Annotated in this window: 43 protein-coding genes and 1 pseudogene (1 of these 44 running past the window's edge); 21 read left to right on the top strand and 23 right to left on the bottom strand. The window is 70.4% G+C overall.

Translation table 11 applies throughout. From position 1 onward, the window contains the following. On the bottom strand, positions 1-678 hold the 5' portion of the coding sequence (locus STSP_RS04840) for a LacI family DNA-binding transcriptional regulator (RefSeq protein ID WP_067272488.1). The gene continues 357 nt to the left of window position 1, outside the view; the window shows 678 of its 1035 coding nt (coding positions 1-678); the start codon lies at positions 676-678; its stop codon lies off the left edge, out of view. A gap of 535 nt (positions 679-1213) precedes the next feature. On the opposite strand from STSP_RS04840, the gene STSP_RS04835 reads away from it, so the two are divergent. The 7 genes from STSP_RS04835 to STSP_RS04805 all read left to right on the top strand — a co-directional run bounded on the left by STSP_RS04835 (position 1214) and on the right by STSP_RS04805 (position 14040). Then, on the top strand, positions 1214-2485 hold the full coding sequence (locus STSP_RS04835) for an extracellular solute-binding protein (RefSeq protein WP_067272485.1): 1272 nt from the start codon (positions 1214-1216) through the stop codon (positions 2483-2485). Between the two features lie 167 nt (positions 2486-2652). Then, positions 2653-3654: a carbohydrate ABC transporter permease gene (locus STSP_RS04830; RefSeq protein ID WP_067272482.1), complete on the top strand. Its 1002-nt coding sequence runs from the start codon at positions 2653-2655 to the stop codon at positions 3652-3654. Between the two features lie 13 nt (positions 3655-3667). After that, entirely contained in the window at positions 3668-4576 is a 909-nt protein-coding gene (locus STSP_RS04825; RefSeq protein WP_067272479.1) for a sugar ABC transporter permease, read from the top strand. Between the two features lie 91 nt (positions 4577-4667). Next, entirely contained in the window at positions 4668-6344 is a 1677-nt protein-coding gene (locus tag STSP_RS04820; RefSeq protein WP_067272476.1) for a glycoside hydrolase family 13 protein, read from the top strand. 344 nt (positions 6345-6688) lie between these two features. Beyond that, complete coding sequence (locus STSP_RS04815; protein WP_067272474.1) at positions 6689-8071, top strand: alpha-amylase; 1383 nt, start codon at positions 6689-6691, stop codon at positions 8069-8071. Positions 8072-8186: 115 nt separating this feature from the next. Beyond that, positions 8187-13595 (top strand): pullulanase-type alpha-1,6-glucosidase, encoded by a 5409-nt coding sequence (pulA, locus tag STSP_RS04810; RefSeq protein WP_232789522.1) that lies wholly within the window; start codon positions 8187-8189, stop codon positions 13593-13595. Positions 13596-13680: 85 nt separating this feature from the next. After that, positions 13681-14040 (top strand): 5-carboxymethyl-2-hydroxymuconate Delta-isomerase, encoded by a 360-nt coding sequence (locus tag STSP_RS04805; protein ID WP_067272470.1) that lies wholly within the window; start codon positions 13681-13683, stop codon positions 14038-14040. 86 nt (positions 14041-14126) lie between these two features. Here the strand turns inward: STSP_RS04805 and STSP_RS04800 are convergent, their stop codons facing one another. Then, the gene (locus tag STSP_RS04800) at positions 14127-14852 is read right to left on the bottom strand and encodes a TetR/AcrR family transcriptional regulator (RefSeq protein ID WP_067272467.1); all 726 of its coding nucleotides are present in this window, start codon (positions 14850-14852) and stop codon (positions 14127-14129) included. A 128-nt stretch (positions 14853-14980) separates the two neighbouring features. Further along, positions 14981-16954 carry a hypothetical protein gene (locus STSP_RS04795; RefSeq protein WP_067272511.1) on the bottom strand — a complete coding sequence of 658 codons (1974 nt, stop codon included), beginning with the start codon at positions 16952-16954 and terminating at the stop codon, positions 14981-14983. Between the two features lie 353 nt (positions 16955-17307). Between STSP_RS04795 and STSP_RS04790 the strand changes: the two genes are divergently transcribed. After that, a complete protein-coding gene (locus STSP_RS04790) occupies positions 17308-17754 on the top strand; it encodes a hypothetical protein (protein ID WP_067272465.1) in 447 nt (148 codons plus the stop codon). 106 nt (positions 17755-17860) lie between these two features. Here the strand turns inward: STSP_RS04790 and STSP_RS04785 are convergent, their stop codons facing one another. From STSP_RS04785 to STSP_RS04760, 6 genes are all read right to left on the bottom strand, one after another. Beyond that, a complete protein-coding gene (locus tag STSP_RS04785) occupies positions 17861-19408 on the bottom strand; it encodes a DUF1996 domain-containing protein (protein ID WP_067272462.1) in 1548 nt (515 codons plus the stop codon). 278 nt (positions 19409-19686) lie between these two features. Further along, positions 19687-20679, bottom strand: coding sequence for an NAD-dependent epimerase/dehydratase family protein (locus STSP_RS04780; protein WP_198547265.1), 993 nt, complete (start codon positions 20677-20679; stop codon positions 19687-19689). A gap of 138 nt (positions 20680-20817) precedes the next feature. Further along, positions 20818-21501 (bottom strand): winged helix-turn-helix domain-containing protein, encoded by a 684-nt coding sequence (locus tag STSP_RS04775; protein WP_067272459.1) that lies wholly within the window; start codon positions 21499-21501, stop codon positions 20818-20820. 419 nt (positions 21502-21920) lie between these two features. Further along, positions 21921-22940 (bottom strand): glutamine synthetase, encoded by a 1020-nt coding sequence (gene glnII / locus STSP_RS04770; RefSeq protein WP_067272456.1) that lies wholly within the window; start codon positions 22938-22940, stop codon positions 21921-21923. 362 nt (positions 22941-23302) lie between these two features. Next, a complete protein-coding gene (locus STSP_RS04765) occupies positions 23303-24070 on the bottom strand; it encodes an RlpA-like double-psi beta-barrel domain-containing protein (protein WP_067272453.1) in 768 nt (255 codons plus the stop codon). Positions 24071-24183: 113 nt separating this feature from the next. After that, complete coding sequence (locus STSP_RS04760; RefSeq protein ID WP_198547264.1) at positions 24184-24552, bottom strand: arsenate reductase family protein; 369 nt, start codon at positions 24550-24552, stop codon at positions 24184-24186. A gap of 155 nt (positions 24553-24707) precedes the next feature. Between STSP_RS04760 and STSP_RS04755 the strand changes: the two genes are divergently transcribed. Then, positions 24708-24998 carry a hypothetical protein gene (locus STSP_RS04755; RefSeq protein ID WP_067272449.1) on the top strand — a complete coding sequence of 97 codons (291 nt, stop codon included), beginning with the start codon at positions 24708-24710 and terminating at the stop codon, positions 24996-24998. 168 nt (positions 24999-25166) lie between these two features. Then, a complete protein-coding gene (locus tag STSP_RS04750; protein WP_067272446.1) occupies positions 25167-26288 on the top strand; it encodes a CapA family protein in 1122 nt (373 codons plus the stop codon). Positions 26289-26324: 36 nt separating this feature from the next. Here the strand turns inward: STSP_RS04750 and polX are convergent, their stop codons facing one another. Next, on the bottom strand, positions 26325-28052 hold the full coding sequence (polX, locus tag STSP_RS04745) for a DNA polymerase/3'-5' exonuclease PolX (RefSeq protein WP_067272443.1): 1728 nt from the start codon (positions 28050-28052) through the stop codon (positions 26325-26327). Positions 28053-28217: 165 nt separating this feature from the next. Here polX and STSP_RS04740 point away from each other — a divergent pair, with 165 nt between their 5' ends. After that, complete coding sequence (locus STSP_RS04740) at positions 28218-29138, top strand: transglutaminase-like domain-containing protein (protein ID WP_067272440.1); 921 nt, start codon at positions 28218-28220, stop codon at positions 29136-29138. A gap of 50 nt (positions 29139-29188) precedes the next feature. On the opposite strand, the gene STSP_RS04735 is transcribed toward STSP_RS04740, so the two are convergent. Both STSP_RS04735 and STSP_RS04730 read right to left on the bottom strand, forming a co-directional pair. Further along, a complete protein-coding gene (locus STSP_RS04735) occupies positions 29189-31471 on the bottom strand; it encodes a glycoside hydrolase family 3 protein (RefSeq protein ID WP_078066884.1) in 2283 nt (760 codons plus the stop codon). Between the two features lie 211 nt (positions 31472-31682). Continuing rightward, positions 31683-32960 carry a CdaR family transcriptional regulator gene (locus STSP_RS04730; RefSeq protein ID WP_067272436.1) on the bottom strand — a complete coding sequence of 426 codons (1278 nt, stop codon included), beginning with the start codon at positions 32958-32960 and terminating at the stop codon, positions 31683-31685. Between the two features lie 257 nt (positions 32961-33217). Here STSP_RS04730 and STSP_RS04725 point away from each other — a divergent pair, with 257 nt between their 5' ends. From STSP_RS04725 to STSP_RS04705, 5 genes are all read left to right on the top strand, one after another. After that, positions 33218-34159, top strand: coding sequence for a substrate-binding periplasmic protein (locus STSP_RS04725; RefSeq protein ID WP_067272433.1), 942 nt, complete (start codon positions 33218-33220; stop codon positions 34157-34159). A gap of 9 nt (positions 34160-34168) precedes the next feature. Then, entirely contained in the window at positions 34169-34924 is a 756-nt protein-coding gene (locus STSP_RS04720) for an amino acid ABC transporter permease (protein WP_067272430.1), read from the top strand. Then, on the top strand, positions 34921-35715 hold the full coding sequence (locus tag STSP_RS04715; RefSeq protein ID WP_067272426.1) for an amino acid ABC transporter ATP-binding protein: 795 nt from the start codon (positions 34921-34923) through the stop codon (positions 35713-35715). The genes STSP_RS04720 and STSP_RS04715 overlap by 4 nt, the downstream gene beginning before the upstream one ends. Further along, complete coding sequence (locus STSP_RS04710) at positions 35712-37010, top strand: NAD(P)/FAD-dependent oxidoreductase (RefSeq protein ID WP_067272414.1); 1299 nt, start codon at positions 35712-35714, stop codon at positions 37008-37010. Before STSP_RS04715 ends, STSP_RS04710 begins: the two co-directional genes overlap by 4 nt. Before the next feature lie 185 nt (positions 37011-37195). After that, the gene (locus STSP_RS04705; RefSeq protein ID WP_067272412.1) at positions 37196-38281 is read left to right on the top strand and encodes a substrate-binding domain-containing protein; all 1086 of its coding nucleotides are present in this window, start codon (positions 37196-37198) and stop codon (positions 38279-38281) included. Between the two features lie 138 nt (positions 38282-38419). Here the strand turns inward: STSP_RS04705 and glnA are convergent, their stop codons facing one another. Next, positions 38420-39829, bottom strand: a complete 1410-nt coding sequence (gene glnA, locus STSP_RS04700) for a type I glutamate--ammonia ligase (RefSeq protein WP_067272411.1) — start codon at positions 39827-39829, stop codon at positions 38420-38422. A gap of 213 nt (positions 39830-40042) precedes the next feature. On the opposite strand from glnA, the gene STSP_RS04695 reads away from it, so the two are divergent. Beyond that, a complete protein-coding gene (locus tag STSP_RS04695) occupies positions 40043-40510 on the top strand; it encodes an RDD family protein (RefSeq protein ID WP_067272408.1) in 468 nt (155 codons plus the stop codon). 127 nt (positions 40511-40637) lie between these two features. Here STSP_RS04695 and STSP_RS04690 read toward each other — a convergent pair whose 3' ends face one another. The 4 genes from STSP_RS04690 to lipB form a co-directional block, all read right to left on the bottom strand. Beyond that, positions 40638-41339, bottom strand: a complete 702-nt coding sequence (locus STSP_RS04690) for a DUF4191 domain-containing protein (RefSeq protein ID WP_067272406.1) — start codon at positions 41337-41339, stop codon at positions 40638-40640. Between the two features lie 30 nt (positions 41340-41369). Continuing rightward, the gene (locus STSP_RS04685) at positions 41370-41573 is read right to left on the bottom strand and encodes an SCO2195 family GlnR-regulated protein (RefSeq protein WP_067272403.1); all 204 of its coding nucleotides are present in this window, start codon (positions 41571-41573) and stop codon (positions 41370-41372) included. A 357-nt stretch (positions 41574-41930) separates the two neighbouring features. Beyond that, positions 41931-42896, bottom strand: coding sequence for a lipoyl synthase (gene lipA / locus STSP_RS04680; protein ID WP_067272400.1), 966 nt, complete (start codon positions 42894-42896; stop codon positions 41931-41933). A 134-nt stretch (positions 42897-43030) separates the two neighbouring features. After that, on the bottom strand, positions 43031-43828 hold the full coding sequence (gene lipB, locus STSP_RS04675; RefSeq protein ID WP_067272398.1) for a lipoyl(octanoyl) transferase LipB: 798 nt from the start codon (positions 43826-43828) through the stop codon (positions 43031-43033). Between the two features lie 306 nt (positions 43829-44134). On the opposite strand from lipB, the gene STSP_RS04670 reads away from it, so the two are divergent. Further along, positions 44135-45604 (top strand): regulator, encoded by a 1470-nt coding sequence (locus tag STSP_RS04670; protein WP_067272505.1) that lies wholly within the window; start codon positions 44135-44137, stop codon positions 45602-45604. Between the two features lie 34 nt (positions 45605-45638). On the opposite strand, the gene STSP_RS04665 is transcribed toward STSP_RS04670, so the two are convergent. After that, a complete protein-coding gene (locus STSP_RS04665) occupies positions 45639-47021 on the bottom strand; it encodes an NAD(P)/FAD-dependent oxidoreductase (protein WP_067272395.1) in 1383 nt (460 codons plus the stop codon). A gap of 609 nt (positions 47022-47630) precedes the next feature. Here STSP_RS04665 and STSP_RS04660 point away from each other — a divergent pair. Beyond that, positions 47631-48782 (top strand): PP2C family protein-serine/threonine phosphatase, encoded by a 1152-nt coding sequence (locus STSP_RS04660; RefSeq protein WP_067272392.1) that lies wholly within the window; start codon positions 47631-47633, stop codon positions 48780-48782. Between the two features lie 147 nt (positions 48783-48929). Continuing rightward, complete coding sequence (locus STSP_RS04655; RefSeq protein ID WP_232789521.1) at positions 48930-49700, top strand: peptidoglycan recognition protein family protein; 771 nt, start codon at positions 48930-48932, stop codon at positions 49698-49700. 40 nt (positions 49701-49740) lie between these two features. Here the strand turns inward: STSP_RS04655 and STSP_RS04650 are convergent, their stop codons facing one another. Continuing rightward, positions 49741-50259 carry a DUF4240 domain-containing protein gene (locus tag STSP_RS04650; RefSeq protein WP_067272388.1) on the bottom strand — a complete coding sequence of 173 codons (519 nt, stop codon included), beginning with the start codon at positions 50257-50259 and terminating at the stop codon, positions 49741-49743. 143 nt (positions 50260-50402) lie between these two features. Between STSP_RS04650 and STSP_RS04645 the strand changes: the two are divergent. Next, positions 50403-51343, top strand: a pseudogene (locus STSP_RS04645) (SDR family oxidoreductase). A 60-nt stretch (positions 51344-51403) separates the two neighbouring features. On the opposite strand, the gene STSP_RS04640 reads toward STSP_RS04645, so the two are convergent. The 4 genes from STSP_RS04640 to sucB form a co-directional block, all read right to left on the bottom strand. Then, positions 51404-52378 (bottom strand): helix-turn-helix transcriptional regulator, encoded by a 975-nt coding sequence (locus STSP_RS04640; protein WP_067272385.1) that lies wholly within the window; start codon positions 52376-52378, stop codon positions 51404-51406. Between the two features lie 114 nt (positions 52379-52492). Continuing rightward, positions 52493-55189, bottom strand: coding sequence for a pyruvate dehydrogenase (acetyl-transferring), homodimeric type (gene aceE / locus STSP_RS04635; protein ID WP_067272382.1), 2697 nt, complete (start codon positions 55187-55189; stop codon positions 52493-52495). 581 nt (positions 55190-55770) lie between these two features. After that, entirely contained in the window at positions 55771-56394 is a 624-nt protein-coding gene (locus STSP_RS04630; protein WP_067272380.1) for a GntR family transcriptional regulator, read from the bottom strand. A 191-nt stretch (positions 56395-56585) separates the two neighbouring features. Next, the coding region (sucB, locus tag STSP_RS04625) for a 2-oxoglutarate dehydrogenase, E2 component, dihydrolipoamide succinyltransferase (RefSeq protein ID WP_067272503.1) at positions 56586-57671 on the bottom strand (1086 nt) is incomplete at its 5' end.

The raw sequence follows: 57671 nt of genomic DNA, 5'->3' as shown, positions 1-57671 counted from the left end.
GTACAGGGAGTGCTGGACGAGTCGCTCCTCGACGTCGTCGGGGGTGAGGCCCAGCAGGTCCTGCATGGTGCGGACGAACCCCTCGATCTTCCGCTGCACCGGCACGAACCGCTTCGGGCCCAGCGCGAGCCCGATCCGGGTGTGCCCGAGCGAGACGAGGTGGGTGACGGCGAGCTGCATCGCGGCCCGGTCGTCGGGCGAGATGAAGGGTGCCTGGACCTTCGGCGAGAACCCGTCGACGAGGACGAAGGGCACGCCCTGGGCGCGCAGTTGCTCATAGCGCTGCATGTCGGCGGTGGTGTCGGCGTGCAGCCCGGAGACGTAGATGATGCCGGAGACGCCCCGGTCCACCAGCATCTCGGTGAGTTCGTCCTCGGTGGAGCCGCCCGGCGTCTGGGTGGCCAGGACGGGCGTGTACCCCTGGCGGGTCAGGGCCTGGCCGATGACCTGGGCCAGCGCCGGGAAGATCGGGTTCTCCAGCTCGGGCGTGATCAGCCCGACGAGGCCGGCGCTGCGCTGCCGCAGCCGCACCGGCCGTTCGTAGCCGAGGACGTCGAGCGCGGCAAGGACGGACTGGCGGGTGGTCGAGGCGACTCCCGGCTTCCCGTTCAGAACACGGCTCACGGTCGCCTCGCTGACCCCCGCCTGGGCTGCGATGTCGGCGAGCCGTGCGGTCACGGGAGTGGACCCTACCGGGCGGATGTCGGGATGCCCACCAACCGGACGCCTGATCCGGGCACTTGGACCGCCCGCTCGGGGCTGCTGCGTCATCGTGCTCCCTCGTGTTCCTGGTGGGTGACCGGTGGGGGGTGGGGGCCGGCGGCTGTGCGCCATCCGGAGGGGTGTCCGGTGGATGGGGCGACCGGGTGCGGTGACCGGTGGCGACCTCTGCAAGGACCGGACGGGCCGATGATTGCCGTATCGGACGATCCTGGCAAGGGCTTGCAGAGTCTTGCACAGCACGGAGACGACTGTCGCGACCCCCCTGCCAGCTGGGCCGACCCGATCTCGCGCACACCACGCAGAAGTTACGAAGCGGTAACCGGTCCAGGCTTCTTGCACTTTTTTGCTGCAAGGTCTTTCGCAACGCTTGCAGCGCTGTTACGTTCTCCGTCGCCCGGCGGCCGCAACGGAGCAGTCGGCAAGTCGGCCAGGGGACGCGGGCGGGACCGCATCCCCCACCACACGGGCTTTCACCCTCAAGGAGAACTCAATGCGGCGTGGCATAGCGGCCACCGCGCTGGTGGCGTCCCTCGCCCTCACGGCGACGGCCTGCGGCGGAAGTGACAGCGGCGACAGCGCCGACGGTCCGGTCACCATCACCTGGTGGGACACGTCCAACGCCACCAACGAGGCCCCGACGTACAAGACCCTGATCAAGCAGTTCGAGAAGGCCAACCCGGACATCAAGGTCAAGTACGTCAACGTCCAGTTCGACCAGGCGGAGAACAAGTTCGACACCGCCGCCGGTTCCAAGGGCGCCCCGGATGTCCTGCGCTCCGAGGTCGGCTGGACCCCCGCGTTCGCCAAGAAGAGCTACCTGCTGCCGCTCGACGGCACCGAGGCCCTCGCCGACAAGGACAAGTTCCAGCCGAACCTCATCAAGCAGGCCCAGTACGAGGGCAAGACCTACGGCGTCCCGCTGGTCACCGACACCCTCGCGCTGGTCTACAACAAGGAGCTCTTCGAGAAGGCCGGCATCACCGAGCCGCCCGCCACCTGGGACGACCTGAAGTCCGCCGCCGCCAAGATCAAGGACAAGACGGGCGTCGACGGCTACTGGGGTAGCACGCAGTCGTACTACGCCCAGTCCTTCCTCTACGGCGAGGGCACCGACACCGTCGACGTGGACGCCAAGAAGATCACGGTCAAGAGCGACGCCGCGGTCAAGGGCTACAAGACCTGGCTGAGCCTGTTCGACGGCAAGGGCCTGCACAAGGCCGACACCACCGCCGACGCCTACGCCCACATCCAGGACGCGTTCGTCAGCGGCAAGGTCGCCGCGATCATCCAGGGCCCCTGGGAGATCACGAACTTCTACAAGGGCTCGGCCTTCAAGGACAAGTCCAACCTCGGCATCGCCACCGTCCCGGCCGGCTCGAGCGGCAAGGCGGGCGCCCCGACCGGCGGCCACAACCTCTCCGTGTATGCGGGCTCGGACAAGGCCCATCAGGAGGCCTCGCTGAAGTTCGTGAAGTTCATGACGTCGGCGAAGTCGCAGGAGCAGATCGCCCTGAAGAACTCCACGCTGCCGACGCGTGACGACGCCTACACGGCCGAGGTCAAGGCCGACCCGGGCATCGCCGGCTTCCAGACGGTGCTCGGCGCCGCCCAGCCGCGTCCCGAGCTGCCCGAGTACAGCTCGCTGTGGGGCCCGCTCGACACCGAGCTGATCAAGATCGCCGGCGGCAAGTCGTCGCTGGACAAGGGCCTGACCGACGCGGAGACCGCGATCGCCAAGCTGGTGCCCGACTTCAGCAAGTGACCGTGAGTGGCCGCCGGATCCCGCCCGTCGAGGGGGCGGGCGGGATCCGGCGGCCACCGGCACGCCCTCAGCCGAACCGGGCAGCACCCGGCAGCACCCCGCAGCCCCGGGCAGCACCGGCAGCCCCGGCCGTCAGCGAGCAGATCTCCCTCAGAAGGTGTCGAACCATGACAGTCGCCGTCGAGAGCGCGGCCACCAAGAGCCGCGGTGACCGCGGGCCGCGCACCGGCCCGCTGCAGCGCCTGAAGCGCTCGTACCAGAGGTACTGGTACGCGTACGCGATGATCACCCCTGTCGCCGTCGTGCTCGGCGTGCTGGTGCTCTATCCCCTGGTGCGGGGCTTCTACCTCACGTTCACCGACGCCGACAGCCTCAACTCGGCGCGCACCATCGGCGTCAACCACATCGACGCCACGTACAAGTTCATCGGCCTCGACAACTACGCCGACATCCTGTGGGGACCGACCTCGTACGACCGGTTCTGGTCCCACTTCATCTGGACCGTCGTGTGGACGGCGCTCTGCGTCACCTTCCACTACGTCATCGGCCTGGGCCTTGCCCTGCTGCTCAACCAGAAGATGCGCGGCCGCACCTTCTACCGGATGCTGCTGATCCTGCCCTGGGCGGTGCCCACCTTCGTCACCGTCTTCTCCTGGCGGTTCATGCTCGCCGACTCCGGCGTCATCAACTCCATGCTGGGCGCGCTGCATCTGCCGCAGCCGCAGTGGCTCGAGGACACCTTCTTCCAGCGCTTCGCCGCGATCATGGTCAACACCTGGTGCGGTGTGCCGTTCATGATGGTCTCGCTGCTCGGCGGCCTGCAGTCGATCGACGCGTCCCTGTATGAGGCGGCGGAGATGGACGGCGCGAGCCCCTGGCAGCGCTTCCGCTACGTGACGCTGCCGGGCCTGCGCACGGTCAGCTCCACCGTCGTGCTGCTCGGCGTCATCTGGACGTTCAACCAGTTCGCGATCATCTTCTTGCTGTTCGGCGGCACAGCGCCGGAGGCCGACATCCTCGTCACCTGGGCCTTCTATCTGGGCTTCGGCCAGCAGCCGCGCGAGTACGCCGAGTCCGCCACGTACGGCGTGCTGCTGCTGTCCATCCTGATCGTCTTCACCTCCGTCTACCGCCGCTGGCTGGCCCGCAATGAGCAGCTCGCCGTCTGAGGCAGGAGTCCCCATGAGCACCACGACCCTCGACACCCCGGCCGCGGCGACGGACAAGACCCCGGCGGTACCGGCCCGCCGGGCGCGGCGGCGCGGCCGGCGCAGCCCCGTCGCCACCCTCCTCACGCACGGCGCGCTGATCGTCGCGAGCCTGATCGCGCTGTTCCCGATCGCCTGGCTGATCTTCCTGTCGCTCGGCCCCGACAAGGACGACTACCTGCACCCGGAGCGGATCCTCGACACGGCGACGCTGTCCAACTACTCCTTCGTGCTGCTGCACACCAACTTCTTCAACTGGCTGGCCAGCACGCTCATCGTGTCGCTCGGCACGACGGTCATCGGCGTGCTGTTCGCCGCCACCACCGGCTACGCGGTCTCCCGCATGCGCTTCCCCGGCTACCGGAAGTTCATGTGGATCCTGCTGGTCACCCAGATGTTCCCGGTCGCTGTGCTGATGGTCCCGATGTACGAGATCCTCTCGGAGCTGGGCCTCATCGACAGCTACGGCGGTCTCATCCTCATCTACTGCACCACGGCCGTGCCGTACTGCGCATGGCTGCTCAAGGGCTACTTCGACACCATCCCGGTGGAGATCGACGAGGCGGGCCGCGTCGACGGGCTCTCACCCTTCGGCACGTTCGCGCGGCTGATCCTGCCGCTGGCCCGCCCGGGCCTCGCGGTGGCCGCCTTCTACACCTGCATCACCGCATGGGGAGAGGTCGCGTTCGCGTCCGTCTTCCTGCTGGACGACACGAAGTACACCTTCGCCGTGGGCCTGCAGAGCTTCATCAGCGAACACGACGCGCAGCGCCACTACATGGCGGCCGCCGCGGTCCTGATCGCCGTCCCGATCTCCGCGCTCTTCTACCTCGTCCAGAAGAACCTTGTGACCGGCCTCACAGCAGGCGGCACCAAGGGCTGAGCCCATGCACACACGGAATAAGCATGAGTGCCCCGGTTCCGTAACTTCTGTGCGCCACCGTTTTCGTATCCCTTTACGCAGCAAGGACGTCATGAGTCAGCACACTGCCGAGCAGCCGCAGAGCTCCGCTCTCGCCACCGCGCCGACCCCCGGCTGGTGGCGCGACGCGGTGATCTACCAGGTGTATCCGCGCAGCTTCGCCGACAGCAACGGCGATGGCATGGGTGACCTGGAGGGCGTGCGTTCCCGACTGCCCTATCTGCGCGACCTCGGCATCGACGCCGTGTGGCTGAGCCCGTTCTACGCCTCGCCGCAGGCCGACGCCGGCTACGACGTCGCGGACTACCGGGCCGTGGACCCCATGTTCGGCAACCTCCTGGACGCCGACGCGCTGATCCGCGACGCCCACGCCCTGGACTTGCGGATCATCGTCGACCTCGTGCCCAACCACTCCTCCGACCAGCACGAGTGGTTCAAGCGCGCGCTCCAGGAGGGGCCCGGCTCGCCGCTGCGGGACCGCTACCACTTCCGCCCCGGCAAGGGCGAGAACGGCGAACTGCCGCCGAACGACTGGGAGTCCATCTTCGGGGGCCCCGCCTGGACCCGGGTCACCGAGCCCGACGGCACCCCCGGCGAGTGGTACCTGCACCTCTTCGCACCCGAGCAGCCCGACTTCAACTGGGAGCACCCGGCCGTCGGCGACGAGTTCCGCTCGATCCTGCGCTTCTGGCTCGACATGGGCGTCGACGGCTTCCGCATCGACGTGGCGCACGGCCTGGTGAAGGCCGAGGGCCTGCCCGACCTCGGATCGCACGACCAGCTGAAGCTGCTCGGCAACGACGTCATGCCGTTCTTCGACCAGGACGGCGTGCACGACATCTACCGCAGCTGGCGCAAGATCCTCGACGAGTACGCGGGCGAGAGGATCTTCGTCGCCGAGGCATGGACCCCGACCATCGAGCGCACCGCCAACTACGTGCGCCCCGACGAGCTGCATCAGGCGTTCAACTTCCAGTACCTGAGTACCGCTTGGGAGGCAGGTGAGCTCCGGGAGGTCATCGACCGCTCCCTGGACTCCATGCGCCCGGTCGGCGCGCCCACCACCTGGGTGCTGTCCAACCACGACGTCACCCGGCACGCCACGCGGTTCGCCAACCCGCCCGGCCTCGGCACGCAGATCCGCCTCGCGGGCGACCGCGAGCTCGGCCTGCGGCGTGCCCGCGCGGCTACGCTGCTGATGCTGGCGCTGCCCGGTTCCGCGTACATCTACCAGGGCGAGGAGCTCGGCCTGCCGGACGTCGTGGACCTGCCGGACGAGGTCCGCCAGGACCCCGCGTACTTCCGGGGCGCCGGCCAGGACGGCTTCCGCGACGGCTGCCGGGTGCCCATCCCGTGGACCCGTACCGGCTCCTCGTACGGCTTCGGCGAGGGAGGCAGCTGGCTGCCGCAGCCCGCCGAGTGGGGCGAGCTGAGCGTCGAGGCGCAGACCGGGGTCCCGGGCTCGACGCTGGAGCTGTACCGCAGCGCGCTCGGCGCCCGCCGCGAGCACCCCGACCTGGGCGCCGGCGAATCCGTCACCTGGCTCGACGCGCCCGCGGGCGTTCTGGTCTTCCGCCGCGGCGACTTCTTCTGCACGGCGAACACGACCGGGGAGAGCGTGCGCGTACCGGCCTACGGCCGCGTCCTGCTCGCCAGCGGGGACGTCACCGTGGCGAACGACGAGGCGGAGCTCCCGGCGGACACCACGGTGTGGTGGACGATCGGCTGACCTTCAGCGCCGTGTAGTCCGCTTGCAAGAGATTGCTGCGTTCTTTCAGGGGCCTGCCGCTTGATCGGGCGGCGGGCCCCTCTCGCGCTCCAAGCCCCTCCTGGCGCGGTTCGGGCAGGTCATTGGCGGTGCCAATGCCCGCCACTGCGGGGCGATTTCGTAAATGTGACGAGAGCATGTCGAAAGGGTTGACCCCATGCTCGCGGGCTCATACCGTCTGCTCACTGCAATTCTCTGACAGCTTGCAGCAAGAACCTTCAACTGTCCTACCGGCAGTCGTGTTGCCCTCCGGTGCCGGCACCCGAGGGCGTGTCGCCCCCACATACACGCAGAAGGAACCCGACATGGCCAGCAGAACCCTCTCCGGCGCGCTCGCCCTCGTGGCGGCCGCGACGGCCGCGGTCGCCGTCCCCGGCTCCACCGCGCAGGCGTCACCGCCCGGCACCAAGGACGTCACCGCTGTGCTCTTCGAGTGGGACTTCGACTCCGTCGCGAAGGAGTGCACGAACCGTCTCGGCCCGGCCGGCTACGGCTTCGTCCAGGTGTCGCCGCCCGCCGAGCACATCCAGGGCTCGCAGTGGTGGACCTCGTACCAGCCGGTCAGCTACAAGATAGCCGGGCGGCTCGGTGACACCACCGACTTCAAGGACATGATCGCCACCTGCCACAACGCGGGCGTCAAGGTCGTCGTCGACACGGTCATCAACCACATGTCGGCGGGCAGCGGCACCGGCACCGGCGGCTCCTCGTACAGCAAGTACGACTACCCCGGCCTGTACTCGGCGCCCGACTTCGACGACTGCACCGCGCAGATCTCCAACTACCAGGACCGGTACAACGTCCAGCACTGCGAGCTCGTCGGGCTCGCCGACCTGGACACCGGCGAGGAGTACGTCCGCTCGGCCATCGCGGGCTACATGAACACGCTGCTCGGCTACGGCGTCGACGGTTTCCGCATCGACGCCGCCAAGCACATCCCGGCCGCCGACCTCGCCGCCATCAAATCCCGGCTCAGCAACCCGTCCGCGTACTGGAAGCAGGAGGTCATCTACGGCTCCGGCGAGGCCGTGCAGCCGACCGAGTACACGGGCACCGGCGACGTCCAGGAGTTCCGCTACGCGTACGACCTCAAGCGGGTCTTCAACAACGAGAACCTCGCCTACCTGAAGAACTACGGCGAGGGCTGGGGCTACATGAGCAGCGGCGCCGCGGGCGTCTTCGTCGACAACCACGACACCGAGCGCAACGGCTCCACGCTCAGCTACAAGGACAACGCCAACTACACCCTCGCGAACGTCTTCATGCTCGCCTGGCCGTACGGCGCCCCGGACATCAACTCCGGCTACGAGTGGTCCAGCACGGACGCGGGCCCGCCCAACGACGGCACGGTCAACGCCTGCTGGCAGGACGGCTGGAAGTGCCAGCACGCCTGGCCGGAGATCCAGTCCATGGTGGCTTTCCGCAACGCCACCCGCGGTCAGTCCGTCACCAACTGGTGGGACAACGGCAACGACGCCATCGCGTTCGGCCGCGGCAGCAAGGGCTTCGTGGCCATCAACCACGAGTCCTCGTCGCTGACCCGGACCTACCAGACGTCGCTGCCCGCGGGCACCTACTGCGACGTGCAGAGCCGCTCGCCCGTCACGGTGAACGGCTCGGGTCAGTTCACGGCGACGCTCGGCTCGAACACGGCGCTCGCGCTGTACTCCGGCAAGTCCAGCTGCTGATCCCACCTGGCCGGTTGGCCTCTCTGATCCGGTCGCCCGGCGTGTCATTGTCAGCCCCGCTCGCGCCGGGCGGCCGTCTCCCATAACCCTCGTAACTCCAAGGGAGTTTCCCGCCTTGATACGCCCTTCCTCGCCGCGTCCGCGCCTCGCGCGAAGAACCGCGGCCGTCGTCGCGGGCGCGCTGTGCGCCGCGCTCGTGCCCGCCGTACCGATGGCGGCCGCGGCGGTGCCCCCGCCGCCCTCCGACGCACGGCTCGCCGCCGAGCCCGCCCGCCACGACCTCACCCGTGAGCAGTTCTACTTCGTCCTGCCGGACCGTTTCGCCAACGGCGACACGTCCAACGACCGCGGCGGACTGACCGGTTCGCGACTGGCGACCGGTTACGACCCGACGGACAAGGGCTTCTACCAGGGTGGCGACCTCAAGGGCCTCACCAAGAAGCTCGACTACATCAAGGGCCTCGGCACCACGGCCATCTGGATGGCGCCGATCTTCAAGAACCAGCCCGTGCAGGGCGACGGCAAGGACGCCTCGGCCGGCTATCACGGCTACTGGATCACCGACTTCACCCAGGTCGACCCGCACTTCGGCACCAACGCGGACCTCGAGAACCTGATCGACAAGGCCCACGCGAAGGGCATGAAGGTCTTCTTCGACGTCATCACGAACCACACCGCCGACGTCGTCGACTACGAGGAGAAGTCCTACGGCTACCTCTCCAAGGGCGCCTTCCCCTATCTGACGAAGGACGGCGAGCCCTTCGACGACGCGGACTACGCGGCGGGCGGCCAGGGCTTCCCGAAGACGGACGCCGGCACCTTCCCCCGTACGCCCGTCGTGCCGGAGGCGAAGAAGGACCTGAAGGTCCCGTCCTGGCTCAACGACCCGTCGATGTACCACAACCGCGGCGACTCCACCTGGTCCGGCGAGAACGCCACGTACGGCGACTTCGTCGGCCTCGACGACCTGTGGACCGAGCGTCCCGAGGTCGTCGCGGGCATGGAGAAGATCTACAAGCGGTGGGTCAGGGACTTCGACATCGACGGCTTCCGGATCGACACCGTGAAGCACGTCAACATGGAGTTCTGGACCCAGTGGGCCACGGCCCTCGACACGTACGCAGCCCAGCAGGGCCGCGACGACTTCTTCATGTTCGGCGAGGTGTACTCGGCGGACACGTCCGTCACCTCGCCGTACGTCACCCAGGGCCGCCTCGACTCGACGCTCGACTTCCCCTTCCAGGACGCCGCGCGTGCGTACGCGTCGGGGGGCGGAAGCGCGAAGAAGCTGGCCGCCGTCTTCGGTGACGACTACAAGTACGCGACGGACAAGGCCAACGCGTACGAGCAGGTCACCTTCCTCGGCAACCACGACATGGGTCGCATCGGGACGTTCCTGAAGCAGGACAACCCGGGCGCGAGCGACGCCGAGCTGGTGCGCAAGGACAAGCTCGCCAACGAGCTGATGTTCCTCAGCCGCGGCAACCCCGTCGTCTACTACGGCGACGAGCAGGGCTTCACGGGCGCGGGCGGCGACAAGGACGCCCGCCAGACGCTGTTCGCCTCGAAGGTCGACGACTACCTCGACGACGACCAGCTGGGCACCGACCGCACGCACGCGAGCGACGCGTACGACACGCGTGCACCGCTCTACAAGGCGATCGCTGCTCTCTCCAAGCTGCGCAAGGACAACCCGGCTCTGGCGGACGGCGTGCAGACGGAGCGGTACGCGGCCGACGGCGCCGGTGTGTACGCCTTCTCGCGTACGGACGCCAAGAGCGGCACCGAGTACGTCGTCGCGGTGAACAACGCCGCCGAGGCGAAGACGGCGACCTTCGCGACCGGGTCCGCGGGCATGGCCTTCCGCGGGATCTACGGCACTGACAAGACCCTGACCAGCGGCGATGACAAGAAGATCACCGTCACCGTCCCGGCCGGGTCGTCCGTCGTCTTCAAGGCGGCCAGCAAGCTCGCCGCCCCGGCCACCAAGCCGGCGATCACCCTGAAGGCTCCGTCCGAGGGCGCCACCGGCACCGTCGAGATCTCCGCCGATGTCGATGGCGGGCAGCTCAACCGCGTCGTCTTCGCCGCCCAGGTCGGCGACGGCACGTGGCAGACGCTCGGTTCGGCCGACCACGCCCCGTACAAGGTCACGCAGACCATCGACGAGGACGTACCGCCCGGCACCGCCCTGCGCTACAAGGCCGTCGTCATCGACTCGGCCGGGCGTACGGCCAGCGCGACCGCCGCCGGCACGAGCGGCACCCCGCCCGCCGAGGAGATCCCGACGGCCTCCTCCCGGGACTACGCGATCGTCCACTACAAGCGCGAGGACGGCGACTACACCGACTGGCGGCTCTACGCCTGGGGTGACATCGCCGACGGCGAGGCGACCACCTGGCCCGACGGCCACGACTTCGTCGGCCGGGACGCGTACGGAGCCTTCGCCTGGGTGAAGCTGAAGCCCGGCGCGTCGAACGTGGGCTTCCTCGTCATCGACAAGGACGGCAACAAGGACGTCTCCGCCGACCGCTCCATCGACGTCACCAAGACGGGCGAGATCTGGGTCGAGCAGGGCAAGGAGACCGTACGGACGGAGCGGCCCGAGTCCGAGTACCCGGCGCCGGACAAGGCCAAGGCCACCCTGCACTACCACCGGGCCGACGGCGACTACGACGGCTGGGGCCTGCACGTCTGGACGGGCGCCGCGAACCCCACCGACTGGTCGAAGCCCCTGAAACCGGTGAAGACTGATGCCTATGGCGCTGTCTTCGAGGTGCCGCTCGCCGAGGGTGCCACCAGCCTCAGCTACATCGTCCACAAGGGCGACGAGAAGGACCTGCCCGCCGACCAGTCGCTGGACCTCACGGCGGACGGCTACGAGGTGTGGCTGTTGAACGGCCAGGAGGACTACCTGCTGCCACAGCCCGAGGGCTCCGCGGCTGCTCTCGACCTGACCACCTCCAAGGCTGTCTGGATCGACCGGAACACCGTCGCCTGGAACGGCAGCGATGCGGCCGCCTCCACTCAGCTGCTGTACTCCCGCACCGGTTCCATCGCTGCCCAGGATGGGGCGCTGACCAGCAGGGATGAGCGCTGGCTGCGGCTGGACAAGACCATGCTCACCGACGCCCAGAAGGCGAAGTTCCCGCACCTCAAGGACTACACGGCCTGGTCCGTCGACCCGCGCGACCGCGACCGGGTGCGTGAGGCGCTGCGCGGCCAGATCGTCGCCTCGCAGCGGGCCGCGAACGGCGCGGTGGTCGCGGCGACGGGCGTGCAGATCGGGGGCGTGCTCGACGACCTGTACGCCGATGCCGGTGCGACGAAGGTGGACCTCGGGCCGGTGTTCCACGACGGAAAGCCGACGCTCTCCGTGTGGGCGCCCACCGCCCAGAAGGTCGCCCTCGAACTGGACGGCACCTCCGTCCCCATGAGGCGAGACGCCTCGACCGGCGTGTGGTCGGTCACCGGCCCGAAGTCGTGGAAGGGCAAGCCCTACCGCTACGTCGTCGACGTCTGGGCGCCCACCGTCCAGAAGATCGTCACCAACAAGGTCACCGACCCCTACTCGGTGGCGCTCACCGCCGATTCCGAGCAGAGCCTCGTCGTCGACCTCGACGACCCGGCCCTCGCCCCGTCCGGCTGGTCGGCCCTGAAGAAGCCGAAGGCCGTCGCGCTGAAGGACGCGCAGATCCAGGAGCTGCACATCCGCGACTTCTCCGTCGCCGACAGCACCTCGCAGCACCCGGGTACGTACCTCGCCTTCACCGACAAGGACAGCAAGGGCTCCCAGCACCTGCGGAAACTCGCCGAGGCCGGCACCTCGTACGTGCATCTCCTGCCGGCGTTCGACATCGCCACGATCCCCGAGAAGAAGTCCGACCAGGCGACGACCGACTGCGACCTCGCCTCCTATCCCGCGGACTCCGAGAAGCAGCAGGAGTGCGTGGCGAAGATCGCCGCCAAGGACGCGTACAACTGGGGCTACGACCCGTACCACTACACGGTGCCCGAGGGCTCGTACGCGACCGACCCGGACGGGACGAAGCGCACGGTGGAGTTCCGGAAGATGGTCGAGGCGCTGAACGAGGACGGCCTGCGGGTCGTCATGGACGTGGTCTACAACCACACCGCGGCCAGTGGGCAGGCGAAGACCTCCGTCCTCGACCGGATCGTGCCCGGCTACTACCACCGGCTCCTCGCGGACGGTTCCGTGGCCACGTCCACGTGCTGCGCGAACACCGCCACCGAGAACTCGATGATGGGCAAGCTCGTCGTCGACTCGGTCGTCACGTGGGCGAAGGAGTACAAGGTCGACGGCTTCCGCTTCGACCTGATGGGGCACCACCCGAAGGCCAACATCCTCGCCGTACGCAAGGCCCTCGACGCGCTGACCCTCGAGAAGGACGGCGTCGACGGCAAGAAGATCATCCTCTATGGCGAGGGCTGGAACTTCGGCGAGATCGCCGACGACGCCCGCTTCGAGCAGGCCACCCAGAAGAACATGGCCGGTACCGGCATCGCGACCTTCTCGGACCGGGCTCGTGACGCCGTCCGCGGCGGCGGCCCCTTCGACGAGGACCCGGGCGTCCAGGGCTTCGCGTCCGGCCTCTACACCGAGCCCAACTCCTCGAAGGCCAACGGCACCGAGGCCGAGCAGAAGGCCCGCCTGCTGCACTACCAGGACCTGATCAAGGTGGGGCTCTCCGGCAACCTGGCCAACTACACGTTCACCGACTCCGAGGGCCGCACGGTCAAGGGCTCCGAGGTCGACTACAACGGTTCGCCCGCGGGATACGCGGAGGCGCCCGGTGACGCCCTCGCATACGCCGACGCGCACGACAACGAGACGCTGTACGACGCGCTCGCATTCAAGCTGCCGTCGTCCGTGAGCGCCGACGACCGGGCACGCATGCATGTCCTCGCCATGGCGACGGCCGCCCTGTCGCAGGGCCCGGCGCTGTCCCAGGCAGGCTCCGACCTGCTGCGATCCAAGTCCCTGGACCGCAACTCGTACGACAGCGGGGACTGGTTCAACGCCATCCACTGGGACTGCGCGGACGGCAACGGCTTCGGGCGGGGGCTGCCCCCGGAGGCCGACAACAAGCCCAAGTGGCCCTATGCCCAGCCGCTGCTCACGGCCCCGACGCTCACGGTGGGCTGCGCCCAGATCAACGGCGCGTCGGCCGCGTACCAGGACCTGCTGAAGATCCGTACGAGCGAGGACGTCTTCGGACTCTCCACGGCCGACGACGTGCAGTCCAAGCTCTCCTTCCCGCTGTCCGGGAAGGACGAGACGCCGGGCGTCATCACCATGCGCCTCGGTGACCTGGTCGTCGTCTTCAACGCCACGCCCGAGCGGCAGACCCAGCGCATCGAGGCGCTCGCGGGCACGGAGTACGCGTTGCATCCCGTGCAGGCCGCGGGCGCGGACGAGGTCGTCAAGCGGGCCGTGTATGAGACGGGCTCCGGGACGTTCACGGTGCCGGGGCGGACGGTCGCGGTGTTCACGGCGGGATAGACCGAGCCGGTGTGTCAGGAAGGGGGCGGGTCCTCGGGCCCGCCCCCTTTCTGCCGTTGTCGGTGGGATGCGCGAGGATGGGCCCATGCCTCAGATCACCGTTGACCATTCCGCGCAGCTGACCGACGTCTTCGACCGGCGGGGTTTCGGGCTCGCCCTGAACCCGCTGGTCGTCGAGGTGGCGGCCGCCAAGATAGAGAACTGCAAGATCGTGTTCCGTGCCACCGAAGAGACTGTGGTCGGCGACGCGGCGGACGGTCACGCCATCGTCCATGTCACCATCGGCCTGCTCGCGGGCCGCTCGGAGGAGACGAAGGCGCGGCTCACGGAGGGCGTACTCGACCTCGCGCGGCAGTTCCTGAAGCCCGCCGAGGGTCTGGCGCTGCATGTCTCCGCCGAGGTGCGGGACCTCGATGACTCGTACCGGAAGTATGACGAGGGGTGAGGCCGGAAGTACGAGGAGGGGGTGAGGGCTCAGGGTGAGGGCTCAGACAAGCTGAAGGCCCGGGAAGGCTGAAGAACGCTGAAGTCTCAACAGCTTTGCGACACCAGCGTGGTGAGCCGGCCCACCAGGTCACCGAACGGACCGTCGGCCGGCTCGTCCGCCAGCACGCGCCTCAGTACGCCAGCCATGTCCGCGTCGTACGCGGCACTCACCGCAATCAGAGCTGCGAAGTCGTGAACGAGCTGCACCTCCAGCTCGGCCCTCGGTATGCGGCGGCCGTCCAGCCAGATCAGAGCCGTCGCCTCGGCGAGCGAGATCCAGGAGCGCACGACGAGTTCGAGGCGGGCGGGCGGCTCGCTGATCCCGAGATGCTCGATGATCTGCTCGTACGCCGCCTGCCGCACCGAGTCGATGAGCGCGTTGGTGGTCGACGCCGTCTCCACGGAGTAGGCGCCGCCCGCGGGTACCGCCGGGCCGCCGCGCATCAGTGCCGAGAATCCGGGCCCGTGCTCGTCGACGAAGTCGAAGAAGCGGCCCATGACCCTGTGCAGCCGTGTGCCCAGGGGTCCTTCGCGGGGCTCCACGAAGCGCTCGGCGAGATCCTCGGCGGCTCGCTGCAACGCCGCCTCGTACAGGCTGAGCTTGCCGGGGAAGTAGTGATAGACGAGCGGGCGTGAGATGCCTGCGGCCGACGCTATCTCGTCGATCGAGACCTCGTCGGGCGAGCGGTGACTGAACAGTTCGAGTGCGACCCCGATCAACTGCTGCCGCCGTTCCTCGACTCCCATTCTGCGGCGCACCCCGACTGTCATACGAACACCCTAGCGACGCGGACACCTTCATGTCGTCACGGGATCCCCCTGCGACTCCCCATGGTTCCGGCACGAGTTGTTCACCGTGGGCCTCCGGGGGACGGCATCCAGCCAGCCTTTCAGAGGAGCTAGCGCAGCACTGAGACACCCCTGCCGTCTGCGAGTCGTCCTCTCAGTCCCGCCTGGGCTCCCTGCCTCGTCCGCACGGACAGCACATGGCCCCGGGCGCTGCCGCTCACCGCACCCGTGGCCTGGACGGACACCACCTGCTTGCTGCCCGCGGCCAGCAGATACCACGCCCCGGACTGCGACTTCCACAGCACGCCCGCCAGGACGTGCGGTTCGCGTGTGCCGCAGGCGGGGGAGTCCTCGGCCTTGGCCGCGACGGCCCCGGCCGCGCCGCCGGGTTCCAGGAAATGGGCGAGGACGCGGCTGCCGGCGCCGCGCCAGGTCTCGGCCCGGGTGCACATCCATGTCGCGGAGCCGTCTCCCTCGGGCAGGTGCTGCCGGGCGTACTGCCACAGGTTCACGGACCGCACGCCGTGGGAGCGCACCGCGGTGAGCGAGCAGGCGGTGCGTGCCCAGCCGGCGAGCGACAGGGGTCCTGTCGCGTCGCGGGGCGTCCCGGGGCGGCCGGCGGTGAGATGCGCGGGTACGAGCTCGCCGAGGTCGGTCAACAGCCGCGTCGACGCGTCCTGCCGCACCTGCAGGACGTTCCATGAACGGCAGGCGCCGGACCGGGCGGGGCCGACGAGCGGATCCGTGATGCCGTCCGGGGCGCGCCCCAGCTCCCTCGGCTCCGCCTCAGGCCGCAGCAGATCGCGCATGGAGGCCGCCGACACCCAGGGCGCCGTCAGATAGCGGACGTTGCCGTCGGCCCGTGCGACCACCACGGCGTTCGCCTCCTCGGCCTTCGCCCCGTCGACCCGGGCGAAGTCCAATGCCGCACCGCTCGTGCCGTTCTTCGGCTCCGCGTACCGCACGATGCGCAGTCCGTCGTACAGCAGGACCACCCTGGCCTCGTCCACCTCGCCCGCGTACAGCAGTTGCGCAGGGCCCGGTGGTGCGCCCGCCGGGGTGCCGGGCGTCGCGGACACCTGGACGGACGGGCCCGGTCGCGCCCATACGGCGAGGGCGCGCCGCAGCAGTGCCCGGTCGCCGGTGAGGCCGCCGCGCGCGGGCCACACCGAGAAGTCCATGCGCGCGGACTGTTTCCAGGCCGTGGGCGCGGCCACGGTGAGCTGGGCGGGGTCGAGGGCGGCCTCGGCGGCGGGGTTCTGTGCGTACGGCGGAGCCGCCGGGCCGTCCGGGCCCCAGCCGCTGCCCGGCATCGCGAGCAGCGCCGCGCACACCACCACGGCGGCCGCGGCTGCGGCGGCCGCCTTCATGTGGTGCCTGCGGCGCACGAGGTCGGTCGGCCGGGCCTGCAGGGAACACGGGTCGAACTCCGGGGACTCCAGCAGTTCGTACCTGGCCTCGAGACCGTCGGCCTCCCTAAGGGCCGCGGCCGGGTCGGCGGCGCCGGCCGAGGCGAGCACCGCGGCCACGTCGGCGTCCCTGAGGCGCTCCAGTCCGCGCAGCACGTAGGCAGCCCGGGCCGGTGCCGAGAGCGCCGACAGGCGCTGGTCGAGGGCCAGTTCGGCGGCGCCGCCCGACCGGGGGAACAGCCGCAGCCCCCACACCTGCGGCAGCAGCGGCGGCAGCTGCACGCGCCAGGGCCATGTCCGCCAGCTGAACCGGCGTCCGGCCCTGAGGGCGGTGCGCAGCACCTGGAGCCTCACATACGCGTACCCCGGATCGCCGTTGCGGCCCGCGCCCCGCTGCGCCGCCTGTGGAGGAATCTCCCAGGCCCTCAAGCCGGCTGGAGGAACCGCCGCGGGGCCGTCCGACGCTTCCGGGGCGCGGCCCCCGGGCAACGCGCGCTGGGTGACCGCGTGGGCCGTCAGTACCCGGCGGCCCGGGCCCAGGCTCGGCGGCAGCACCAGATAGGCCAGCCGGACGAGCCGCGCGTAGTGCTCGACGAGCGCGGCCTCGGCCTGCTCCACCGCGATGGCCTGGCCGTGGGCGTGATCGGGGAGGGTGACGACGTCCTGTGACTGCACGTTCAGCAAAACGAGCGAATCATCGGATGGTCACCTCGGCGGGTTCACCCGGGCGTGTCGCGTTCTGGATGTACGAGCCGGCGAGGGTCCGGTCCCTGTTGACTTGAGCCGGAACGGATCGACTTGAGCCGGAACGGGTTGACTTGAGCCGGAACGGTTCCGCGAGACCAGGTCCGGGAGCGGGAGCGGGTCGCCGATTGAGCGCGCGGCGTGCGGCAGCCGTATCGAAGGCGGGACCCTCGACGAGGGGCCCAGCGGCATGGGCGGTTCGACCGACCACGTTGCATGTCGCCAGGCGAAGTCGCCGGACGAGGTGGCCGGACGAAGTGGCCGGACGGAACCGGAGGGAACGTATGAGGCCGACGCGGGAAAGGCTTGCGGCTGCCGGAGCCGTGGTGCTGCTGGCGCTACCCGGTTGCGGCGCGGGCGGCGACGCCGACGGCGTACCGGAGACGGCGACGGGGAGCCTGGAGCACCTGGCCGGCGAGGTGGACTGCAAGCCGGACATCCAGACGGACGCCGCCGAGCTCCGCCAGGCGATCTGCACAAACGGCGACGGCCGGTTCGTCATCGCGACGTTCGCCACCGACCGGGGTCAGCGCGAGTGGCTCAACGAGGCCAAGGACTACGGCGGTTCGTATCTCGTCGGCCGCAAGTGGGTCGCCGTCGGCGAACCGAAGGTGGTCACGGCGCTGCGCGGCCGGCTCGGGGGGACCGTGGAGACCGGTGCCTCGCACCACTCGGGGAGCAGCGGTGGCGGGGAGAGCGAGGACGCACACTCCGGTCACCCCATGAGCTGACCGCGCAGGATCGTGGGATACGACGGGCTCGGATGCGGCGGGCTGGGATGCGGCGGGCGGGGGCTCGGGGATCCCGCCCGCCGTCATCCGGGCGGCAGGTGCCGGATCAGCGGCAGCGCCGGCCGCTGTTGATGCAGTCGACCATCTTGTTCATCAGGTTCTCGTCGAAGACGTTGATGAAGTCGTCGTGGTCGGTGATCGGCTTGTGCAGCTGCTCGGGGAACCCGTCCACAGCGAACGGGTTCTGCACCTGCCCGTTCTCGATCACCGGCCGCTGCACGTCGTACACCAGGCGCATCGTCAGCTGCGGAATGGCCGTGAAGTTCGCCGGGCAGGCCCCGGTGGCCGGGTCCGCGAAGGCCACGTGCGTACGGTGGTTGGCGCTGTCGATGTTCTGGCCGTCCCAGCAGCTCTGGAAGTCGAAGGTCCGCACGACCTTGCTGCCGTCGGGGCACAGCGGGTACTTGTCCGTCAGCTGCCGGTCCTCGAATCCGGTGCAGCTCCACGAGGCGTTGGCGTTCGCGTCGCCGTTCGTGAAGGCCTTGGCGTCACCGGTGATGATGCGCAGGAACTTCGGCATGGCGACGACCTTGCTCTGCGGATTGCCGACGAACGTGATCTGCGCCTGTTCGGCCCGCAGCACCCGGCCGACGTTCCCCTCCTTGCCGCCGCCGTCCGCGTTGGCGTCGAACTCGTTCGTGCCGTCCTGTACGCGCAGCACCGGCCAGTAGTACGAGGACTTGTCGCCCTGGTTGGCGCAGGTGGTCTCGGCGTTCGCGAAGGTGTCGTTGTTGGCGAAGGCGTCGTTCGCCTGGTTGCCGACGTAGTCGTGGAGGTGGTGGGCGCCGTTGCTGACGCCGGGCGCCACGATCACGTTGTCGGTGTTGAACTTGCCGTTCTCGTTGGTGCCGCAGGAACTCGTGAACGAACCCCGCGACGCGTTCTGGCCCCGCTGCGGCTTCTGGACGTTGGGCTGGACGGTGGTGATGTCGACGAAGTCGTCGGCCACGGGCCCGTTTCCGGCCTGGCCACCGTTGCCCTGATCCTGACCGCCGTTCTGGTCCTGGCCGTCGCCGCCCTGGTCCTGGCCGTCGCCGCCCTGGTCCTGGCCGTCGCCGTTCTGGCCGCTGCCGTCCTGGTCCTGGCCGTCGCCGGCCTGCCCGTCGTTGGTCTGGGGCTGGTCCGCCGCGCGACCCGTGCAGGGGGCGAGGGAGTCCAGGTTGTCCGGCGGAGTGCCGCCCACGCGGCTGATGATCAGCTCGATACGGTCGATGACCGCCGCCCGTTTGTCCTTCAGCGGACCGAGAATGGCGTTCTGGACGAAGTTCGGGTCCCTGGACGCCGCGTCGCGGGTCGTGGCGAGGCGGTTGTAGGCCTCGGTGATCTGGCGGTCGAGGTTGGCCAGTTCGCCGTCGACGCCCACGCGCGCACCGTCCGGTACGTCGGTCAGTGCGTTGCCGACGTCCGGGCAGTCGATGGTGGCCACCTGCGCGGCCGTGGTCTGGGTCTGGCTTCTCCGTGTCGAGTTCTCCTCGTGTGCGGAGGCGTAGAAATTCGCCGCGATCAGGCCTCCGCCGCCCAGAACGAGGGCCGCCGAGGCGGCGATCGCACGGTTGGCGACGGTGGAGCGGCGTTTGCGCGATGTGCGTCCCATCGGTCTCCTAGCGAGGGGGGAATCGCTTCCCTGGCCTGTGGTACTTTCGGGCTGCCCCGCAAGGGGTCGGTTCGGGCTGGACCGCAACCCTCGGGTTGGAAGCCCTCCTCCTTCGGGTGGGGGAGCGGAGTCACGGAACTCCTCTGGCTTCCGCCGTTCGATACGGAAGAGGCCCCTGAGGTGTTCAGCCGCCCCGGATATTCATCGAACTCTCCGGGGCCAATTCGGCCCAACGCGCGCAGAAGTCCCCTGGATTCAGCGCGAGTTGGGCTGATTTGTCATCGGCCACCCAGTACCTTCGCCTCCACCACCGGATCCAGCCCCACACTCGGACGGTCCGGCCGCTGCGGCGCCGTCCCCCCGATCGACCGCAGCCACTCCCACGTGTCGCCGACCGTCTCCGCGACGCCGCGGCACCGCAGACCCGCGCCGAGCGCCTTGGAGACGCCGATGCCGTGCAGCGCGTCGTGGCCCTCGCTGCCCGGCGGAACCCAGATCGGCAGCTGCGTCCACGGCTCGATCCCCGCGCCGAGGACCACCTCGGGCTCCGTCCACCGCAGCTCGGCGGCGGCCCCCGTGACGCGCACGCAGGTGTCGAGCAGTTCACCCATCGTGGTGTGCCCCTGAGGGCTCGCCAGGTTGTACGGGCCGCTCAGCCCGCCCGCCGCCGCGTCGAGGATCCACTCGGCGAGGTCCCGGACGTCGACGTACTGCAGGGGCAGCGAGCGCGGGCCGGGCGCCAGCACCGGTCCGCCTCTGGCGATCCGGCTCAGCCACCACGGGAGCCGGCCGATGTTCTCGTGCGGGCCGAGGATCAGCCCGGACCGGACCAGTAGCGACCGGTCGTCGCCGAAGGCCGCCACCGCCGCCAGCTCGCCGCCCCGCTTGTCCCGCGCGTAGTCGGTCTGCCCCGCGTCGGGCGAGCCGTCCGCCAGCGGAGCGTCCTCCGCGTACCCCGCCGCCGGGGGCCACGCGTACACCGAGCAGCTCGACACATAGACGTAGGCCCCGGCCCGGTCCGCCAGCAGCGCCGCGGCATCCCGCACGGCGCTCGGCGCGGCCGACCAGGTGTCGACCACCACGTCCCACTCGCCGTCGGCGAGCGCCGCCAGCCCGCCTGGCGCCGTGCGGTCGCCGCGCAGGGCGCGGGCCCCGGCGGGCGGCGCATGGCGACCGCGGTGGAAGACCGTCACCTCCCAGCCCCGTGCCAGCGCCGCCTCCGCGACGGCGCGCCCCGCGAACTCCGTACCACCCAGCAGCAGAATCCTCATGCCGGTGACTCTGCCCCCAGCCGCTCCGCGGGACAGGGGATTCAGCCCGCAGGGGAACCTTTCCGCTGAGAGGCGAACCCGCGGGACGCGACCGGGGGGAGAGGGCGACGGGCCGGAGCCTCGCTGGCAACGGTGGCCTCAACCGGCCGTGGGCGGCGTGTACTTGTAGCCGACGCGCCGCACCGTCTGGATCGCCTGGCGGTGCTCGGCTCCCAGCTTGCGCCGCAGCCGCGCGATGTGGACGTCGACGGTGCGGCCGTCACCCACGTGCCCGTAGCCCCACACGGTGGTCACCAACTGGTCGCGGGTGTGCACCCTGTGCGGATGGGCGACGAGATGGGCGAGCAGCTCGAACTCGAGATACGTCAGGTCGAGCGGCCGCCCGTCGACCTCGGCGGTGCGCTGGGCGGTGTCGATCCGCACGAGCTCGCCGCTCTGCTCGTGTGCGCCGCCCTGCTCGGGCGCCTCAGGCGCTTCGCGCAGATCCTGTGCGCCAAGGGCAGCGGGCTGCCCGGCGAGGCCTCGGCCGGGCTGGTCGGCCTGGCCCTCCGGGACCGGGAACGGCAGTACGCCCTGCTGGTCAGCGGGTACCAGGACCAGGTAGCCGATCATCGGCGGGCGGCCGGGGAGCGTGGGCAAGGTGTGCTGAGGTGCGGGCAGCCACGTGGCGCCCGGCGGCAGGAAGTCCGCCACGTCCACCACCTCGTCCCGGTCGACGGCACGCAGCCGATGACGGGCGGGGTGTTGTGCCGCGGCCGGAGCGGTGGTCGCGGACGTCGCGGTCGTCGCGCTGGCGGTGGAGAAGGAACGGGAGTTCGCCATGGGAGGTCAGCTCTTTCGCGCGAGAAGTCGTCTTGGGGGCTCCTCCCAGGCCCTTGAGGCACTGGGGGAGTCGAGGACTGTGCGTCAGTGGCAGCAGTCGTCGAGGGACGTACGTCGTGCGCGCTGGCCGAAGGCCGGAGTGAACGGCTTTAGAGGGCCCGCGCGTTCACGCGGGGCAACACACCCGGTCGAAGTCGTGGTGCTGACGGGAAGGCCAGAAGGGCTCGAGGTCGCCATGACCCGTCGCGGTGTTCTGGAAGCCGTCCATGTCCCCATTGAAGCAGACGACGGGTGAGCGCAGCAGCTCTCCGGCTGGGCTTCTCGTCCTGTGATACGGAAGCCAAAACCTTTGATATGGAACCCAAAAGGGAAGGGCACCCGCCGATTCGGCGGGTGACCCTTCCCGATGAGCTGTCGGATCAGACCTGGCCGGCCTTCTCCAGAGCCGAGCAGCACGTGTCGACGAGCAGGCGCGTCACCACGTACGGGTCGACGTTCGCGTTCGGGCGGCGGTCCTCGATGTAGCCCTTGCCGTCCTTCTCGACCTGCCACGGGATACGGACCGAGGCACCGCGGTTGGAGACGCCGTAGCTGTACTTGTCCCACGGGGCGGTCTCGTGCAGACCGGTCAGGCGGTCGTCGATGCCGGCGCCGTAGTTCTTGACGTGGTCGAGCGGCTTGGAGCCCTCGCCGAGCGACTCGCACGCGGTGATGATCGCGTCGTAGCCCTCGCGCATCGCCTTCGTGGAGAAGTTGGTGTGCGCACCGGCGCCGTTCCAGTCGCCCTTGACCGGCTTGGGGTCGAGGGTGGCGGCGACGCCGAAGTCCTCGGCGGTGCGGTAGAGCAGCCAGCGGGCGATCCACAGCTGGTCGGAGACCTCCAGCGGGGAGAGCGGGCCGACCTGGAACTCCCACTGGCCCGGCATGACCTCGGCGTTGATGCCGGAGATGCCCAGGCCCGCCTTCAGGCAGTTCTCGAGGTGGGCCTCGACGACGTCGCGGCCGAAGATCTCGTCGGAGCCGACGCCGCAGTAGTAGCCGCCCTGCGGGGCCGGGAAGCCGCCCTTCGGGAAGCCGAGCGGGTAGCCGTCCTTGAAGAAGGTGTACTCCTGCTCGATGCCGAAGATCGGCTCCTGCGCGGCGAACTTCTCCGCGACCTCGACGAGCGCGGCACGCGTGTTGGACGGGTGCGGCGTCATGTCGATGTTGAGGACCTCGCACAGCACGAGGACGTCGTCACCGCCGCGGATCGGGTCCGGGCAGGAGAACACCGGCTTGAGCACGCAGTCCGACGCGTGGCCCTCGGCCTGGTTGGTGCTCGACCCGTCGAAGCCCCAGATGGGCAGCTCGGCCCCGTCCGCCAGGATCTTCGTCTTGGAACGAAGCTTGGCCGTCGGCTCGGTGCCGTCGATCCAGATGTACTCAGCCTTGAACGTCACGGGCCCATCCTCATTCGGGTTCTACGGCGCAGGGGTGCTGCGGTGGTAGTCGGCAGCCTGTCAACCGGCGATTTCCCGATCATTGCCCGATTGTGAACCCCGTGTTACCGGGTTCACCTGTGATCCGTGCGGTGCGGTGAGTCACCTCGCGATCGCGTATGCGCTGGCTGTGAGCGGGCCCGGCTGGCGACGTCGACCGCTCGTATGCGATGGGTGCCGGTCCGTACCGTCCGGTATGTAGGGCAGTCGGACGGCCCGCACGAAATGTGCCGCGGCCGCGCTAAGCGGACGTGCCAGTCCCCGCCGGTCCTGCCGCTCCGCGCCTGGAGTGGCAGGACCGGCAGCACCGGCAGGCCGTGCGGTCAGCCCACCTTCTCGATCCGGGCGTTGCGGATCAGGAACTTGCCCGGCTCGCGGACCTGCTCGAAGGCCGCGTTGTTCAACAGCGCGCAGCTGCCGGACACGGAGGTGACCTCGACCGTCGTGGACTTGCCGTTGTCCAGGTTCGTGACCTTCAGGCGCGTACCGGCCGGGAACTGGTTGCTGGACGCGGCGGGCGCTCCGCCCTCGCCCGATAGCGTCACGGTGGAACCGGCGCAGACGACCTCGCCGGCGGCTCCGGCCTGCCCGTCCCCGGCTCCGGCCTGCCCGCCCCCCGCTCCGGCTTGCCCGTCCCCGGCTCCGGAGTCGCCGCCCTCTGCCCCTTCGGCGCCACCGGTCTCTGCGGGTGCGGCGGTCTCGGCGGAGCCGCCGCCCGTCTCTGCGGGCGCGGCAGCCTGGTCGTCGGCCCCCGCCCCGGCCCCGGATCCGGCGGCCCCGGACCCAGCGGCCCCGGCCTCAGCTCCGGTCCCTGCCGCGCACCCCGAGGCCGCCTGCTTGCGCTTGATCTCCTCGATCACCGCGAGCCGGTTGGCGATCCGGGCCTCCGACTGGGCGTCGGGCGTGGCGCGTTGGCCGTCGATGAACTTCTGGTTGTTGGCCAGCGCCGTGGCCAGGCCGTCGCAGACCACCGACGTCGGTGCCGCGTTGCTGGTGCTCGCCATGGCGAATGCCCCGCCGCCGGCGACCGCGGCGGCGCTCACCAGGAGCGCGATCTTCTTCTTCGGGCTGAGCGTCTTCCTGCGCGACATACGTGCCTCCTGTCCCCGGTCGTCCCTGACGACGGCCGGACGCGGGTACGTTCGGCATTACGTACGAGTAACCGCCCTCGGATGCTCAACAGTCACAGCAGAAACGCCAACAACTAACGTGACAGCGCGTCCCGTACCGCCTCCTCGGTCCGCGCCACCACCGCCGTACCGTCGTCGGCCGTGATGATCGGACGCTGGATGAGCTTCGGATGCTCCGCCAGCGCCTTGATCCACCGGTCGCGGCCGGAGGCGTCCCGCGGCCAGGCCTCGCGGTCCTTGAGGTTCAGCTCCTTGGCGATCGCCTCCTGGGTGCGGGTGATGTCCCAGGGCTCGAGGCCGAGCCGGCCGAGCACGTCGCGGATCTCGTCCTCGGTCGGTACGTCCTCCAGGTAGCGGCGCACCGTGTAGTCGGCGCCCTCCGCGTCGAGCAGCGAGAGCGCACTGCGGCACTTCGAGCAGGCCGGGTTGATCCAGATCTCCATGCCGCACACGGTACGCGAGCCTCATCGGCACCACCCGGCGCAGCGTCCGGATGGTCCGTCAGATCCCTTCTGGCCAGCGGCTTTTGTCAGTGCCGGGCAGTAGAATTGAAGAAGTGTTCGAGGGTGCCCGCCGGGGCCCCGACCGCGACAGGAGGATGCCTGTGCCCGCTGCCGCACTCACGCAGACGACCCTGCCGATCGACCTTCCGTACGCACCGTTGCAGAAGAGGCCGCTGCCCGCCGGACGCCCGCGGGAGTGGTACATCACCCACAACCGCCGGCTCAAGGCCATGCGCCTCGCCATCGCCCTGCTCGACTCGGGCGTCTACATGCCGAACCAGGCGCACAACCAGCGGATCCGGAACACGGCGGAGCTCATCGGAATCCACCCGCCGTCGGACACCACGTGCCACATGGTGCGTGCGCTGATGCGGTACAGCCGCTGATCCGCCGTTGGCCGATCCGCCGTTGATCCGGCCCTGACGCACAGCCCGAAAAGGTCCCGTGCCCACCGAGCCCGAGCGCTGAGGGGCACGGGACCTGCCCCGTCTTGGCCTGCCCTACCTGCCCGTCACGGCCTGCAGACTCCGGCGGACGGCGCCTAGCCTGGGAGAATGCCCGGGACGCGTGGGGTCGGCCTGGCCACCCTGTTCCTCTGCGGCGACGTGATGCTCGGTCGCGGCGTCGACCAGATCCTTCCGCGCCCCGGAGACCCCGCACTGAGGGAGAGCTACATCCGGGACGCCCGCGGCTATGTCGAGCTGGCGGTGGAGGAGAACGGCCCGATCCCCAGCCCCGTCGACTTCTCCTGGCCGTGGGGCGACGCCCTGCCGGTGCTCGACGAGGCCGCTCCGGACGTCCGTCTGGTCAATCTGGAGACCAGCGTCACGCGGGACGGCACGTTCGCGCCCGGCAAGGGTGTGCACTACCGGATGAGCCCGGAGAACCTGCCGTGCCTGGCCGCCGCCCGCCCCGACGTGTGCGCGCTGGCCAACAACCACGTACTCGACTTCGGGCGCCGCGGTCTGGAGGAGACGCTCGGCAGCCTCGCGGGCTCGGGGCTGCGGACGGCGGGCGCCGGGCGGGACGCGGCCGAGGCCCGGCGGCCCGCGGTCGTCCCGCTGGCCGCGGGCGGCCGGGCCCTGGTCTTCTCCTTCGGCATGCCGTCCAGCGGCATCCCGCGGAGCTGGGCGGCGGGCGAGGACAGATCCGGCGTGGACCTCGTGGCCGAGCCGTCGGTGGACGCCGCGGACGCGATCACCAGCCGGATACGGCAGATCAAGCGTCCCGGGGACATCGCGGTCGCCTCGATCCACTGGGGCCCCAACTGGGGGTACGAGGTCACGGCCGGCGAACGGCGCTTCGCGCACGCACTCGTCGACGGCGGCGTCGACCTCGTGCACGGGCACTCGTCCCACCACCCCCGCCCGATGGAGCTGTACCGGGGCAAGCTCGTCCTCTATGGCTGCGGCGACTTCATCGACGACTACGAGGGCATCAGCGGCTACGAGCGCTACCGGGACGACCTCCGGCTGCTCTTCCTCGTCGCGCTGGAGCGGGAGACCGGCAGGCCGGCGGACGTGCGGATCGTGCCCCTCCAGGCCCGGCAGATGCGGCTGCGGCATGCGTCGGGCAAGGACGCGGAGTGGCTGCGGGCGGTGCTGGACCGGATCAGCGAGGGCTTCGGGCTGCGTGTGGACCGCGAACAGGAGGGGGCGCTCACGCTCCGCTGGTAGCTCCCGCGGTAGCTCCGGTGGCAGGCCGTGCCGACCTCATGCCGCCCGTCCGCCGCTCAGGAACCTGCGCAGCCGCCCCAGCGGCCACGTGTTGATCACATCGTCCTTCGTGAGCCAGCCGCGCTGCGCCGTACCCACGCCATAGCGCAGAAATGCCAGGTGGAGGACGGAGTGCGCGTCGGTGTCGATCACGAACTTCGCGCCGTACTCCTTGGCCCGCAGGATGTCCTCGTCGCACAGGTCCAGGCGGTCGGGCTGCGCGTTGACCTCCAGCGCGGTGCCCGTGCGGGCGCAGGCGGCGAACACCTCGTCGAGGTCCGCGTCGATGCCCGGGCGTTTGCCGATCAGCCGGGTGGTCGGGTGGCCGATGACGTTGACGTGCGGGTTCTCGCAGGCGCGCACGAGGCGCCGGGTCATGGCCTTCCGGCTGAGGTTGAAGTGCGAGTGCACCGAGGCCACGCAGAGGTCGAAGCCCGCGAGGAAGTCGTCGGGCCAGTCCAGCTCGCCCTCGGGACCGATGTTGAGCTCGGTGCCGTGCAGCAGCCGCATGCGGTGGTGCTTGCCGTCCAGCTCCCGCACCCGCTCGCCCTGGGCGAGGATCTTCTCGTCGGTCATGCGCTGCATGTACAGGTTGGGAGCGTGGTCGGTGATCGCGTAGTACGCGTAGCCGCGCTCGGCCGCGGCCTCGACCATCTCCTCCAGCGGGGCGAGGCCGTCGGTGAGGTCGGTGTGGGTGTGCAGATCGCCGCGGATGTCCTGCTCCGTCACCAGCTCGGGCAGCTCGCCGCGCACCCCGGCCTGGACCTCGCCACGGTCCTCGCGCAGCGTGGGCGGGATCCACGGCAGACCCAGCCTGGCGTACACGTCCTCCTCGGACCTCGACGCGATGCTCTTTCCGCTCTCCGTCTCGAACAGGCCGTACTCGGACAGCTTCAGCCCCTGGCGGACCGCGATCGTGCGGGTGCGGATGTTGTGGGCCTTGGAGCCGGTGAAGTACTGCAGACCGGCGCCCCATGAGTCGGGCGGCAGCACCCGGAGATCGATCTGGAGCCCCTTCGTGGTGCGGATCGAGGTCTTCTTCTCGCCGTGGGCGATGGTCTCGGCGGTGGCCGGGAGCTCGCTGAGCGCGTCCATGAAGGGGGCCGAGCGACGGGCGGCGACGAGGATGTCGATGTCGCCGATCGTCTCCTTCATCCGGCGCAGCGACCCGGCGTAGGTGCAGCTCTGGCAGCCGGTCACCTGGGAGAGCTGGGCCACGACCTCCTCGGCCTGCTCCATCGCCATGCTCAGCAGGATGCGGCCGCCCGCCTGCTGCAGCAGGGCGATGCCGTGCAGGATGTTCTGCTCGGTCTTCTCGCCGAAGCCCTTCAGATCGCGCAGCTTCTCCGCCTGGATGGCGTCGGCCAGCTCGCTGACGGAGGAGATGTGCAGGTCCTCGTAGAGCGTCATGGCCTTCTTGGGGCCGAGCGTGGGGATCGTGATCAGTTCCCGTACGCCGGCGGGGATCTTCGCCCGGGTCTCCTCCACCGCCGTGATCCGGCCGGTGCGGAAGTACTCCACGACCTTCTCGGCGATCGACTTGCCCACTCCGGGGATGTCGCGCAGCTCGGCGGCATCCAGCTGCGAGACGTCTCGGGGGTGGCCGCCGATCGCGCGGGCCGCCTTCTCGTAGACGCGTGCCTTGAACGCGTCTCCGTGAGTGATCGCGATGAGGTCCGCGTACTCCTTGAGGAGCGCCTCGACCTCTTCGTTGGGCCGGCCCACGTATCCAGTCTAAAAGCGACCCTACTGACCCGAATGGATCGAACTGATGCGCTATGTAAGTCTCGGTGCGGGAGGTCTGGACATCGATGCGCGAATTTTGGCACGGTGAGGGGCGCCAGGCCGGTAATCGAACATTCGGCCGATACGCTTTCGGGGGTTCCCACCATGCCATCCGCCCGCCTCGCACCTGACGCCGCCGCCTTCTACGCCGCACAGAGCGTGTTCTCCGACCCGGGCGCACTCGCCCCGCTCTACGCCGACCTGCCGGCCGACCCGCGGCAACTCGCCCGTATCGCCCGTGACCTGATGGTCCATCGGGTCGAAGGGGAGCTCTACCAGTACGACATCCCGCAGGACCGCCTGCACAACGACGCCGAGACCCGCTACATCGACGACATCCTCCGCATCATCACCGAGCGGAACGACGCCCCGCTGACGCAGCGGCGCGAGCCCGGCGACCGCTTCGTCGGCATCTGCCGCGACTTCACGCTGCTGCACTGCTCGCTGCTGAGGCACGCGGGGATCCCCGCGCGCCTGCGCTCCGGGTTCGCTGATTACTTCGAGAACGACGGCTTCCACGGCGACCATGTGGTCACCGAATACTGGGACGACGAGCGGGGGTGGCTGCTCGCAGATGCGGAGCTGACCGACCCGCTGGTCATGGACGCCCACAAGATCGAGTTCGATCCCATGGACGTGCCGCGCGACCGCTACCTCGTCGCTGGCGCGGCGTGGCAGGCGATCCGCGCGGGCGAGGCGGACCCGAAGATGTTCGGTCTCCGCCTGCCGGACGGGCCGCTGGTCGGGGAGTGGTTCGTGGCGGGCAACATCCGGCTCGACCTCGCGGCGCTCAACAAGGTCGAGACGCTGCTGTGGGACGTCTGGGGAGCGGGTGCCGACAGCGACGAAGAGATGACGGACGAGATCAGGGAGCTGTACGACCAGGCCGCCCTGGTGACGCACGACGACGTGCCCTTCGACACCGTACGGAAGCTGTTTACGGCGAACGACGGGCTGCGGACGCCGAAGACGGTGCTGTCACTCGCCCCGTTCAACGGGCCCAGCGAGGTGACGCTGAGGGGATAGGGCGTCGGCCCAGGTGCACGCACTGCCTGCCGCCAGTGGCTCAGCGGCCCTTAGGAGGCGGCGCGCCTCAGCAGCCTGTACGCCTTCTCCGGGTCCCCGGTCAGCAGCGCATGGTCGGCATCCGCGATGAGCCGGGCCCAGTCGGCCGGAGCCGTACCGGCCACCGCACTGGCCTGCGCGGCGTCGCGGGCTCGTGCGACGATCTCGTCCACCAGCTCCGTATCACCCTTCGACCGGGCGGACTCGAGGGCCGCGGCGCTCGCCGGACCGCTCCCGACCTTGGTACGCAGCCCCCAGCCGAACGGGTACAGCGGCCGGTAGTCGGCGTCACCCACGTTGACCGGCACCTGATTGGCGCTCCTCGGCCAGCTCACCGGCAGCCGCCCGGTGAAGGGCCGCTCGCCGAACAGCACATCGGCCACGCCCGCGCCCTCGCTGCCGGGCAGCCAGGAGGCGACCAGCGCGTCGATCTTCCCGAGCTGGTCCGTGATGATCTGCGGCCGGCCCGAGACCACCAGCACGACGCACTTCTCCACGGCCGAGCAGACCTTGTCCACGGCTGCCTTGTCCTCCGGCTGGAGCGACAGGGACTTCGACTCTTGCTGCGGTGTGGTGCACCAGCCGCACTCCGGCCCGCCGACATCGCCGTATCCCTCGGCGTACGGGGTCTCGCCGACCACGACGATGCCGACGTCCGAGCCGTCGGTGGGCGCGGAGGCGTCCTCGCTGAAGGTGACGGCGGCGTCCGGGGCGACCTGCTTGATCCCGTCCAGGATCGAGGTGCCCTGCACGCCCTCGCCGGACACGCCCTGCCAGGTGATGGTCCAGCCGCCCGCCTGGTTGCCGACGTCGTCGGCGTTGCGCCCGGCCACGTAGATCTTCGACTTCGGGCTGAGCGGCAGCAGGTTCCCGCTGTTCTTCAGCAGCACCTGCGACTCGGCCACGGCCTCACGAGCGACGGCCCGGTGCTTCGCGCTGCCCACCTCGTCGACCTTGCCGGCCGAGGCGTAGGGATGCTCGAAGAGGCCGAGGGCGAACTTCTGGCGCAGGATGCGGGAGACGGCGTCGTCGATCCGCGCCTCGCTGACCCGGCCCGCCTCGACCTCGTCCATCAGCAACTGCATGAACTCGGGGGCCGTGTTGGGCTCCATGAACATGTCGACGCCCGCGTTGACGGCTGTACGGACCTTGTAGCCGGTCAGGCCGGTGTTGGCCGGGTCGGACGGGTCCGGGATCTGGTGGATGCCCTCCCAGTCGGAGATCACGAAGCCCTGGAACTTCGTCTTCTGCTTCAGCACGCCGGTGAGGAGTTCCTTGTTGGCGTGCATCTTCACCGGATTGCCGACCCCGTCCTCGGTCCAGTCCACGCTGGAGAAGGACGGCATGACGGAGCCGACGCGGTACGTCCTGACAGCGGGCCCGTACGGGGCGAGGCCGACGGCGGCGAAGTGCTCCCGGCTGGTGACCGTGACGCCCTGGTCGATCGTGTACTTCTGTTCGTTCCAGGGCTTGCCCTCGTTGGCCGCTGCGGTAGCGGCGTCGTACGCCGTGTCGCCGTCCCCGGCGAAGTGCTTGGCCGTGGCCAGCACATGGTCCGGGCCGATACGGTCCGGTGTCGGGCCTTGCAGACCCTCGATCCCGGTCTCCATCGCTTTCACCAGGGCCGGGTCCTCGCCGAAGCTCTCGTAGCTGCGGCCCCACCGCTCGTCGCGCGTGACGCAGAGGCACGGCGCGAAGTTCCACGGGATGCCGGTGGCCCGGAGCTCCGCGGCGGTCACCTCCCCTTCCTTCTCGGCGAGTTCGGGGTCACGGGTGGCGCCCATGCCGATGTTGTGCGGGAAGAGGGTGGCGCCGGCGACGTTGCCGTGGCCGTGCACCGCGTCGATCCCGTAGATGATCGGGATCTTGAGGCGGGTGCTGAGCGCCTGTTCCTGGAACTCGTTGACCATCTCGACCCACGCGGCCGGGGTGTTCTCCGCGGGCGTGGAGCCGCCGCCGGACAGCACCGAGCCGAGGCCCCACTCGGCGACCCGCGACGGGTCGTCGGCGACCGCCGCACGCTCGGCCTGGGTCATTTGGCCGATCTTCTCTTTCAGCGTCATACGGGCGAGCAGGTCCGCGACCCGTCGCTGGACGGGCTTCGACGGGTCGAGGTAGGCGGGGCGGGATGCTTCCTGCCCGCTGGACGCGGCCTCCGCGCCGGACGAGACCTGCCCGTCGGACGCGGCCTGGGCGCCCGGGGCGACCGCGACGCCGGCGGCCACCGCGGCGAGGGCGCTCAGCGCGGCGACGGCACGTCTTAACCGCCGACGCGGGGGATGCGCAGGGGCCATTGGACGGTGCGAGTGTGCGACGTGCTGACGAGGTATCGGGAACCGTGAAACGGGCGTACCGGAAGCAGACATGTCCGTCCCTTGTCAGTGAGCGGCTCTGGCACTGGATTCGCAAGGTGAACGTTGTTCCGTCATGCAGCGTGAGGATTGAGTCTCAGCCTGTGACGGACGGGTGTCAATGAGTCGGCAGGGAAGGCCTGTTCGGGGGTCATCATGCGCCGTCGCCGCCGCTGCCGCCCTCGAGCCGGTCGGCCAGGCAGGCCAGGTAGAGGGCCATGGTGGTCCGGTGGTCGCGCAGGGAGCGGCCGGTGATCTGCTCGATCTTGTTCATCCGGTACACGACGGTGTTGCGGTGGATGTGCAGGGCCGCGGACGCCCGTACGAGGTTGAACCCGCTCTCGCACCACGCAGTGATCGTGTCGCGGAGCACCGGCCAGTCCGACTGGGCACGCAGGTCCGCGGCGGTGCGGTCGAGCAGGCGGTTGCGGGCGGGCTGGCCCGTGCCCGCGAGGAGCTGATGGACCCGCAGATCGGTGATGAGGTGCACGGGCGATGTCCCCGCCGCCTGCCCGGGAGCGCTGCAAGCCACGCGGGCGCCCAGGCGCAGCGCGTCGCACGCGTCCTGGTACGAGTCGTGCAGCCCGCCCACGGAGGCGGCCGGTTCGCCGATGCCCGCGCGGGCGGTCAGGCCGTCCTGGGCGGCGATGACGTCCGTGACCCGGCGGCAGTCGCTCACCAGGCTCGCCAGGGACTCGTCCGGCCATCGCGCTGGGAGCCGGTGCAGCACACCGATCCAGCCGGGAGCCGTGCTTGCGACGATGTCCTGCGGGTCGGCGAAGACCTCCCGTACGGTGCGGAGCAACTCCGAGCGGATCAGCGCCATGTCGCGGGTGGGGCCGGCCGGGGCGGTGCCGATCGCCGCCGGGCCGCCGTGGCGGCGGGCGCCCGTGTCCGGCACGGTCACCTCGAAGGCCACCGCAACTCGCTGCAGACGCAGGTCGAAGCCCAGCTCGGCGGCCCGGAACACCAGGAAGTCGCCCTCCACGACATGCGGATCGTATGAGGCGATGTCGGCGAACAGCTTCTCGGCCGCCCGCTCGGCCAGCAGCCGGGAGCGCAGCATCACCGACTCCCGGAGCAGGATCTCCGTCTGACGCTTCACCAGCAGCCCGAAGCGGCGCACCTGCGCGGGCGTACCGGTGATCCCGACCGTCCCCACCGCCTGCCCGTCCGTGACCAGCGGCAGCGTCATTCCAGGGCGTACCCCCCTGAGCTGCTGGGCCTGCGACGCGTTGTGCGTGGCGGGCTCCTTGGTGCGTATCACCTCGACGGACGCCTCGTGGAAGGACCCGACCCGGCCCGCGTCGCCGCTGCCGATGACCATGCCGTCCGCATCGGTGATCAGCACGTTGAAGCCGATGACCGCGGAGGTGTCCCTGGCGATCTCCTGCGCCAGTGACGGGCTCAGTGCCGGTGGCGGGCTCTGCATGGGGCGTTTCTCCCGTCGAGGGGGCACCGAGTGGGACGCACCGTACAGCGGGCAGCGGGTTCTGAGCCACAGATTCGTACGAAGTGACCGATGACGGGCCACGCGTCCACCCCTAGCGTTTGGGCACTGGCACACCCCGCCGCCAGCACAGCGCGGTGACTGGCGGGTCCCCTAGGCCGACAGGGCCTAAGCCCGACAGCGGATTCCTTCGTCCGCGACGGCGGGTTCCCCAGCCCTGATACGGAAGGCCCAAGCCGATGACCCGTGTGCGTTCGCTCGTCGCGGCCTTGTTCGCGATGCTCCTCCTGCCCCTGGCCGCTTGCGGCTCGGGCAGCGACGACGACCCGAAGAACGTGTCCGACAAGACCGCCGCACTGGGCACGCTCACGCCCGGCGTGCTGAAGGTGGCCGTGCAGCCGTACGCCCCCTACACCAGCGTCCAGGGCGACAAGATCGTCGGCCTGGACGGCGACATCCTCCACTACGCGGCCGACAAACTCGGCCTGCGGATCGAGCCTCAGGTGACGGACTTCGCGGGCATGCTCGCCGGGGTGCAGTCCCGCCGCGTCGACATCACCGTCGGCGGTGTCGCCTGGACCGCCGACCGGCAGAAACAGGGGCTGTTCACCGATCCGCCGTACTACTCGCCGCCCGCGATGGCCGTCCGGTCCGGGAAGACGTACAAGACAGCCGACGACCTGAAGGGCCTGGACCTGGGCACGGTCGAGGGATACGTCTGGGTCAAGTCGATCCAGGCCGTGCCCGGGGCCAAGCTGCACGCCTACCCCGACGCCAACGGGGTCTTCGACGACCTCGGCGCGGGCCGTATCGACGTCGGCTTCCTGGACCCGCTGATCATCATCGCGGCGCAGAAGGAACGCCCGGACCTGAAGATCGAGACGCAGTACATGAGGCCTCCCACCGCCGAAGAGGTCAAGGCGAAGCCCGCCTACGCGTACTTCCAGCCGTACCAGACCGGCTTCTACCTGCCCAAGAAGGCCACCAAGCTCGAGAAGGCCATCTCGGCGGAGATCGACGCGATGTACGAGAACGGCGAGATGGAGAAGCTCGTCAAGAAGTACGGCGGCGACCCCGAGCAGTTCCTCAAGCCCGCCGCCGACGTCGCCACCGCGCGTAGGGGAGTGGACCGTCCCGACGACTGGACGCCACCGTCCATCGGCCAGTCGAGCGGGCAGTGAGGGGATGACATGTCCGGTCTCTTCCAAGTCCCCTGGTCCGATTACCAGTCAAACCTGCTCGACGCCCTCGGCCGCACACTCGCCTACACGGTCGTCAGCTTCGTCGGCGCCGTGCTCCTCGGCCTCGTCGTGGCGCTGCTGCGACTGAGCAGGACCTGGCCCGCGCGCGCGATCGCCGCCGTCTACACCGAGGTGTTCAAGAACGTCCCGCTCCTCGCCATCATCTTCCTCACCTACTTCGGCCTGGCCTCGGTCGGCGTCCGGCTGGACGTGTTCACAGCCGGCTGCCTCAGCCTGGTCGTCTTCTACGCGGCCTACCTCTCCGAGATCTTCCGCTCGGCGATCAGCGGCGTGCACGCCGGACAGACCGAGGCGGGCCAGGCGCTCGGGATCGGCAGGACGGGCATCTTCGGCCACGTCGTCCTCCCACAGGCCCTCCGGCTGGCCCTGCCCGGCACCAACACCATGCTGGTCGACCTCCTGAAGTCCACCTCACTGCTCGTCACCGTTTCGGCGGCCGAGCTGATGTCCGAGGGCCGGCTGATCACTTCGGCCACCTTCCGCGCCCTGGAGGTGTACCTCGTCATCTCCGCCGTCTACTTCGCCCTCTGCTACCCCCTGTCCCAGCTCCTGCTGCTCCTTGAACGGAAGGTACGGGCGGGCGTCCCCCTGTCCCCGTGGCGCCGGCGGCGCCTGCGGGCGGCCCGCGCCCTGCTCGCAGCGGAGCCCACTCCGGATGCCATCGTGAAGGAGGTGTCGGTATGACCGAGCCGGTCACAGCACCGAAGACCATGACCCCGGCGCCCTCGGAGGCCGTCGTACGGATCACCGGGCTGAGCAAGTCCTTCGACGGCCGGCTGGTCCTCGACGACGTACACCTCGAGGTGCACCGCGGCCGCATCGTCAGCATCATCGGGCAGAGCGGCGGCGGGAAGTCGACCCTCATGCGCTGCGTCAACCTGCTGGAACGGCCCGACCGGGGCACGGTCGAGATCGCGGGCGAGGTGGTGCACAGCGGCGGCCGCACGGTCTGCCGCGACCTGCCCCGGCTGCGCCGCACCGTCGGCATGGTCTTCCAGCGGTTCAACCTGTTCCCGCACCTCACGGCCGTCGAGAACGTCGTACTGGCACAGCGCAAGGCCGGCGTCCCCGAGCAGGAGGCGCTGGAGCGGGCCGTCGCGCTGCTGCGCCGGGTCGGCGTTGCCCACCGCGCCCTCGCCCAGCCCGACCAGTTGTCCGGCGGCGAGCAGCAACGCGTCGCCATCGCGCGGGCCCTTGCCCTCAAACCCGAGGTGCTCCTCTTCGACGAGCCGACCTCGTCCCTGGACCCGGAGGCCACCCGCGAGGTGCTCAGCGTGATGAGGGAACTCGCCGCGGACGGTATGACGATGCTGCTCGTCACCCATGAACTGCCGTTCGCCCGCGAGGTGTCCGACCATGTCGTCTTCGTCGACGGCGGCCGGATCGTGGAGGAGGGCGGCCCGGACTCGGTCCTGGGCAGCCCGAGTCAGGCCCGGACACGGGAGTTCCTGGCGTCGTACGGATCCACGTCATGACCCAGGAGAGCGGTGCGACGAGAGCGTTGGGCAGCGGACCGGTCGTGGTCGTCGGAGGCGGCGTCGTCGGCCTGTGCACGGCGTACTACCTGGCCGCGGCAGGCGTACCGGTGGAGGTCGTCGAACGGCGAGGCCTGGGGTCCGGAGTGTCCAGGGGCAACGCGGGATGGGTGTGCCTGAGCCACTCCACACCCGTCCCGGCGCCGGGCGTCCTCCGCTACGCCCTGCGCTCGCTGGGCCGCCCGGACTCACCGCTCTATCTCCGGCCGCTGCCGGACCCGGCCTTCGTACGCTGGCTGTGGCGCTTCTGGCGCAGCAGCACACCGTCCGCGTTCCGGCGCGGATACGCGGCGATCGCCGAACTCAACCGCGGCACCTTCGACTTGTTCGACGGTCTGCACGAGGCGGGGGTCGCCACGACACTGCGTCGCCCGGGCATGGTGCACGCGTTCCTGTCGCCGACGGAAGCACGTCACCACCTCACGGTCCAGCGGCAGATGGCGGCCGGGCGCTACGAACTGCCGGACGACGTCACCACAGGCAACGAGGCATATCGGCTGGACCCCGCCCTCTCACCGAAGGTCCGGGCGGCCTATCTCGTCCGGGGCGAGGGCGTGGTCGACCCGGAGGCGTTCGCGCGTGCGCTGGGCGACGCGCTCACGGCCTCCGGAGTGAAGATCCACGAGGACGCGGAGGCCGTCGGGTTCCGCTCGCACGGGGGCCGGGTCGCCGCCGTGCGCACCGCGCAGGGTGAGATCGCCTGCGCTGCCGTCGTCATCGCGGCCGGAATGCGCTCCCCGGGCCTGCTGCACTCCCTCGGGCACCGCCTGCCGCTCCAGGCGGGCAAGGGCTACAGCTTCTCCGTGGACCTCGACCCGGCACCGCGGCACACCCTGTACTTCGGCGAGCGCAGGGCCGTCGCCTCACCGATCGGCGGCACCACCCGGATCGCCGGCACGATGGAACTGAGCGGCAACAACAACCGCCTCGACTGGCGCCGCATCGTCGCCGTCGCCCGCGCGAGCCGCCACTACCTCGGCCGCTGGTTCGACGACCCCGACGACCTGGTCACCCTGATCCGCGACCCATGGGTGGGCGGCCGCCCCTTCCTCCCGGACGGACTGCCGCTCATCGACCGCGTCCCGGGCCACGCCAACGCGTACGCGGCCACGGGCCACGGCATGCTCGGCGTCACCCTCGGCCCGGTCACCGGCCGCAAGCTGGCCGACTACATCCTGACCGGGCGGCGGCCCGAGGGTCTGGTGTCTTTCCGGTTCGACCGGCTGCGGCGCTGAGGGGCCATCCGGGGCGTCTGGGGCGGCCCGCCGTTGTCGGTCGCCTGCGGATCCCTTCGACACGGCCCGCAGACGGCCCCGCGGTGAATCCCTCATTGTGCCCGGACACTCCGTACCCCGTGCCTGCCCATACTGGGATGGGGATCTGTTCGGCGTCCGGTCGACGGATAAGGAGGTCCCCGCACGTGAACCTCTACCTGCGCCGCGGCGCCGTCGCTGTGGCCGCGGTGTCCCTGGCCGTCGTCCTGGCCTCCTGCGGCAGGGCGGGGGACAGCTCCGACACGGACAGCGAGACGATCGGCTTGCTGCTCCCGGGAGCCGGGACCCCTCGCGCCGAGCAGTTCGACAGGCCCCTGATCGAGAAGAAGATCAAGGACCTGTGCGGCGATTGCAGGGTGGAGTACGCCAACGCCAAGGAGGATGTGGCCACCCAGCAACAGCAGGTGGACTCCGTGATCACCAAGGGGGTCGATGTCCTGATCCTCGACCCCGTCGACGCCAAGGCGGCCCGGTCCTCAGTCGAGAAGGCCGACCGCGCGGGCATCCCGGTCGTCGCCTACGACCGCCTCGCCGAGGGCCCGATCTCGGGCTACGTCTCCTTCGACGGCGAGAAGGTCGGTGAGATTCAGGGCCGGGCGCTCCTCAGGGCCATGGGCGACAAGGCGGACGGCGGCCAGATCGTCATGATGAACGGCTCCCCGACCGACCCGAACTCGGCCGCCTTCAAGAGGGGCGCGCTGTCCGTACTCAAGGGCAGGGTGAAGATCGGCAAGGCGTACGACACCGCCTGGTGGAATCCGGAGAACGCCCACGCGAACATGTCCGGCGCCATCGCCGCCCTCGGTGCCGACACCATCGACGGCGTCTACGCCGCCAACGACGGCCTCGCCTCCGGCGTCATCTCCGCCCTCAAGGCCGCCAAGGTCTCACCGCTCCCCCCGGTCACCGGCCAGGACGCCGACATCACGGCCGTACAGCGCATCGTCGCAGGCGAGCAGTACATGAGCATCTACAAGCCCTTCAAGCTCGAGGCCGAGGCCGCCGCCGAAATGGCCGTCGCCCTGGTCCAGGGTGAACAGCTCGGCGACATCGCCACAGACATGGTCGACAGCCCCACCACCGCAAACGTCCCCGCCGTCCTGCTCACCCCGATCTCCCTGACCGCCGACAACATCAAGGACACCGTCGTCAAGGACGGGGTGCACACGATCGATCAGATCTGCACGCCCAAGTACAAAGCCGCTTGTGAAAGGGCGGGACTCACCACGTAAGAAGGGTCAGCGCATGCGCGCCGTCGCCTTTGCGCAGCGAAAAAGGCCGTCGGCCGTGCCTTCCGGGAGTGGAAGAACACGGCCGACGGCCCACAGACGGCCCAGGCGAGCGGCAACCCGCTCTGACCTGCGGCGATCTTAGATGTCGAAGTAGAGCTCGAACTCGTGCGGGTGCGGCCGCAGCTGGATCGGGGCGATCTCGTTGGCGCGCTTGTAGTCGATCCAGGTCTCGATCAGGTCGGAGGTGAAGACACCGCCGGCCTGCAGGTACTCGTTGTCCTCCTCGAGGGCGTCGAGGACGGCGGGCAGCGAGGTCGGGACCTGCGGGACGCCCGCGTGCTCCTCGGGAGCGAGCTCGTAGAGGTCCTTGTCGATCGGCTCGGCCGGCTCGATCTTGTTCTTGACGCCGTCGAGGCCCGCGAGCAGCAGCGCCGCGAACGCCAGGTACGGGTTCGAGGACGGGTCCGGGGCGCGGAACTCGACGCGCTTGGCCTTCGGGTTCGAGCCCGTGATCGGGATACGCATGGCCGCGGAGCGGTTGCGCTGCGAGTAGACCAGGTTGACCGGGGCCTCGAAGCCGGGGACCAGGCGGTGGTACGAGTTCACCGTCGGGTTGGTGAAGGCCAGCAGCGACGGGGCGTGCTTCAGGATGCCGCCGATGTAGTAGCGGGCGGTGTCCGAGAGGCCCGCGTAGCCCTGCTCGTCGTAGAACAGCGGCTCGCCGCCGTTCCACAGCGACTGGTGGACGTGCATGCCCGAGCCGTTGTCACCGAAGATCGGCTTCGGCATGAAGGTCGCGGTCTTGCCGTTGCGCCAGGCGACGTTCTTCACGATGTACTTGAAGAGCATCAGGTCGTCGGCGGCGGCCAGCAGCGTGTTGAACTTGTAGTTGATCTCGGCCTGGCCGGCGGTGCCCACCTCGTGGTGCTGGCGCTCGACCTGGAGACCGGCCTTGTTCAGCTCGAGGGAGATCTCGGCGCGCAGGTCGGCGAAGTGGTCGACCGGCGGGGCCGGGAAGTAACCGCCCTTGTAGCGGACCTTGTAACCACGGTTGTCCTCGAGGGCGCCGGTGTTCCAGGCGCCGGCCTCGGAGTCGATGTGGTAGAAGGCCTGGTTCGACTCGGTGGCGAAGCGCACGGAGTCGAAGACGTAGAACTCGGCCTCGGGACCGAAGTACGCGGTGTCGGCGATGCCGGTCGACGCGAGGTAGGCCTCGGCCTTCTTCGCCACGTTGCGCGGGTCGCGGCTGTACTGCTCGCCGGTCACCGGGTCGTGGATGAAGAAGTTGATGTTGAGCGTCTTGTCCCGGCGGAACGGGTCCACGCGGGCGGTGGACAGGTCCGGCACGAGGGCCATGTCGGACTCGTGAATGGCCTGGAAGCCGCGGATCGAGGAGCCGTCGAACATGAGCTGCTCGGTCGGGTCGAAGGCCTCCACCGGCACCGTGAAGTGCTGCATGATGCCCGGCAGGTCGCAGAACCGGACATCTACGAACTTGACGTCCTCGTCTGCAAGGAACTTCTTGGCCTCGTCGGCGTTCTGGAACATCCAGCTCCTCCTATCCCGGCCCGGACAGGGGACGCGGGGGTTGTAGCTCGTTCGTGGGCCAGTGCGGTGGCACACGCTGCACCCGACCATAGGGATGCAGAGTTTCTCTCGCGTGACCCATTTGTTTCGTCGAAGTTAACCGCCCCCGTCGTCTGGTCCCTCTCTACCACCCCGGCCCCCGGTGTGCATATAGGGGGGCAGTACCGTGGACGGGTGAACAACAGGCAAGCAATCGGATCGTGGCTCTCGGGACCTCGCCAGGCGGCCGAGGACATGGGCGTCGACCTCGGTTACCGGGGTGAACAGCTCGGTCTGCCGAAGGAGGGGCCGGGCTCCGTGGCGCCGCTCGGCCGGCGCGTCGGCGCGATCGCCGTCGACTGGGGTCTGTGCGTGCTGATTGCATCCAGTCTGATCACAGGCAGCTATGGCCAGACCACCAGCTCCTGGGCCCTGCTGATCCTCTTCGTGCTGAACCTGCTCACGCTCGGCACCCTCGGTTTCACACCGGGCAAGCGTTTCTTCCGGCTGCGCGTCGTGGGCGTGGACGGCGGCCGGCTCGGCGTCGGCCGAGCCCTGGTGCGCAGCATCCTGCTGTGCCTGGCGATCCCCGCCCTGATCTGGGACCGCGACAGCCGGGGCCTGCACGACCGCCTGGCCCGCGCCGTCCAGGTCCGGATCTGACGACGGCAACGGGGCCGCGCCGTCCAGGTCCGGATCCACCACGCCGACGGGCGCCCGTACACGACGATGGGGCGCCGGAACCACTCGGTTCCGGCGCCCCATCGTCGTAGTAGGTCGGACGGCAGCGTCACCGCATCTTCGGGCCGCCGCGCGGCATCCGCATGCCCTTGGGCATGGGGCCCTTCGGCAGCGGCATGTTGCTCATCAGGTCGCCCATCGCGCGCAGCCGGTCGTTGGTCGTGGTGACCTGCGGGCCGGTGAGCACACGGGGGAACTTCAGCAGGGTCGTGCGGAGCTTCTTGAGCGGGACCTCGCCCTCGCCGTTGCCCACGATCACGTCGTGCACCGGCACGTCCGCGAAGATGCGGTTCATCTTCTTCTTCTCGGCGGCCAGCAGGCTCTTCAGCCGGTTCGGGTTGCCCTCCGCGACCAGGACGATGCCGGCCTTGCCGACGGCCCGGTGCACGACGTCCTGGCTGCGGTTCATGGCCACCGCCGGCGTCGTCGTCCAGCCGCGGCCGATGTTGTCCAGAACCGCGGCGGCCGCGCCCGGCTGGCCCTCCATCTGCCCGAAGGCGGCCCGCTCGGCCCTGCGTCCGAAGACGATCGCCGTCGCAAGGAAGGCGAGCAGGAAGCCCAGGATGCCGAGATAGATGGGATGACCGATCAGGAAGCCGATCGCGAGGAAGACACCGAAGGTGACGATTCCCACAGCCGCGAGAACAAGGCCGATCTTCTTGTCGGCCCTGCGGGTCATCTTGTAGGTCAGGGCGATCTGCTTGAGTCGCCCGGGGTTCGCAGCGTCCGCTGCAGTTTCCTTCCTCGCCATGTCCTGAAGTCTACGTGGCCCAGGAAGCGCCTACGACGAGCGGGTTGCCAGGGCCTCCTCGAGCACGCGCTGGGCCTCCACGCGGTCCTTGGCGCGGCGCCGGTCCTCGAGCACCGAGGTCCAGGCGTTGCGGCGGGCGGTGCGCTGTCCGCTGCTCATGAGCAGCGACTCGACGGCGCGCAGAGCGGTGGTGAACGACGGGATGGCGGTGGCGCGTACGGGCGCGGCCTGCATGGTGTGGATCCCCCTCGGTGGCGGCATGGAAGCGGGTGCGAGCAAGGGTGCACAAGCGTTGGGGGGCGCGGGTGCACGTTGTGTAGACCTAGCGTCACTGATTGGTGTTACCAGGGCATGACCGACCGGTCAAACGCGAATGAAACCCTGATGCGGCCGGGTGAAACGGCGACGCGGCCCCGGCTGTGCCCCTCATCTGCGGGGACTGCCGGGACCGCGTCGAATCGGCCACTACTGGTGGGTAGTCTCTTGTGCTCAGATTCACACAGCCGCCTGGTCCGTATGAGGCGACCGCGCCTCGTACGAGGCGACCGCGCCCTGCGTCTCTGCCGGGCGACCGTGCTTCCGCCGCTGGTGTCAGACGGCCTGCGACGCCAGGTACGCGCCCCGCTTCTCCACGGCCATCTGGTACAGGCGGCCGGCGCGGTACGAGGAGCGCACCAGCGGGCCGGACATCACACCGGAGAAGCCGATCTCCTCGGCCTCCTCCTTCAGCTCCACGAACTCCTGCGGCTTGACCCAGCGCTCCACCGGGTGGTGGCGGACGCTCGGGCGGAGGTACTGCGTGATCGTGACGAGCTCGCAGCCCGCGTCGTGCAGCTGCTGCAGCGCCTCGCTGACCTCCTCGCGGGTCTCGCCCATGCCGAGGATCAGGTTCGACTTGGTGACCAGGCCGGCCTCGCGGGCCTCCGTGATCACCTTCAGGGAGCGCTCGTAACGGAAACCGGGACGGATGCGCTTGAAGATCCGCGGCACCGTCTCGACGTTGTGCGCCAGCACCTCGGGACGGGACGAGAAGACCTCGGCCAGCTGCTCCGGGACGGCGTTGAAGTCGGGGATCAGCAGCTCCACCTTGGTGCGGCCCGCCTCGCGATCGGCGGTCATGGCGTGGATCTGCCGCACCGTCTCCGCGTACAGCCAGGCGCCGCCGTCCTCCAGGTCGTCGCGCGCGACGCCGGTGATCGTGGCGTAGTTCAGGTCCATCGTGACGACCGACTCGCCGACGCGGCGGGGCTCGTCACGGTCGAGTGCCTGGGGCTTGCCGGTGTCGATCTGGCAGAAGTCGCAGCGCCGCGTGCACTGGTCGCCGCCGATGAGGAAGGTCGCCTCGCGGTCTTCCCAGCACTCGTAGATGTTCGGGCAGCCCGCCTCCTGGCAGACCGTGTGCAGGCCCTCCCTCTTCACGAGTTTCTGCAGGGCGTTGTACTCGGGGCCCATCTTCGCCCGGGTCTTGATCCACTCGGGCTTGCGCTCGATGGGGGTCTGGCTGTTGCGGACCTCCAGGCGCAGCATCTTGCGTCCGTCGGGTGTGACTGCGGACACGTCGGGCGCCCCTCTCTCCGTTGCGCGGCTTTCGATTCGTCGGCGTACACCAGCGTACGCCCGTGCTCTGCACGCCCTTGCCTCCGGGCAACCTCCGAGAGCGGGGGCGCATTCCCGGGTGCGGGCGCCGTCGGCTACGCCGGGGTCCGCTCGATCTCGCGCGGCTTCAGCTCGGCGTTCTCGAGGATGTCGCGCAGATGCTTCTCGGCCACCGGCAGGACGTCCGCGATGGTGATGTCCTGCCCCAGCTCGTTCGCCAGCGATGCCACGCCCGCGTCGCGGATGCCGCAGGGCACGATGCGGTCGAACCAGGTGTTGTCCGGGTTCACGTTCATGGCGAAGCCGTGCATGGTCACGCCCTTGGCTACGCGGATGCCGATGGCGGCGACCTTGCGGTCCTCGCGGCGCTGGCCGGCGTTGGACGGCGCGTACTCCGGGCCGTTCAGCCGCGGGTCGAACTCCTCGTCGTGCAGCCGAGGGTCGAAGTCGAGCGACAGGCCGCCGAGCGACGGGCGCTGCTCCACGGGATCGCCCAGCACCCACACCCCACTGCGGCCCTCGACCCGGGTGGTCTCCAGGCCGAACTCCGCGCACGTACGGATCAGGGCCTCCTCGAGGCGGCGCACATGCGCGACGACATCGACCGGGCGCGGCAGCTTCACGATCGGATAGCCCACCAGCTGGCCCGGGCCGTGCCAGGTGATCTTGCCGCCGCGGTCCACATCGATGACCGGGGTGCCGTCGAGGGGACGCTCGCTGTCCGCTGTGCGCCGACCGGCCGTGTACACGGGCGGATGCTCGAGCAGCAGGCAGGTGTCGGGGATCTCGTCCGCGAAACGGGCGGCGTGCACGCGGCGCTGCTCGTCCCAGGCCACCTGGTAGTCGACGGCGTCCGCACCGAATCCCATGCGGACGAACCGCAGTTCGTTCACGGCAAGTGCCTCCTAAAACCTTCACCATGCACATATGCCCCTCAGCCACTGTACGGGCACGCACGCGAGGCGGTTCCGGCCGGTCCGCGCGCGGCTCGTGCCAGCCCTCCACACGCGGCGTCGTCCACCCCTCCCGCTGCTCGCTGTCAGGCCTGCGGCCAATCCTCACACGATCGGATGAATGCAGGTCGTGGGCGACGGGAGGCGTCCTGGTGACCGCTAAATTCACGCAAGTTCCCTCTGCCACGCCATGAGGGTTCCCTGTGGGATGTCATGAGGATGGATCGGCAGGAGACCGCACAGCAGATGACGGAACGACCTCCGCAGCGCACCCCCAACCGCCAGCTGGCCTCCCTCATCGCAGAGGCAGGGTTCTCCAACGCCGGCTTGGCCCGCCGTGTCGACCAGCTCGGTCTCGAGCACGGACTCGACCTGCGGTACGACAAGACATCGGTGACCCGCTGGCTGCGCGGCCAGCAGCCCAGGGGCACCACGCCCGCGCTGATCGCCGAGGTCTTCACCCGGCGCCTCGGACGGCGGCTCACCGCACAGGACCTCGGACTCGACGCGTGCGCCCCGGTCTACGCAGGCCTGGAGTTCGCGGCGACCCCCGAAGAGGCCGTCGACATCGTCAGCGGGCTGTGGCGGAAGGACTCCGGCAGCCACGCGGAGCTGCGCAAGATCGCGTTCACCCCGGCGGGACTCGTCGTGCCCAGCCGGGACTGGCTGATCGGCCGCGCCGACGACCGCGTGGGCCGCGGCGAGCCGCTCCCGGCCGCCGGGCGCGTGCCCGCCCAGGGGCGCCCCGCGGGGCCCCGGTCGCTGTCTCCCGCGGCCGGACGGGGGACCGCGGGGGCCGAGCGTGTGTCCGGCCAGAAGGTGAGCAGCGGCGACATCGCCGCGCTGCGCTCCGTCGGTGAGCTGTTCCGCACGCTCGACCACGCCTACGGCGGCGGGCACGCACGGCAGGCACTCGTCCGGTATCTCGAGCACGAGGTCGAGCCGATGCTGCGCGGGACCTACGGCGAGCAGACGGGCCGCCGTCTCTTCGCCGCCGCCGCCGACCTGACCTGTCTCGCCGGCTGGACGTCGTTCGACATCGCGGCGCATGGCCTGGCCCAGCGGTACTTCGTGCAGGCACTGCGGCTGTCCCAGGCCGCGGGGGACCGGGCGTACGGCTCGTACGTCCTGGTCACCATGAGCCGCCAGGCGGTCTATCTCGGCCACGGGCGCGAGGCCGTGCAGCTGGCGAGGGTCGCCCAGCAGGGCGTCGGCACCTCCGCCCCGCCCGCCGTACAGGCGCTGCTGCACGCCGTCGAGGCGCGCGGGCACGCCGTGCTCGGGGAGGTGCGGGCGTGCACGGCGTCGCTCGTCCGGGCCGAGCGTGCGCTCGATGGGGCGCGGCCTGGGGACGACGTGCCGCACTGGGCGCGCAGCTTCGACGAGGCGCAGCTCGCCGACGAGTTCGGGCACTGCCACCGCGACCTCCAGCAGTACCGGGCCGCGGTGCAGCACGCCGAGCGCTCCCTGCAGCTGCGCCCGCACGGGTTCGCGCGCAGCCGCCTGCTCTGCCGGGTCGTCCTGGCCTCCGCGCGGCTCGGCCTCGGCGAACTCGACCAGGCCTGCAGGCTGGGTGCGGAGGCCGCGGGCCAGGCCGCGGAGATGCGGTCGGTACGGGCCGTGGAGTACGTGCGCGACTTCGAGCGGCGCCTCGAGCCGTACCGGGACGCGGCGCCCGTGCGGGGGTATCGGGACAAGGTGGCTGCGCTGGGGTAGGCGGGGTCCGGCGCTTGGTGCGGTGCCCCTGTGCTCATGCTGCCGTGGACATGGGGTCCACCGCGTCCGGCAGGTCCACGCCGAGGTCGGCGGCCAGGACGTGTGCGGCGCGGCGGGCCGAGTGGAGCGCCCCCTGCACCGTGCTCGTGTCCCGGTGGTCGCCGCACACGTACAGGCCCGTCAGGAGTCGCACCGGGCGATGCAGATCGTGCGGTGCGGGCATCGCCGGCACGGCCTCCGGATCGTGGTGGACGGCCAGCGTCTCCCAGCCCGAGGTCGACGTTCCGTACAGCTCGGCCAGGTGCCCGCGCACCAGGGCGTCCAGGCCGGGCGGGGGCGGGCCGAGGACCGTCGACGACACGAGTGTGCGGCCTGCCGGGGCGCGCGACGGGTCGACCTGGCTGACCACCGCCGTGTACGCGACGGGACCGCGGCGGTCGGCGTCGAGCAGCAGCGCCGGCTCGGCCAGCGGCGGTTCCGAGGTGGCGTGGTGCACCACCGTCACCGGGTGGAAGGACGGCACGCGCAGTCCCGGCAGCAGCTCGGCCGCGGCGCGGGCGCCGGTCGCCAACAGCACGGAGCGGCACGCCAGTTCGCCGTGGTCCGCCGTCCTCACGGAGGTCGTGGACACCTCCGTGACGCGTACGCCGGTGCGTACCGTGCCCGGTGGCAGCGTGGCCGCCAGCAGCTCCGGGAGGGCGTCCGCGCCGCCCTCCGGCAGGCACAGGCGGCCGCGGGCGAACGCATGCAGCGCCAGGTCCGCGCACCGGCTCGACGTCGTCAGGCCCGGGTCGCTCAGCAGGGCCGAGAGCAGGGGGCGCAGAAAACCGTCGACGGTGCGGGACGGCAGGCCGCGCGTGGCGAGGGCCTGAGCGGCCGGGAGTTCACGGCGGGTCAGTAACCGCTCCGCCGGGGTCGCGGCGAGGCGCCCGAGGGCCGCGGAGAGCCGGGCCTGGTCGAGGGCGCCGCCCAGGGGGGTGGCGGGACGTGGGGTGGCGGGGCCTGCGGTTCGGGGAGCGCGGGGAGCGCGAGGGGCACTTGCGAGCGCGCGTGCCGCTATGAGTGCGCCCCGTGCGCTGCCTCGTGCGCCCTTTGTGCTCCAGGTTGGCGCCGGAGGGCCGGCGCGGTGGTGGCGGCCGTCGCTGTGCACCAGGACCCCGGGTGCGAAGGGGCGGAGCACGAGCGCGTCGAGTCCCGGGGTGCGGGTCAGTTCGGGATACGAGGTGAACAGCAACTGGCCGATCCGGTCGAGTCGGAAGCCGTCGACCTTCTCGGTCGACATGCGGCCGCCCGTGTAAGGGGCGGCCTCCAGGACGACGGTGGTGACACCGGCCCTGGTCAGGTGGTGCGCGGCCGCGAGTCCTGAGACCCCGGCTCCCACTATGACGACGTCCGCAGATTGCGCCGGCTCAAGCACGTGCCCTCCCCGAGTTGCGCGGATGGTGGAGACGTCATGCCCTCAACGGCGCCGCGGAATGCCGGAGTTCGGGGGCGTGGCTCAGCGGGGTGCCCGGTTTGCGCCCGCCCGCACGGGGCCCGGCTTGCGCCGCCTGGTGGGTGGGTGGGGCGGCGCGTGCGCGGCTTCTGCCCGGTGGTCGGTTCGCCACCTGTCGGTGGGTGGGTCGGGGCCGCGCCGGGATGTACGTCCTCGGTCTGGCGCCTAGCCGTACGTCGTCGGGTGAGCCCGAACGTCGCGCCAGCCTCCCCCAGTGCCTTAAGGGCCTGGGAGGTACCCCCAGCGGGCGCACATCCCGCCACGTCCCCTTCGGCGCGTACGCGGCGATCGGCCGGTGGCCGGTCCCGTACCGTTGTGGGCAATCGTTCCGCTGGGGGTGCCCCCAGGCCCTTAAGGCTCTGGGGGAGGAACGGGTGGGCACAACCCACGACGGCGGGTGCCCCGCGTCGTGCAGAGGTGGTGCCGCCCAGGCGTGGGCGCCGCCTCGGCGTGCGGCCCTGGCCCCGGCGTAGGAGCGTGAAGGAAGCGGCCGGAGGACGAGGGGGCGGGCGGGCCGGAAGGAGTGCGGTGATGAGCGGGGCCGCGTCTCGGCGCCGGGACTATGAGGAGCGCGCCTGGCTGCGCGGGGCGCCGCCGCCGCGCTGGCTGCGCCTGCTGCCCCTCGTCATGCTCGTCGGGCTCACCGCCGCCGGGCTCGCCACCTCGCGCAGGTTCGACGTCGGTTTTCTGCTCGCGGCGCTCCCGCCGCTGGCCGCGCTCTCGTACGGACCCCGGGCCACGGCCCTGCTCGGCGGCATCGTCCTCGCCCTGCTCGACCTCCCGTGGCCGGACCTCGGGCAACCGGGCGAGGTCGACCTGGCGACGGTCGCCTTCATCGCCCTGCTCAGCGTGGTCATCGCCTGGGTGCGCAGCCGGCGCGACGCCCAGCTGATCACGGTGAGCGCGGTCGCCGAGGCGGTCCAGTTCGCCGTGCTGCCGCCGCTGCCCGAGCGTGTGGGGCCCGTGCGCTGCGCGGGCCTGTACCGGGCGGCCCAGCGAGGGACCCTCGTCGGCGGCGACCTGTTCGAGGTGCGTGACGGCCCCCACGGCGTACGGGCCCTGGTGGGCGACGTCCAGGGGCACGGGCTCGCCGCCGTCGGCACCGTCGCGGCCCTGCTGGGCGCCTTCCGGGAGGCCGCGCTCGACCAGCCGCAGCTGGCGGGGGTCGCGGGCAGACTCGACCGCAGGCTCGTCGTCGACTCGGCCGACGTGGGGAACCCGGAGCTCTTCGCGACGGCCGTCCTGCTGGAGTTCTCGGACGACGCCCGGGCCGTGCGCATCCTCTCCTGCGGCCATCCCCGGCCGCTGCTGCTGCGCGGCCGCACGGCGACCGAGCTGCGGGTGCCGGCCGGACTGCCGCTGGGCCTCGGCCTCGCCGCCGACGCGCCCGAGGAGCTCATCGTCCCGCTGGAGCGGGGCGACCGGCTGTTCGTCGTCACCGATGGGGTCACCGAGTCACGCGACGGCTCCGGTGTCTTCTATCCGCTCGCCGACCGGCTGCCCGTACTCAGCGAGGACGATCTGGCCATGACGACGGACGTGGTGTGGAAGGACCTGGTCCGGTTCGCCGGAAGCGTCCAGGATGATGTGACGATGCTCGTCTTCGAGCCTGAGGTGGAGGAGCCGGGGCTGGGCCTGGAGTCGGGGCTGGGGCCGGAGACGGCGCCGAGGCCGGAGTCGTAGCCCGGGCCCGGCCTTAGCCCGTCGGGGCGGTCGAGGCGGCCGAAGCGACGGAGGCGGTCGCTGAGGCCGGGGCCCGTCGGTCCCGGGGCTACACCGTGTGGAGTACACCGCATGTCGCCCGCGGTCCGTGCGGCGGACAGTGGTGGAATGCGTGTCTTTCGCGTCGTGCTGTGGTGCGTGCCCGGTGTCGCGGGCTGCGCGCTCCTCGTCCTGCTCGCGACGAGCATCGGTGGGCCCGCCGCATCGCCGGAGCGGACACAGACGGCGCGGCCCCAGGCGGCGAAGGGCGCGGTGTGGACCGCTCCGAAACCGCAGATCGTGCCCAGGGGCAGCTGGCTGGGCCAGGGCGGCCCGGAGGCGCACAGCAGCCCGCCGCCCCGCTTCGCCGACCGTGTCATGGCCGTCTTCGTGCACCACACCGACACACCGAACGACTACGACTGCGCCGACGCCCCGCGCACCATACGCGACCTGTACACCGGCCAGGCCGGTGCCCGGCACTGGGACGACATCGGCTACAACTTCCTCGTCGACCGCTGCGGCACCATCTACGAGGGCCGCGCGGGCGGCACCGACCAGGCCGTCGTCGGGGCGCACACCCAGGGGTTCAACGAGCGCACGGTGGGCATCGCCGCGATCGGTACGTTCACCGCAGGGACGGATGTGCCGAAGGTCATGACCGATGCCATCGCGGCCATCGCCGCCTGGAAACTCGGTCTGTCCGGCATCGACCCGCGCGGCAAGGTGGAGCTCGTGTCCAGCAACAGCCTGAGCAAGTACGCCGCGGGGACGCGTGCGCGGTTCTATGCCGTGTCCGGTCACACCGACGGCAACCTGACCGAGTGTCCCGGGGAGGCGCTGATGGCGCAGCTTCCGTCGATCAGGGACGCGGCGGCCCGTATGGAGGGCCGCCTGTAGCAAGGCGGAAGCCGGCGCAGACGCGCGTGCAACGACGGGCCTACGACCCGAACCGCTCCCACAGCTTCGGGTACCGCTCCGCCAGCACGGCCTTGTTCTCGAAGTCGATCGGCGTGCCCTCGGGCTCCGGCGGGGCCGGTGGGATGCCGAGGTCCGGGGCGACGGTGCCGGTGAGTTCCTCGTACGCCTCGTCGGCCGCGTAGCCGAGCTCCTCGCCGTCCCCGTCGATCTCCTCGTCGAACTCCTCGAGGAGGGCGGCCAGCGAGTCCGGGTCGTGCATGGCTCCTTCGAAGATGTCGCGGCCCTGGCCGATCAGCCAGCAGCGGAAATAGTCGAAGGCGTCGTCGCTCGCCCCGTCGAGCAGCACCCAGGCGGCGCCCCACAGGTCCCAGCGGTACGCACGGTTGTAGCGGGACTCGAAGTGCCGGGCGAAGTCCAGTACGGAGTCCGGATCGGACTGAAGCAGCCTTTCGACTAGCAGCTCGGCATGGTCCTCGGGGTCGCCCTCGGCGGCCTCGCGGGTGCTGTCCACGATCTCCCAGAACTCCGTCTCGTCCATCACGCCACCAGCATCGGCCCTGGGGATGGGCGATGCACGCGGAATGGGACAGAAGCGGCTGTGTCGTCACGCACCCTGCTCTGCACGGGATCACCGCTGAAATCACGACAGAGGGTGTCTGGATTCCCGGGAATGCTCCTCGTATGGAGAATGCACAGCCACTCAAGGGAAAGATCGCGCTGGTGGCGGGTGCCACGCGCGGGGCCGGGCGGGCCATGGCCGTGGAGCTGGGACGCGCCGGGGCCACGGTGTACGTGACGGGACGGACGACCCGGGAGAAGGTCAGCGAGGTCGGCCGCACCACCGAGACCATCGAGGAGACCGCCGAGCTCGTCGACGCGGCCGCCGGCCGGCACGGCGCCGGTATCGCCGTACCGACGGACCATCTGGAGCCGGATCAGGTGCGCGTGCTCGTCGATCGCATCGATCGCAAGCAGGGTCGGCTGGACGTCCTGGTCAACGACGTCTGGGGCGGCGAGCACCTGGTGGGCGAACTCCTCGAGACCAAGCCGAAGATGTGGGAGCACGACCTCGGCAAGGGCATGCGGATGCTCGAACTCGGCGTCCGTACGCACATCGTCACCAGCAGCCTGGCCCTGCCCCTCCTGGTGCGGAACCCCGGCGGCCTGGTCGTGGAGGTCACCGACGGCACCGCCGAGTCCAACCGGCGCTACCGCGAGAACTTCTACTACGACCTCGCCAAGAACGCGCCCATCCGCATGGCGTTCTGCCTCGGCGAGGATCTGAAGGACTTCGGCGGTACGGCGGTCTCGATCACCCCGGGTTCCTGCGTTCCGAGCAGATGCTCGACGGGTTCGGTGTCACCGAGGAGACCTGGCGCGACGCGATCGAGAAGGTCCCGGAGTTCGCGATCGCCGAGTCTCCCGTCTACGTCGGCCGGGCCGTCGCCGCGCTGGCCGCCGACCCGGACCGGCACCGGTGGAACGGCCGCTCGCTGTCCAGCGGACAGCTCGCCGAGGAGTACGGCTTCACGGACGCCGACGGCTCCCGGCCGAACGCGTGGGCGTACTTCGAGGAGGTCGTCTTCGGCGGGAAGGACGCTCCGGTGGAGGACTACCGGTAGGGATGTACTCGTGGGGCTCTGCCGGTGGGGGATTTCTCGTAGAGCTGCACGAGTAGGGGATCACTCGTAGAGCCGGTGCATCCGGGCCGCCGCCTCCGCGAACCGTTCGCGCAGACCGGTGGGCTCCAGGACCTCCGCCTCCGGCCCCAGAGCCAGGAGCTGGCTGTGCGCGACCTCGTCCGACTCGACGGGCAGGGTGACGGTGATCCGGCCCTGCCCGTCCGGTTCACCGGCGGCCTCCAGGGCCTCTCGGGCGGCGGTGGGATCGGTGACGTGCGGCAGCCGCCGGGCACCGGCCTCGGAAAGCCGTACGACGACCTTCGAGCGCAGGATCGAGCGGGCGAACTGGGCCGCCTGCTCCTCCCAGAAGGCGGGCAGGTCGAACGTCTCGTCCCGCTCGAAGCGTTCACCGGCCGGTGTCACCGCGGTGAACCGGTCGATGCGGTAGACGCGGAACGAACCGGAACCTCCGGTCGCGCGGGCGCACAGGTACCAGACGCCCGCCTTCAGGACGAGCCCGTACGGCTCCAGCTCCCGCTCGACCTCGTCGTCCCGGCGCCGGTAGCGAGCGGTGATCCGGCGGTCGTCCCACACCGCGTCCGCGACCTCGGGCAGCAGCTCGGGCGCCTTCGGCTCCTGGAACCAGGCGGGCGCGTCCAGATGGAACCGCTGCGCCGCCGTCCGCGACGCGTCCCGCACGGACGGCAGCAGCGCCGCGGACACCTTCAGGCGGGCCGCCGACGCCGCGTCCTCCAGGCCCATCTCGCGCAGCGCGCCCGGTACTCCGGAGAGGAACAGGGCCTCCGCCTCGCTGCGGGCGAGGCCCGTCAGACGCGTGCGATAGCCGCCCACGAGGCGATAACCGCCCGCCCGGCCCCGATCCGCGTACACCGGAACGCCCGCCTCCGACAGCGCCTGCGCGTCCCGCGTGACGGTCCGCTCGGACACCTCCAGTTCGCGGGCCAGCTCGGCGGCGGTCATGGTCGGCCGGGACTGAAGCAGCAGCACCATCTTGATGAGGCGGGCGGCACGCATGGCCCTCATCATGCCGCGCACGCTGCCGGGCGGGCACCGCCGGACATGACGGCGCCCCCGGGCCCGGGGGGAGGACCGGGGGACCGGGGGCGCGTCGCGACAGGCGAGAGGCGGCTACAGGCCGTACTTCTCGCGGGCTTCCTTCACCGCCGACGCCGGGACCTCACCGCGGCGGGCCAGCTGGGCCAGGGCCGCGGCGACGATCGACTCGGCGTCGACACCGAAGTGGCGGCGGGCCGCCTCGCGGGTGTCGGAGAGGCCGAAGCCGTCCGCGCCCAGCGAGGAGTAGTCCTGCTCGACCCACTGCGCGATCTGGTCCGGGACCTGGCGCATGTAGTCGGAGACCGCGAGGACGGGGCCCTCGGCGCCCTGCAGGGCCTGGCGGACGTACGGGATGCGCTCCTCGCCCTGCAGCAGGGCTTCGTCGGCCTCCAGGGCGTCGCGCCGCAGCTCGCTCCAGGACGTCGCGGACCACACGTCGGCGGCCACGCCCCACTCCTCGGCGAGCAGCTGCTGCGCCTTGAGCGCCCAGTGGATCGCGGTGCCGGAGCCGAGCAGCTGGATGCGCGGCGCGTTGGCGGGCACCGTCAGCCCGGCGGACTCGGCCGTGTTGAAACGGTAGAGGCCGCGCACGATGCCCTCGTCGACGCCCGCGGGCTTCGCGGGCTGCGGCAGGGGCTCGTTGTAGACGGTCAGGTAGTAGAAGACGTCCTGGTCCTCGCCCGGCTTGGCCTCGCCGTACATCCGGCGCAGACCCTCCTTGACGATCGCGCCGATCTCGTACGCGAACGCCGGGTCGTACGTCAGTGCCGCCGGGTTGGTCGCGGCGATCACCGGGGAGTGGCCATCGGCGTGCTGCAGGCCCTCACCCGTGAGCGTCGTACGGCCGGCCGTGGCGCCCACGAGGAAGCCCTTGCCGAGCTGGTCGCCGAGCTGCCACATCTGGTCGGCGGTCCGCTGCCAGCCGAACATCGAGTAGAAGATGTAGAAGGGGATCATCGTCTCGCCGTGCGTCGCGTACGACGTGGCGGCGGCGATGAAGTCCGCCATGGAACCGGCCTCGGTGATGCCCTCGTTGAGGATCTGGCCGTCCTTGGCCTCCTTGTAGTACATCAGCTGGTCCCGGTCGACCGGCTCGTACGTCTGGCCCTTCGGCGAGTAGATGCCGAGGGACGGGAAGAGGCTCTCCATACCGAAGGTGCGCGCCTCGTCCGGGACGATCGGCACCCAGCGCTTGCCCGTCTCCTTGTCGCGGATCAGGTCCTTGACGAGGCGTACGAACGCCATGGTGGTGGCGACGGACTGGCTGCCGGAGCCCTTGTCGAAGGCCGCGAAGGCCTTGTCGGCCGGGGCGGGCAGCGGCGCGACGGGGTGGACGCGGCGGGCCGGGGCGGGGCCGCCGAGGGCCGCGCGGCGCTCCTGGAGGTAGCGGACCTCGGGCGATTCGGCGCCGGGGTGGCCGTAGGGCACCTGGCCGCCCTCGAAGGCGCTGTCGGCGATGGGCAGGCCGAGCAGGTCGCGCATCGCCTTGAACTCGTCCACCGTCAGCTTCTTCATCTGGTGGTTGGCGTTCTTCGACGCGAAGCCCTCACCGAGGGTGTGGCCCTTCACCGTCTGGGCGAGGATCACGGTCGGGGCGCCCTTGTGCTCCAGGGCCGCCTTGTACGCCGCGTACACCTTGCGGGGCTCGTGGCCGCCGCGGGACAGGTGGAAGCACTCGAGGATCTTGTCGTCGGACAGCAGCTTCGCCATCTCGGCGAGCGCCGGGTCCTTGCCGAAGAAGTCCTGGCGGATGTAGGCGGCGTCGCGGGTCTGGTACGTCTGGACCTGGGCGTCAGGGACCTCGCGCAGGCGGCGGACCAGGGCGCCGGTGGTGTCGAGCGCGAACAGCTCGTCCCAGGCGTTGCCCCACAGGGTCTTGACGACGTTCCAGCCGGCGCCGCGGAACTGGGCCTCCAGCTCCTGCACGATCTTGAAGTTGGCGCGGACCGGGCCGTCGAGGCGCTGCAGGTTGCAGTTGATGACGAAGGTCAGGTTGTCCAGGCCCTCGCGCGCGGCCAGTGCGAGCGCGGCCGTCGACTCGGGCTCGTCCATCTCGCCGTCGCCGAGGAACGCCCACACGTGCGAGGCGGAGACGTTCTTGATGCCGCGGTTGGTCAGGTAGCGGTTGAAGCGCGCCTGGTAGATCGCGGAGAGCGGGCCGAGGCCCATGGAGACGGTCGGGAACTCCCAGAGCCAGGGGAGGCGGCGCGGGTGCGGGTACGAGGGCAGGCCGTTGCCGCCCGACTCGCGGCGGAAGTTGTCGAGGTGGGACTCGTTCAGCCGGCCGTCGAGGAACGCGCGGGCGTAGATGCCGGGCGATGCGTGGCCCTGGATGTAGAGCTGGTCGCCCGAGCCGTCGGCTTCCTTGCCCTTGAAGAAGTGGTTGAAGCCCGTCTCGTAGAGCCAGGCCGCGGAGGCGAAGGTGGCGATGTGGCCGCCGACGCCGTATTTCGAGCCGCGGGTCACCATCGCGGCCGCGTTCCAGCGGTTCCACGCGGTGATGCGGTTCTCCATCTCCTCGTCGCCGTCCACGGTGGGCTCGGCGGCGGTGGGGATGGTGTTGACGTAGTCGGTCTCGAGCAGCTTGGGCAGCGCCAGACCGGCGCCCTCAGCGCGCTCCAGGGTGCGGCGCATCAGGTACGCGGCACGGTGCGGGCCCGCCTCCCGGGCGACGGCGTCCAGGGAGGCCTGCCATTCGGCGGTCTCCTCCGGGTCCCGGTCCGGGAGCTGGTCGAGCTCGCTCGGCTGGATTGCGGTGGGGTCGGTCATTGCGCCGCCTTCCGTAGTCGAAGGGGGTTCCCTTTTCGGTAAAGGGTTCGGGGGTGCCCTTGGTCTTTGGCAGGACAGGGCGGAGGGCTCTGGTGAGAGCCCGTCGATGACTGTAAGCCCCTGATCGATGATCGATCAAAGGTCGGGGAGGTAATTCTTCTCTCGATCGCGAAAGTCGGCACGGGGTGCCTTGGCGGCAGGCACCGGGTGCCTGGTCTTCGCAGGTAGGCGGCGACTTCTGAGCGCCGGGGCGCTCCGCTGTGGGCTGGCGCCCCCCGCCGCCTGTGGGCTGGCGCCCCCGCCCGCTACCTGTGGGCTGGCGCCCCCGCCCCGCCGCCTGTGGGCAGCTGTTCCGCCAGGGGGCGGAACGGGTGGGCACAGGCGGAACCCTCTGCGCCGGGTGCGCACGTTGCTTGAACGGCACCCGAGACTTCGGGTGCCCGGGAGTACGAACAGGTGCCCGCCGTCGCGGGGTTCCGCTGTGCCCACCCTCCCCCATTGCCTTAAGGGCATGGGAGGTGCCCCCATCGCCCCAGCGGAACGATTGCCCACAGCGGGGGGAGGGCGGCGGCACTCCGCCGTTACGCGCGTGGGGCGCAGCCCAGGACGTGGGCCTTTACCAGGTCCGCGATCCGGGGATCCCGGCGGCGGAAGGCCTCGACCAGGGCCTCGTGCTCCTCGGCGTACGACTGCTGGACCGTGCCCAGCCAGCGGATGGACAGGGCCGTGAAGACCTCGATGCCCAGGCCCTCCCAGGTGTGCAGCAGCACGGAGTTCCCGGCCGCCCGCACCAGCTCGCGGTGGAACGCGACCGTGTGCCGCACCTGCGCCGTCCCGTCGGAGATCCGGTCCGCGTCGTAGAGCGCCGCCACGTGCGGCTCAAGGGCCGAGCAGTCCTCGGCGAGCCGCTCGGCCGCCAGTTCCGCGGCGATCGCCTCGAGGCCCGCCCGCACGGGGTAGCTCTCCTCCAGATCGGCGGCCGTGAGATTCCGCACGCGTACGCCCTTGTTGGGCGCCGACTCGATCAGCCGCAGGCTCTCCAGCTCGCGCAGCGCCTCCCGTACGGGCGTCTGGCTGACCGCCAGCTCCGTCGCGATGCGCCGCTCCACGATCCGCTCGCCCGGCTTCCAGCGCCCGCTCACGATCCCCTCCACGATGTGCTCGCGGATCTGTTCGCGCAGCGAGTGGACGACGGGCGCGGTCATGCGGTGCTCCTTCGGCAGGGTGCCGTCCGGTGCCGGGCGACCCCAAGGGCCTTGACGTCCGGCCGCGTCTGGCGGCGGCTGACGTCTGGTGAGGCTGACGTCTAGACAATACGGCGGCGCCCCCGCCCGGAAATGCTCCGGGCGGGGGCGTTCCCGCAGGTGTGGTGAGGCTTACAAGGGCGCGCTCTGTCTCAGAGGCCGAGCTCGACCTCGAACTCGCCCGCCTCCAGGATCGCCTTGACCGCGGTCAGGTAGCGGGCGGCGTCCGCGCCGTCCACCAGACGGTGGTCGTAGGAGAGCGACAGGTACGTCATGTCGCGGACGCCGATGACGGTGCCCTCGGCGGTCTCGATGACGGCCGGACGCTTGACGGTGGCGCCGATGCCCAGGATCGCGACCTGGTTCGGCGGCACGATGACCGTGTCGAACAGCGCACCGCGCGAACCGGTGTTGCTGATCGTGAAGGTCGCGCCGGCGAGGTCGTCCGGCGTGATCTTGTTGGCCCGGACGGCACCGGCCAGCTCAGCGGTCTTCTTCGCGATGCCGGCGATGTTGAGGTCGCCCGCACCCTTGATGACCGGCGTCATCAGGCCCTTCTCGGAGTCCACGGCGATGCCGATGTTCTCCGAGTCGAAGTACGTGATGGTGCCCTCGTCCTCGTTGATCCGGGCGTTGATGACCGGGTGGGCCTTCAGCGCCTGGGCCGCCGCCTTGACGTAGAACGGCATCGGGGAGAGCTTCACGCCCTCGCGGGCGGCGAAGGCGTCCTTCGCCGCGGCGCGCAGCCGCATCAGCTTGGTGACGTCGACCTCGACGACCGAGGTCAGCTGGGCCTGCGAGTGCAGCGCCTTCATCATGTTGTCGCCGATGACCTTGCGCATGCGGGTCATCTTGACCGTCTGACCGCGCAGCGGGGACACCTCGAGGGCCGGGGCCTTCTTGGCGGCGGCCGGAGCGGCGGCGGCCGGAGCCGGAGCAGCGGCGGCGGCCTTCGCGGCCTCGGCGGCGGCGATGACGTCCTGCTTGCGGATACGGCCGCCGACGCCGGTGCCCTTGACGGTGGACAGGTCGACGCCGTGCTCGGCGGCGAGCTTGCGCACCAGCGGGGTCACGTACGCGCCCTCGTCCACGGGCGCCGTCGGAGCCGGAACCGGAGCCGGGGTCACCGGAGCCGGAGCGGTCGGGGCGGGAGCCGGGGCGGCGGGCTGAACCGGGGCCGGGGCGGCAGCGGCCGGGGCGGCCGGAGCAGCGGGGGCCGGAGCCGGAGCAGCAGGCGC

Source organism: Streptomyces jeddahensis (genome assembly GCF_001642995.1).
Classification (GTDB): Bacteria; Actinomycetota; Actinomycetes; order Streptomycetales; family Streptomycetaceae; genus Streptomyces; species Streptomyces jeddahensis.
This window is presented reverse-complemented; position numbering and strand designations above follow the sequence as displayed.

Bases quoted from the DNA above. Each gene is read 5' to 3' on its own strand.
- STSP_RS04750 (WP_067272446.1), top strand. From the start codon at position 25,167: ATGCCCGGGACGCGTGGGGTCGGCCTGGCCACCCTGTTCCTCTGCGGC.
- STSP_RS04785 (WP_067272462.1), bottom strand. From the start codon at position 19,408: ATGGGACGCACATCGCGCAAACGCCGCTCCACCGTCGCCAACCGTGCG.
- STSP_RS04690 (WP_067272406.1), bottom strand. From the start codon at position 41,339: ATGGCGAGGAAGGAAACTGCAGCGGACGCTGCGAACCCCGGGCGACTC.
- STSP_RS04735 (WP_078066884.1), bottom strand. From the start codon at position 31,471: ATGGCCCCTGCGCATCCCCCGCGTCGGCGGTTAAGACGTGCCGTCGCC.
- STSP_RS04765 (WP_067272453.1), bottom strand. From the start codon at position 24,070: ATGTCGCGCAGGAAGACGCTCAGCCCGAAGAAGAAGATCGCGCTCCTG.
- STSP_RS04830 (WP_067272482.1), top strand. From the start codon at position 2,653: ATGACAGTCGCCGTCGAGAGCGCGGCCACCAAGAGCCGCGGTGACCGC.
- STSP_RS04655 (WP_232789521.1), top strand. From the start codon at position 48,930: ATGCGTGTCTTTCGCGTCGTGCTGTGGTGCGTGCCCGGTGTCGCGGGC.
- STSP_RS04710 (WP_067272414.1), top strand. From the start codon at position 35,712: ATGACCCAGGAGAGCGGTGCGACGAGAGCGTTGGGCAGCGGACCGGTC.
- STSP_RS04640 (WP_067272385.1), bottom strand. From the start codon at position 52,378: ATGCGTGCCGCCCGCCTCATCAAGATGGTGCTGCTGCTTCAGTCCCGG.
- STSP_RS04715 (WP_067272426.1), top strand. From the start codon at position 34,921: ATGACCGAGCCGGTCACAGCACCGAAGACCATGACCCCGGCGCCCTCG.
- STSP_RS04775 (WP_067272459.1), bottom strand. From the start codon at position 21,501: ATGGCGAACTCCCGTTCCTTCTCCACCGCCAGCGCGACGACCGCGACG.
- aceE (WP_067272382.1), bottom strand. From the start codon at position 55,189: ATGACCGACCCCACCGCAATCCAGCCGAGCGAGCTCGACCAGCTCCCG.
- STSP_RS04805 (WP_067272470.1), top strand. From the start codon at position 13,681: ATGCCTCAGATCACCGTTGACCATTCCGCGCAGCTGACCGACGTCTTC.
- STSP_RS04780 (WP_198547265.1), bottom strand. From the start codon at position 20,679: ATGAGGATTCTGCTGCTGGGTGGTACGGAGTTCGCGGGGCGCGCCGTC.
- STSP_RS04835 (WP_067272485.1), top strand. From the start codon at position 1,214: ATGCGGCGTGGCATAGCGGCCACCGCGCTGGTGGCGTCCCTCGCCCTC.
- glnA (WP_067272411.1), bottom strand. From the start codon at position 39,829: ATGTTCCAGAACGCCGACGAGGCCAAGAAGTTCCTTGCAGACGAGGAC.
- STSP_RS04760 (WP_198547264.1), bottom strand. From the start codon at position 24,552: ATGGAGATCTGGATCAACCCGGCCTGCTCGAAGTGCCGCAGTGCGCTC.
- STSP_RS04790 (WP_067272465.1), top strand. From the start codon at position 17,308: ATGAGGCCGACGCGGGAAAGGCTTGCGGCTGCCGGAGCCGTGGTGCTG.
- STSP_RS04825 (WP_067272479.1), top strand. From the start codon at position 3,668: ATGAGCACCACGACCCTCGACACCCCGGCCGCGGCGACGGACAAGACC.
- STSP_RS04815 (WP_067272474.1), top strand. From the start codon at position 6,689: ATGGCCAGCAGAACCCTCTCCGGCGCGCTCGCCCTCGTGGCGGCCGCG.
- STSP_RS04730 (WP_067272436.1), bottom strand. From the start codon at position 32,960: ATGCAGAGCCCGCCACCGGCACTGAGCCCGTCACTGGCGCAGGAGATC.
- STSP_RS04660 (WP_067272392.1), top strand. From the start codon at position 47,631: ATGAGCGGGGCCGCGTCTCGGCGCCGGGACTATGAGGAGCGCGCCTGG.
- STSP_RS04725 (WP_067272433.1), top strand. From the start codon at position 33,218: ATGACCCGTGTGCGTTCGCTCGTCGCGGCCTTGTTCGCGATGCTCCTC.
- STSP_RS04800 (WP_067272467.1), bottom strand. From the start codon at position 14,852: ATGACAGTCGGGGTGCGCCGCAGAATGGGAGTCGAGGAACGGCGGCAG.
- STSP_RS04670 (WP_067272505.1), top strand. From the start codon at position 44,135: ATGACGGAACGACCTCCGCAGCGCACCCCCAACCGCCAGCTGGCCTCC.
- STSP_RS04630 (WP_067272380.1), bottom strand. From the start codon at position 56,394: ATGACCGCGCCCGTCGTCCACTCGCTGCGCGAACAGATCCGCGAGCAC.
- STSP_RS04720 (WP_067272430.1), top strand. From the start codon at position 34,169: ATGTCCGGTCTCTTCCAAGTCCCCTGGTCCGATTACCAGTCAAACCTG.
- STSP_RS04755 (WP_067272449.1), top strand. From the start codon at position 24,708: ATGCCTGTGCCCGCTGCCGCACTCACGCAGACGACCCTGCCGATCGAC.
- STSP_RS04650 (WP_067272388.1), bottom strand. From the start codon at position 50,259: ATGGACGAGACGGAGTTCTGGGAGATCGTGGACAGCACCCGCGAGGCC.
- STSP_RS04740 (WP_067272440.1), top strand. From the start codon at position 28,218: ATGCCATCCGCCCGCCTCGCACCTGACGCCGCCGCCTTCTACGCCGCA.
- STSP_RS04685 (WP_067272403.1), bottom strand. From the start codon at position 41,573: ATGCAGGCCGCGCCCGTACGCGCCACCGCCATCCCGTCGTTCACCACC.
- STSP_RS04820 (WP_067272476.1), top strand. From the start codon at position 4,668: ATGAGTCAGCACACTGCCGAGCAGCCGCAGAGCTCCGCTCTCGCCACC.